Annotated in this window: 49 protein-coding genes (1 of these 49 only partly in view); 21 read left to right on the top strand and 28 right to left on the bottom strand. The window is 61.8% G+C overall.

Annotated elements, in window-relative coordinates; genetic code table 11:
- The 3 genes in view from FHT70_RS08445 to FHT70_RS08435 are tightly spaced (at most 35 nt apart) and all read left to right on the top strand, a layout consistent with a single transcriptional unit that may run on beyond the window.
- Positions 1-823, top strand: the 3' portion of a protein-coding gene (locus FHT70_RS08445) for a multidrug effflux MFS transporter (protein ID WP_097599235.1). It extends 383 nt beyond the left edge of the window; only the last 823 of its 1,206 coding nucleotides appear in the window; its start codon lies beyond the left edge, outside the window; its stop codon occupies positions 821-823.
- A gap of 35 nt (positions 824-858) precedes the next feature.
- Positions 859-2,136, top strand: coding sequence for a multidrug effflux MFS transporter (locus FHT70_RS08440; protein ID WP_097599234.1), 1,278 nt, complete (start codon positions 859-861; stop codon positions 2,134-2,136).
- A 34-nt stretch (positions 2,137-2,170) separates the two neighbouring features.
- Positions 2,171-2,644, top strand: coding sequence for a GNAT family N-acetyltransferase (locus FHT70_RS08435; RefSeq protein ID WP_183700257.1), 474 nt, complete (start codon positions 2,171-2,173; stop codon positions 2,642-2,644).
- A gap of 43 nt (positions 2,645-2,687) precedes the next feature.
- On the opposite strand, the gene FHT70_RS08430 is transcribed toward FHT70_RS08435, so the two are convergent.
- The 10 genes from FHT70_RS08430 to FHT70_RS08385 all read right to left on the bottom strand — a co-directional run bounded on the left by FHT70_RS08430 (position 2,688) and on the right by FHT70_RS08385 (position 13,101).
- Entirely contained in the window at positions 2,688-3,512 is an 825-nt protein-coding gene (locus FHT70_RS08430; RefSeq protein WP_183700255.1) for an inositol monophosphatase family protein, read from the bottom strand.
- Positions 3,513-3,545: 33 nt separating this feature from the next.
- Positions 3,546-4,373, bottom strand: coding sequence for an inositol monophosphatase family protein (locus FHT70_RS08425; protein WP_183700253.1), 828 nt, complete (start codon positions 4,371-4,373; stop codon positions 3,546-3,548).
- A gap of 48 nt (positions 4,374-4,421) precedes the next feature.
- On the bottom strand, positions 4,422-5,294 hold the full coding sequence (gene ttcA / locus FHT70_RS08420) for a tRNA 2-thiocytidine(32) synthetase TtcA (protein WP_183700251.1): 873 nt from the start codon (positions 5,292-5,294) through the stop codon (positions 4,422-4,424).
- A 58-nt stretch (positions 5,295-5,352) separates the two neighbouring features.
- Positions 5,353-6,282 carry a glutaminase gene (locus FHT70_RS08415; RefSeq protein ID WP_183700249.1) on the bottom strand — a complete coding sequence of 310 codons (930 nt, stop codon included), beginning with the start codon at positions 6,280-6,282 and terminating at the stop codon, positions 5,353-5,355.
- Between the two features lie 69 nt (positions 6,283-6,351).
- Positions 6,352-6,969 (bottom strand): 30S ribosomal protein S4, encoded by a 618-nt coding sequence (gene rpsD / locus FHT70_RS08410; RefSeq protein ID WP_064685423.1) that lies wholly within the window; start codon positions 6,967-6,969, stop codon positions 6,352-6,354.
- Between the two features lie 225 nt (positions 6,970-7,194).
- A complete protein-coding gene (locus tag FHT70_RS08405) occupies positions 7,195-8,706 on the bottom strand; it encodes an ATP-binding protein (protein WP_183700247.1) in 1,512 nt (503 codons plus the stop codon).
- Between the two features lie 128 nt (positions 8,707-8,834).
- Complete coding sequence (gene murI / locus FHT70_RS08400) at positions 8,835-9,635, bottom strand: glutamate racemase (RefSeq protein WP_183700245.1); 801 nt, start codon at positions 9,633-9,635, stop codon at positions 8,835-8,837.
- On the bottom strand, positions 9,616-10,446 hold the full coding sequence (locus tag FHT70_RS08395; protein ID WP_183700243.1) for an RNA methyltransferase: 831 nt from the start codon (positions 10,444-10,446) through the stop codon (positions 9,616-9,618). The genes murI and FHT70_RS08395 overlap by 20 nt, the downstream gene beginning before the upstream one ends.
- 4 nt (positions 10,447-10,450) lie before the next feature.
- Positions 10,451-12,484, bottom strand: a complete 2,034-nt coding sequence (locus FHT70_RS08390; protein ID WP_183700241.1) for an FUSC family protein — start codon at positions 12,482-12,484, stop codon at positions 10,451-10,453.
- Between the two features lie 74 nt (positions 12,485-12,558).
- On the bottom strand, positions 12,559-13,101 hold the full coding sequence (locus tag FHT70_RS08385; RefSeq protein WP_183700239.1) for a hypothetical protein: 543 nt from the start codon (positions 13,099-13,101) through the stop codon (positions 12,559-12,561).
- 187 nt (positions 13,102-13,288) lie between these two features.
- Here FHT70_RS08385 and FHT70_RS08380 point away from each other — a divergent pair, with 187 nt between their 5' ends.
- From FHT70_RS08380 to FHT70_RS08370, 3 genes are all read left to right on the top strand, one after another.
- On the top strand, positions 13,289-14,500 hold the full coding sequence (locus FHT70_RS08380; RefSeq protein WP_020921416.1) for an NADP-dependent isocitrate dehydrogenase: 1,212 nt from the start codon (positions 13,289-13,291) through the stop codon (positions 14,498-14,500).
- A 65-nt stretch (positions 14,501-14,565) separates the two neighbouring features.
- Complete coding sequence (locus tag FHT70_RS08375) at positions 14,566-15,012, top strand: GNAT family N-acetyltransferase (RefSeq protein ID WP_085778341.1); 447 nt, start codon at positions 14,566-14,568, stop codon at positions 15,010-15,012.
- Positions 15,013-15,079: 67 nt separating this feature from the next.
- Entirely contained in the window at positions 15,080-15,706 is a 627-nt protein-coding gene (locus FHT70_RS08370; protein WP_183700237.1) for a glutathione S-transferase family protein, read from the top strand.
- A 46-nt stretch (positions 15,707-15,752) separates the two neighbouring features.
- On the opposite strand, the gene FHT70_RS08365 is transcribed toward FHT70_RS08370, so the two are convergent.
- The 3 genes from FHT70_RS08365 to recA all read right to left on the bottom strand — a co-directional run bounded on the left by FHT70_RS08365 (position 15,753) and on the right by recA (position 20,643).
- Positions 15,753-16,604, bottom strand: a complete 852-nt coding sequence (locus FHT70_RS08365) for an AraC family transcriptional regulator (RefSeq protein WP_183700235.1) — start codon at positions 16,602-16,604, stop codon at positions 15,753-15,755.
- A 140-nt stretch (positions 16,605-16,744) separates the two neighbouring features.
- On the bottom strand, positions 16,745-19,399 hold the full coding sequence (gene alaS, locus FHT70_RS08360) for an alanine--tRNA ligase (protein ID WP_183700233.1): 2,655 nt from the start codon (positions 19,397-19,399) through the stop codon (positions 16,745-16,747).
- A 155-nt stretch (positions 19,400-19,554) separates the two neighbouring features.
- A complete protein-coding gene (gene recA, locus FHT70_RS08355) occupies positions 19,555-20,643 on the bottom strand; it encodes a recombinase RecA (RefSeq protein ID WP_085780083.1) in 1,089 nt (362 codons plus the stop codon).
- A gap of 229 nt (positions 20,644-20,872) precedes the next feature.
- On the opposite strand from recA, the gene FHT70_RS08350 reads away from it, so the two are divergent.
- Together FHT70_RS08350 and FHT70_RS08345 are read left to right on the top strand one after the other, a co-directional pair.
- Positions 20,873-21,817 (top strand): carbohydrate kinase family protein, encoded by a 945-nt coding sequence (locus tag FHT70_RS08350; protein ID WP_183700231.1) that lies wholly within the window; start codon positions 20,873-20,875, stop codon positions 21,815-21,817.
- An 89-nt stretch (positions 21,818-21,906) separates the two neighbouring features.
- Positions 21,907-22,833, top strand: coding sequence for a pseudouridine-5'-phosphate glycosidase (locus tag FHT70_RS08345; RefSeq protein ID WP_183700229.1), 927 nt, complete (start codon positions 21,907-21,909; stop codon positions 22,831-22,833).
- A gap of 268 nt (positions 22,834-23,101) precedes the next feature.
- Here the strand turns inward: FHT70_RS08345 and FHT70_RS08340 are convergent, their stop codons facing one another.
- Entirely contained in the window at positions 23,102-25,702 is a 2,601-nt protein-coding gene (locus FHT70_RS08340; protein WP_183700227.1) for a PAS domain-containing sensor histidine kinase, read from the bottom strand.
- A 304-nt stretch (positions 25,703-26,006) separates the two neighbouring features.
- On the opposite strand from FHT70_RS08340, the gene FHT70_RS08335 reads away from it, so the two are divergent.
- Both FHT70_RS08335 and FHT70_RS08330 read left to right on the top strand, forming a co-directional pair.
- Entirely contained in the window at positions 26,007-27,020 is a 1,014-nt protein-coding gene (locus FHT70_RS08335; protein ID WP_183700225.1) for a flagellar biosynthetic protein FliO, read from the top strand.
- 403 nt (positions 27,021-27,423) lie between these two features.
- A complete protein-coding gene (locus FHT70_RS08330) occupies positions 27,424-28,059 on the top strand; it encodes a DUF1062 domain-containing protein (RefSeq protein WP_183700444.1) in 636 nt (211 codons plus the stop codon).
- A 91-nt stretch (positions 28,060-28,150) separates the two neighbouring features.
- Here the strand turns inward: FHT70_RS08330 and dksA are convergent, their stop codons facing one another.
- The gene (gene dksA / locus FHT70_RS08325; RefSeq protein WP_008525884.1) at positions 28,151-28,570 is read right to left on the bottom strand and encodes an RNA polymerase-binding protein DksA; all 420 of its coding nucleotides are present in this window, start codon (positions 28,568-28,570) and stop codon (positions 28,151-28,153) included.
- A 275-nt stretch (positions 28,571-28,845) separates the two neighbouring features.
- Here dksA and FHT70_RS08320 point away from each other — a divergent pair, with 275 nt between their 5' ends.
- From FHT70_RS08320 to FHT70_RS08305, 4 genes are all read left to right on the top strand, one after another.
- Positions 28,846-29,340 carry a histidine phosphatase family protein gene (locus tag FHT70_RS08320; RefSeq protein ID WP_085778348.1) on the top strand — a complete coding sequence of 165 codons (495 nt, stop codon included), beginning with the start codon at positions 28,846-28,848 and terminating at the stop codon, positions 29,338-29,340.
- Positions 29,341-29,415: 75 nt separating this feature from the next.
- The gene (locus tag FHT70_RS08315; protein WP_183700224.1) at positions 29,416-30,891 is read left to right on the top strand and encodes a YcjX family protein; all 1,476 of its coding nucleotides are present in this window, start codon (positions 29,416-29,418) and stop codon (positions 30,889-30,891) included.
- Positions 30,888-31,967, top strand: coding sequence for a TIGR01620 family protein (locus FHT70_RS08310; RefSeq protein WP_183700222.1), 1,080 nt, complete (start codon positions 30,888-30,890; stop codon positions 31,965-31,967). The genes FHT70_RS08315 and FHT70_RS08310 overlap by 4 nt, the downstream gene beginning before the upstream one ends.
- A 209-nt stretch (positions 31,968-32,176) precedes the next feature.
- Entirely contained in the window at positions 32,177-32,728 is a 552-nt protein-coding gene (locus tag FHT70_RS08305; protein WP_183700220.1) for a hypothetical protein, read from the top strand.
- A 67-nt stretch (positions 32,729-32,795) separates the two neighbouring features.
- Here FHT70_RS08305 and folK read toward each other — a convergent pair whose 3' ends face one another.
- The 3 genes from folK to folP are packed head-to-tail and all read right to left on the bottom strand — an operon-like array spanning position 32,796 to position 34,538.
- Positions 32,796-33,314 (bottom strand): 2-amino-4-hydroxy-6-hydroxymethyldihydropteridine diphosphokinase, encoded by a 519-nt coding sequence (folK, locus tag FHT70_RS08300; RefSeq protein WP_183700442.1) that lies wholly within the window; start codon positions 33,312-33,314, stop codon positions 32,796-32,798.
- Positions 33,307-33,672 (bottom strand): dihydroneopterin aldolase, encoded by a 366-nt coding sequence (folB, locus tag FHT70_RS08295; protein ID WP_008525873.1) that lies wholly within the window; start codon positions 33,670-33,672, stop codon positions 33,307-33,309. The genes folK and folB overlap by 8 nt, the downstream gene beginning before the upstream one ends.
- Complete coding sequence (folP, locus tag FHT70_RS08290; protein ID WP_183700218.1) at positions 33,669-34,538, bottom strand: dihydropteroate synthase; 870 nt, start codon at positions 34,536-34,538, stop codon at positions 33,669-33,671. Before folP ends, folB begins: the two co-directional genes overlap by 4 nt.
- A gap of 102 nt (positions 34,539-34,640) precedes the next feature.
- Between folP and FHT70_RS08285 the strand changes: the two genes are divergently transcribed.
- Entirely contained in the window at positions 34,641-35,267 is a 627-nt protein-coding gene (locus tag FHT70_RS08285; RefSeq protein ID WP_183700216.1) for a DUF922 domain-containing protein, read from the top strand.
- A gap of 350 nt (positions 35,268-35,617) precedes the next feature.
- On the opposite strand, the gene FHT70_RS08280 is transcribed toward FHT70_RS08285, so the two are convergent.
- Both FHT70_RS08280 and FHT70_RS08275 read right to left on the bottom strand, forming a co-directional pair.
- On the bottom strand, positions 35,618-35,938 hold the full coding sequence (locus FHT70_RS08280; protein WP_011425597.1) for a 2Fe-2S iron-sulfur cluster-binding protein: 321 nt from the start codon (positions 35,936-35,938) through the stop codon (positions 35,618-35,620).
- 206 nt (positions 35,939-36,144) lie between these two features.
- A complete protein-coding gene (locus FHT70_RS08275; RefSeq protein WP_085778354.1) occupies positions 36,145-36,528 on the bottom strand; it encodes an Hpt domain-containing protein in 384 nt (127 codons plus the stop codon).
- 462 nt (positions 36,529-36,990) lie between these two features.
- On the opposite strand from FHT70_RS08275, the gene FHT70_RS08270 reads away from it, so the two are divergent.
- From FHT70_RS08270 to FHT70_RS08260, 3 genes are all read left to right on the top strand, one after another.
- A complete protein-coding gene (locus FHT70_RS08270; RefSeq protein WP_183700214.1) occupies positions 36,991-44,097 on the top strand; it encodes a hypothetical protein in 7,107 nt (2,368 codons plus the stop codon).
- A 104-nt stretch (positions 44,098-44,201) separates the two neighbouring features.
- Complete coding sequence (locus tag FHT70_RS08265) at positions 44,202-44,783, top strand: cysteine hydrolase family protein (protein WP_183700212.1); 582 nt, start codon at positions 44,202-44,204, stop codon at positions 44,781-44,783.
- A 260-nt stretch (positions 44,784-45,043) separates the two neighbouring features.
- Positions 45,044-45,919, top strand: a complete 876-nt coding sequence (locus FHT70_RS08260; RefSeq protein WP_183700210.1) for a D-alanyl-D-alanine carboxypeptidase family protein — start codon at positions 45,044-45,046, stop codon at positions 45,917-45,919.
- 36 nt (positions 45,920-45,955) lie between these two features.
- Here FHT70_RS08260 and FHT70_RS08255 read toward each other — a convergent pair whose 3' ends face one another.
- From FHT70_RS08255 to FHT70_RS08235, 5 genes are all read right to left on the bottom strand, one after another.
- Positions 45,956-47,209 carry a sensor domain-containing diguanylate cyclase gene (locus tag FHT70_RS08255; RefSeq protein ID WP_183700208.1) on the bottom strand — a complete coding sequence of 418 codons (1,254 nt, stop codon included), beginning with the start codon at positions 47,207-47,209 and terminating at the stop codon, positions 45,956-45,958.
- A 148-nt stretch (positions 47,210-47,357) separates the two neighbouring features.
- On the bottom strand, positions 47,358-47,969 hold the full coding sequence (locus FHT70_RS08250; protein ID WP_085778358.1) for an ABC-type transport auxiliary lipoprotein family protein: 612 nt from the start codon (positions 47,967-47,969) through the stop codon (positions 47,358-47,360).
- A 25-nt stretch (positions 47,970-47,994) separates the two neighbouring features.
- A complete protein-coding gene (locus tag FHT70_RS08245) occupies positions 47,995-49,365 on the bottom strand; it encodes an MlaD family protein (RefSeq protein WP_097599207.1) in 1,371 nt (456 codons plus the stop codon).
- An 8-nt stretch (positions 49,366-49,373) separates the two neighbouring features.
- Positions 49,374-50,219 carry an ABC transporter ATP-binding protein gene (locus FHT70_RS08240; protein WP_183700206.1) on the bottom strand — a complete coding sequence of 282 codons (846 nt, stop codon included), beginning with the start codon at positions 50,217-50,219 and terminating at the stop codon, positions 49,374-49,376.
- 1 nt (position 50,220) lies between these two features.
- Positions 50,221-51,390 (bottom strand): MlaE family lipid ABC transporter permease subunit, encoded by a 1,170-nt coding sequence (locus tag FHT70_RS08235; RefSeq protein ID WP_183700204.1) that lies wholly within the window; start codon positions 51,388-51,390, stop codon positions 50,221-50,223.
- 97 nt (positions 51,391-51,487) lie between these two features.
- Between FHT70_RS08235 and dgcA the strand changes: the two genes are divergently transcribed.
- A complete protein-coding gene (dgcA, locus tag FHT70_RS08230) occupies positions 51,488-52,471 on the top strand; it encodes an N-acetyl-D-Glu racemase DgcA (protein WP_183700202.1) in 984 nt (327 codons plus the stop codon).
- Here dgcA and FHT70_RS08225 read toward each other — a convergent pair.
- Entirely contained in the window at positions 52,423-53,640 is a 1,218-nt protein-coding gene (locus tag FHT70_RS08225) for an MFS transporter (protein WP_183700201.1), read from the bottom strand. The two genes, dgcA and FHT70_RS08225, sit on opposite strands and share 49 nt — an antisense overlap.
- 165 nt (positions 53,641-53,805) lie before the next feature.
- A complete protein-coding gene (locus tag FHT70_RS08220) occupies positions 53,806-54,618 on the bottom strand; it encodes a UDP-2,3-diacylglucosamine diphosphatase (protein WP_183700440.1) in 813 nt (270 codons plus the stop codon).
- Between the two features lie 267 nt (positions 54,619-54,885).
- Here FHT70_RS08220 and FHT70_RS08215 point away from each other — a divergent pair, with 267 nt between their 5' ends.
- Positions 54,886-55,218: a hypothetical protein gene (locus tag FHT70_RS08215; protein ID WP_183700438.1), complete on the top strand. Its 333-nt coding sequence runs from the start codon at positions 54,886-54,888 to the stop codon at positions 55,216-55,218.
- 180 nt (positions 55,219-55,398) lie between these two features.
- Complete coding sequence (locus FHT70_RS08210) at positions 55,399-56,148, top strand: phosphoglycerate mutase family protein (protein ID WP_183700436.1); 750 nt, start codon at positions 55,399-55,401, stop codon at positions 56,146-56,148.
- A 48-nt stretch (positions 56,149-56,196) separates the two neighbouring features.
- On the opposite strand, the gene FHT70_RS08205 is transcribed toward FHT70_RS08210, so the two are convergent.
- Positions 56,197-57,636: an FAD-binding oxidoreductase gene (locus tag FHT70_RS08205; RefSeq protein WP_183700199.1), complete on the bottom strand. Its 1,440-nt coding sequence runs from the start codon at positions 57,634-57,636 to the stop codon at positions 56,197-56,199.
- Positions 57,637-57,671: the final 35 nt, after the last annotated feature.

Genomic DNA, 57,671 nt, shown 5'->3' with positions numbered 1-57,671 from the left:
GGCCGAGGTCATGTCGCTCATCATGATGGTCTTCATGATCGTGCCGGTGATTGCGCCCGGCACCGGCCAGGTCGTCATGTTCTTCGGCAACTGGCACCTGATCTTCCTCTTCATCGCCACAATGGCGACGGCGATCGGCGTCTGGGCCTATGTCCGCCTGCCGGAAACCTTGCATCCACGGAATGTCCGCCCCTTCACCGCCCGCTCGATCTTCGGCGCCTTTAAGCTGGTGCTGACCAACCGCGTGGCGCTCTGCTATACCATCGCCAGCACCTTCATCTTCGGTGCGCTGTTCGGCTTCATCAACTCCGCCCAGCAGATCTATGTCGGCATCTACGGCCTCGGCGTTTATTTCCCGTTCGCCTTTGCCGGCGTGGCGATCTTCATGTCGCTGTCGTCCTTCTTCAATTCCCGTTTTGTCGGCAAGCTCGGCATGCGCCGCCTGTCACACGGCTCGCTCCTCGGCTTCATCGCCATCAACACCATCTGGCTGATCGTCCAGATGGCAAGCTCCGAGCCGATGCCGTTTGCACTGTTCATCTCCTTCTTCGGGCTTGCCATGTTCCAGTTCGGCTGGATCGGCTCGAACTTCAATTCGCTGGCCATGGAGCCGCTGGGACACGTCGCCGGCACCGCTTCCTCCGTTCTCGGCTTCATGAGCACGGTCGGCGGCGCCCTTATCGGCGCCGGCATCGGCCAGGCTTTCGACGGCACGGCGCTGCCGATGGTCGCCGGTTATTTCATCGTCTCGATCATCGGCCTTATCTTCGTGCTGATCGCCGAGAAGGGCCGGCTCTTCCATCAGCATAATCCGGCCGTTTGAACGGCCGGTCCCTTCCGCATCCAGGATTTCACCGCATGACGCCTCACAAACCGCACCAGGAAAACCAGGGGTCCCGCCGCATCGGCATGGGCTTCGGCGAATTCGTCGTCACCATCGCCGTCATGACCGCCAGCATTGCCATGGCGATCGACAGCATGCTGCCGGCATTGCCCAATATCGGCCATTCACTCGGCGTCACCAACACCAACGACGCCCAGCTCATCATCGGCGTGTTCTTCCTCGGCTTCGGCGTCTCGCAGATATTCTTCGGCAGCCTTTCAGACACGTTCGGCCGCCGCAATATCCTGCTCGGCGGCCTCGCCTGCTATGTGGTCGCAATGTTTGCCGCTGCCGCAACCGGTAGCTTCGAAATGCTGCTCCTCATGCGCTTCATTCAGGGTGTGGGCGGCGCGGCCGTGCGCATCACCACCATGGCCATCGTCCGCGACTGCTTCGGCGGCCGCGAAATGGCCCGCGTCATGTCCTATGTCATGATCGTCTTCATGATCGTGCCGATCGTTGCTCCTTCGGTCGGCCAGCTCATCATCCTCTATGCCAACTGGCACTGGATCTTCATGCTGCTCGGCGCCGTCGCCAGCATCCTGTTCGTCTGGGCTCTTCTCAGGCTGAAGGAATCGCTTCCCCCGGCAGAACGCCTGCCTTTGTCGGTCGGCTCCGTCGCGGACGGCTTTAAGACCGTGCTTACCAACCGCATCACCTGCGGCTACATGATCGGTCTGACCATGTTCACCGGCGTCATCAGCGCCTATGTGATTTCCGTGCAGCAGGTTTTCGGCGAAGTCTATGGCCTTGGGGATTGGCTGCCGATTGCCTTTGCGGCGACCGCCGGCGGCATTGCCGTCGCCAATTTCGCAAACGGCTTCTTCGTCCGCAAATTCGGCATGCGTCGGATCTCGCACGCGGCGCTGCTGATCTTCACGGCGCTGTCAGCACTCGGCTTCGTCACCGCGTTGGCGGGCAAGCCGGATTTCGCCACCGCCTACAGCATCTTCACAATTGTTCTGATGATGTTTGCGGTGATCGCCACCAATTTCACCGCCATCAGCCTTGAGCCGATGGGCAATCTCGCCGGCACGGCGACCGCCATCACCGGCTTTGTCTCGACGACCTTCGGCGCCATCCTCGGCGGTCTGGTCGGGCAGATGTTCAACGGCACGGTGCAGCCACTCTTCGGCGGATTCGCGCTGTTCGGTCTGCTGACGATCGCAGCCACGCTGTGGGCTGAGAACGGCAAGCTCTTCACCCATCCGGGCGACAGTCCGCAACTCGATCCGGGCGCCGCCCATTTCTGAGGCGGGTGGACCGGATCAACTCAAGGCATTCTCGATGGACGAGCGAATTCTGATCAAGCCTTATGCGCCAAGTGACGTGGACGCCACGATCGAGATTTTTCTGCGCTCCATTCGGGAGATCTCGTCAAAGAACTATTCCGCCGCCGAGATCGAAGCTTGGGCAGAGGTGGAGGATCGCCGCTCGTGGGCGGAACGAAGGATGAGCAGGCCGGCCTGGATGGCAGAGATTGCCGGAAACCGCGTGGGTTTTTCGGATCTCACCAGCGACGGGTGCCTCGACATGATGTTCGTGCACCCTGGCTATCAAGGGATCGGCGTAGCAACCCGCCTATTGGGCAGAGTCGAAGAAGAGGCTCGCACGCTGGGGTTTCGCCGAATATATACAGAAGCAAGCAGAACTGCTCGCCCGTTTTTTGAACGCAAAGGATTTCGCGTGATAACCCGGCAAATCGTCAAAAAGCGCGGACAGGACCTGGAAAACTTTTTGATGGAAAAATTCTGCACCTGAATTGTCAATTTGCGACCGGCTTGCGACGGCCGGTCGCATAGGTTTAGACGGTAACGACCTCACGCCGCAGCGTGTCCCAGGAAGCCTTGTCGGGCGCAATCAGCAGTCCGCCGTCGAGATGCTGCGGCAGGTAGGGCGAGCCATCGAAGCGGGCCGCATAGGCGCCGGCCTCCTGCGAGATCAGCGTGCCGGCAAGATGATCCCAAGGCATCAGCTTGTTGTACATCAGGTAATGGACGTGCCCGCCGGCAAGGGTGCGGTATTCGTGGGCAGCACAGCGGTAGTTGGTGAGGAAACGCACTTTGGCGAGATTGCCAAGCACCTCGGCGCGCTTCTCCACCGGCAGGTAGCCGGTCGAAGCCATGCCGACCATCTGGTCGAGGGCAACAGGCTCGGCTGCACGCAATCGCTGCGCCTCGCCATCCGGCCTGCGCAGCCACGCGCCGCCGCCCTTCTCCGCCATCACCCAATCATCGCCCATCGGGTCGTAGATCATGCCGGCAATGGTTTCGCCGCCTGATATGACCGAAGCCATGACACCGAAGGCCGGGATGCCGGCGGCGAAGTTGAACGTTCCGTCCACCGGATCGACCACGATCGCGAAATCGGCATCGGCAAGCCTGCCAAGCAGCGCCGGGTCGGCCGCGACCGACTCTTCCCCGAGGAACAGCGCGTCCGGCCAGAGCTGTTGCGCTTCCGCCTTGATCATGCGCTCGGCCCGCTCGTCGGCCTCGGTGACAAGATCGGTCGCCTCGCTCTTGGCACGCACCTCGTCCCGGCCGAGCCGGCGGAAACGCGGCAGGATCTCGGCCTTTGCCGCGCGGCGCAAGAGATCGGCAAGAACAGTCACGTCAATACTGGTTGTCATTTCAAATCCTCTCACTGCGGCCGAAGCCTCAACTCAAATGCCGACGATTTCGCGCCGGATCAGCTGCCAGCTTTCTTCATCAGGCGCCGAGATGATGCCGCCGACTGTCTCGCCCGGACGATAGGGCGTGCCATCGAATTTCGCCGTGTGGCCGCCCGCCTCCTGGTGCGCGAGCACGCCGGCCAGGTGGTCCCAGGGCATCAGCTTCGCATGCCCGATGAAGTGCATCTTGCCGGACGCGACCATCCAATATTCGTAGGCTGAGCAGTTGAAGGCGAAGGTCATCCGCGCCTTTGCCATGTTGGCGCAGATGCGTGAGCGATCGGGCTCTTCCATATAGCCCCACGACATGCCGCCGACCATCTGGTTCAAGGCGGCAGGCTCAGCCACCTTCAGCCTGCTCGATTGTCCATCCTGGCGAACCAGAAAGGTGCCCGCCCCCTTGATCGCCGTCACCGTGTCGCCAAGAGCGGGATCGTGAATGATGCCGGCGACGGTCTCGCCCCTGACGGTAACCGCAAGCATCGTTCCGAAAACGGGAAGCCCGGCGGCGAAATTGAACGTGCCGTCGACAGGATCGATGACAAAGGCAAGCTCGGCATCGGCAAGCGCCGGCACCACCGATTTGTCGGCGTCATAGGCTTCCTCGCCGACGACAAGCGCTGAGGGAAAGCGCTCTTTCAGGGCCGCGGTGATGCGGTGTTCGGCAAGCAGATCCGCCTGCGTCACCAGATCGGTTGCCGAGGTCTTTTCAGAAACATCCGTATCGCCGAGGTTGCGAAAGCGCGGCATGATTTCCGCGCGCGCCGCCTCCCTCAGGCATTCGCCGAGAAAGAGAATATCCTGATCTGAAATAGTCATGCGAATTGCTGTCCTTCATGCAAAGAGCCAGCCTGCTTAGCCGGCCTTTCATGAAGGATCGGTGACACCAAGGCTGGAAAAGTCGAAGAGTTTCGGATCGAGCAGGTGCGACGGGTTCACATGCGAAAGCGCCCGCAGCATCGTGTCCTTGCGTCCAGGCATGCGCCGTTCGATATCGGCGAGCATGTCCTTCATGGCATTGCGCTGCAGCCCGTCCTGGGAGCCGCAGAGATCGCAGGGGATGATCGGGAACTGCATGGCGACGGCAAACCTGGCAAGATCGTCCTCGGCGGCATAGGCGAGCGGCCGAAGCACCATCAGGTCGCCCTCGTCGTTCAGAAGCTTTGCCGGCATCGAGGCAAGCCGCCCGCCGTGAAAGAAATTCATGAAGAAGGTTTCGAGAATGTCCTCACGGTGATGGCCGAGCACCAAGGCGTCGCAGCCCTCCTCCCGCGCGATGCGGTAGAGATTGCCGCGCCGCAGCCGCGAACAGAGCGAGCAATAGGTGGCGCCTTCGGGCACCTTCTCCTTCACGATAGAATAGGTGTCGCGATATTCGATGCGATGCCGGACGCCGATCTTCGTCAGATAATCCGGCAGCACATGCTTTGGAAAGTTTGGCTGTCCCTGGTCGAGATTGCAGGCGACGAGCTCGACGGGCAGCAGCCCGCGCCATTTCAGATCAAGCAGCAGCGCCAAGAGACCGTAGGAATCCTTGCCGCCGGAAAGGCCGACAAGCCAGCGCTTCTGCCCCTTCAGCATGTCGAAATCATCGAAAGCCTGACGTACTTGCCTGAGCAGGCGCTTGCGCAGCTTGTTAAAGGAGACCGAACGTGGCGCATCGGCAAAGAGTGCAGGGCCTGCGCCGTCGTCGATTTCGCCAGTCTCCGGATCATCAGCGATGTTGGCTGCGATATTCATTGCTCCGTCCTATCGAAGATCTGCCTGCCTTAGCAGAAAGTCATCCGGCAACACAGCCTCAATCGCCAAAAACCGACCAGCCGGTGCGGGCCGCAAGCATCTCAAGCGCCACGGCGCCAAGCTGTGAATTGCCGACCTTGTTCAGCCCCGGGGACCATACCGCGATCGAGGCAATGCCGGGCGCCACCGCAAAAATGCCGCCACCGACGCCGCTCTTGCCGGGCAGGCCGACATGATAGGCAAAGTCGCCCGAGCCGTCATAATGGCCGCAGGTCAGCATCAGCGCATTGATGCGCCGCGCCCGCTTCGGCGAGACCACGGAGTGACCGGTCATCGGATTGCTGCCGCGCGCCGCCAGGAACAGCCCCGCCCGCGCCAGTTGCTCGCAGCTCATCGACAGAGCGCATTGGTGGAAATAGACGCCGAGCACGTGGTCGACGGGATGGTCGAGATTGCGATAGGCGCGCATGAAATTGGCAAGCGCAACGTTGCGGTATCCGGTCTGCGTCTCCGACCGCGCCACCTTGTCATCGATGGTGATCGACTCGTCATCGGCAAGATAACGCACGAAACGCAGCAGCTCGCCGATCGCCTCGCGCGGCGCATGGCCGGCCATGACGACGTCGGTGACGGCGATCGCGCCGGCATTGATGAAGGGATTGCGGGGAATTCCGCTCTCATGTTCGAGCTGCACGATCGAATTGAAGGCCGATCCCGATGGTTCGCGCCCGACGCGCTTCCACAGGCCCTCCCCCACCTTGCCGAGCGCCAAGGTCAGCATGAAGACTTTGGATATGCTCTGGATCGAGAAGGAGATGTCTGCATCGCCGACACGAAAGACCTGGCCGTCGACGGTGACGATCGCCATGCCGAAGTGCCGTGGATCGACCTTGGCAAGCTCGGGAATATAGTCGGCGACCTTGCCCTCGCCGATACGCGGCAGGATATCGCTGTAGATGCTATCAAGGGTCGCCTGCAAATCCGCCATCGCTTCTCTCCGGATAACAAAAAAGCCGCCCGAAAGAGCGGCTTTTCCATATGCGAAACGCCTGGTTTTTTAACGCGAATAGAATTCGACGACCAGATGCGGTTCCATGACGACCGGGAACGGAACGTCGCTGAGGGTCGGAACGCGGCCGTAAGTGGCGACCATCTTGTTGTGATCGACTTCGATATAGTCGGGAACGTCGCGCTCGGCGAGGCTGACGGCCTCCAGAACGGTCACCAGCTGCTTCGACTTTTCGCGAACTTCGATGACGTCGCCAGCCTTGCAACGGTAGGAGCCGATGTTGACGCGGACGCCGTTGACGGTCACGTGGCCATGGTTGACGAACTGACGGGCAGCAAAGACCGTCGGAACGAACTTGGCGCGATAGACGATCGCGTCGAGGCGGGATTCCAGCAGACCGATCAGGTTTTCCGACGTGTCGCCCTTGCGGCGGGCGGCTTCGGCGAAGATCGCGCGGAACTGCTTCTCGCGCAGGTCACCGTAGTAACCCTTGAGCTTCTGCTTGGCGCGCAGCTGCACACCGAAGTCCGACAGCTTGCCCTTGCGGCGCTGGCCGTGCTGGCCCGGGCCGTATTCGCGGCGGTTCACCGGGGACTTCGGACGGCCCCAAATGTTTTCGCCCATACGGCGGTCAATTTTATACTTGGACGATTCGCGCTTGCTCATCGTATTTCCTTTCAAAGGTTTATGCCGGCTTGTTGCCAAACCGCGCGAAGGAAACACGCCCTCCTCTGACCTCTTCCGAGGCCTGACAGGATGTTTCGGTTACGCGAACAGAAACGATCCACGGGACATGTCAAATGAAACACCGGACATTGCTGCCCGGTGCTTGGGGCGGTCTTTAGAGGCCCGTCATGAAAATGTCAACAGCGCCGAAGCGCGGTAAGGCTACTATTCCGCAGCCAGAGGCTGATCGCCCGTATCCGGCGCGTTTGCGTCGCCAGGCGCCGTCTGGCAGTTCATGTCGGGGAAAGCGACGATGCGCTTGCCGGAAAAATCCGTATGCACGACCACGATGCCCTGCTCCTCGAAATAGCCGAGCAAACGGCGGGCGCGGCGTGCGGAATGGGTGCCATAGGCGCGGGCGATGCGTGCGTCCGACGGGCACGGCTCATCGCAGACCGCGGCCTTGGCGAGCATCAGGAAGACGCCCTGCAGGTCGTCGGTGACTCGCGCCGATAGCGACAGTGCCGTTGCCCAGGCCTCCGTTCCGGCCGTCGCCGCATCGACTCCGGAGCGCGAGATCGCCACGCGCCGGCGGAAATCCGGCAGCGCGATCGGCGGCCCCGGCACGCGGCGCATGCGCAGCCGGACGAGAAAATCCTGGTAGAGTACGGAGTCGGTGCGAAAGCCGGATGCGGGATCGTCAAGAATTTCGGCAAGCACGCCGGCCAGGCGCTCCTCCCGTTCCTCGGGGGAGATCTCCACCTGGCTCGCCCTTGCCTCCACCGGCACTGGGGATGCGGCCGGCGTCGAGCGCGAGAGTTCCGCCAGGATATCGGTCGTCGGCCGTGGCGCCGGCGGCGCGCGACGCATGATCGGGCGCTGAAATTCCTCTGGGTCGGGCGTGAAGATCAGGTCTTCCACATCCTGCGGCGCATCGGGCAACGGCATCAGCTTGGGGCTCGATGAGCGCGCCGAGGTCTCCACCGCGCCGATCTGGATCGGCAGCGGCCGGCGCGACAGGGCCGGCCCGAGGGCGACGAAATTGCCGCGCTTCAGATCCCGGAACATTTCCGCCTGGCGCCGGTCCATGCCGAGCAGGTCGGCTGCGCGCGCCATGTCGATATCGAGGAAGGTGCGGCCCATCAGGAAGTTCGAGGCTTCGGCTGCGACGTTCTTTGCGAGCTTCGCAAGCCGCTGCGTGGCGATGACGCCGGCAAGTCCGCGCTTGCGGCCGCGGCACATCAGATTGGTCATCGCGCCCAAGGACATCTTGCGCGCATCTTCCGAGACGTCTCCGCCGACGGACGGCGCAAACATCTGCGCCTCGTCCACGACGACAAGGACGGGATACCAATATTCGCGATCGGCATCGAACATGCCGTTGAGGAAGGCGGCGGCAGCGCGCATCTGCTGCTCGATATCGAGACCTTCGAGCGTCAGAACGCAGGACACGCGATGCTGGCGGATGCGGTTGGCGATGCCTGCCAGTTCCGCCTCGGTGCGTTCGCCGTCAACGACGATATGACCGAACCTGTCTGAAAGCGTGACGAAATCACCTTCGGGATCGATGATGACCTGCTGCACCCATTGGGCGGATTGCTCGAGCAGGCGGCGCAGGAGATGCGATTTGCCGGAGCCCGAATTGCCTTGCACGAGCAGACGGGTCGCCAGCAGCTCCTCGATATCGAGCGTCGCCGGAGCGCCGGACGCCAATCCCATATCGATGCCAACCTGCAATGCTGATCCTCGCGGCGAAGAGACTCACATGAATGAAGTGCCATTCTTCCGAAACGGCAGCGCCCCGTCTATCAAAGAATCTGCTGATTTTCAGGGCCGGATTTTGCCAACCCACAGGACAATTCCGCTCATGCCCTCAAGCCGAATCCCTGCATCAGCCGCCGCGTGGCAAAATCGGGATTGCCTGATGTGAAGAGTGCAAAGTCGAAATTGTCCGGATGCACGGCATCGGCAACCAGCGGCACCAGCGTGCGGGCGCGCCGCGCGATTGCCTCGGCCGGATCGAGCCAGTCGACCGGCCAGGGTGCAAGCCGGCGGAAGAGGTTTGCCATGAAGGGATAGTGCGTGCAGGCAAGCACCACGATATCGGTCTTGTGACCCTCTTTCTCGACGAAGCACTGGTCGATCTCGGCGAGCACGGCCTCGTCGGATACGGCGTCGCCGCGAATATAGGCTTCGGCCATGCGGGCAAGGTTTTCCGAGCCGACAAGACGCACATGACATTGCTGCGCGAAGGACTGAATGAGGTCGCGCGTATAGGCTCGCTTCACGGTACCCGGGGTTGCCAGCACCGAGACCAGGCCCGAACGCGTCCGCTCCGCCGCCGGTTTGATCGCCGGTACGGTGCCGACGAAGGTCATCTGAGGAAAGGCCGCGCGCAGTTCGGCGCCGACGAGCGTGAAGGCGGTGTTGCAGGCTATAATGCAGACTTCGGGATCGTGCTCCTGAAGCAGCTTGCCGAAGAGCCCGATGATGCGCTCCTTCAGCGCCTGTTCTTCCCAACCACCATAGGGAAAGCCGGCATCGTCGGCGACATAGATGAAGCCGCGCTCCGGCATCAACACACGCGCCTCGCGCAGGACGGTCAGCCCGCCTATGCCTGAATCGAAGACCAGGACGGGTTTCAGCTCATTGATCGGCGCTGTCATCGGTTGGCGCTTCCTTGCCGGATCTGGTGGAACCGCCTTTGCGCGGACTGTTTCGCGAAAAGCGATCGAGGGAGGAGATGACGCCGCGCAGCACGCTGATTTCCTGTTCGGTGAAGGCGCGGCGGGAGAGAACAGCGCGGAGGTTGTCGACCATTTTCGGCTTTTTCGAGGGCGGATGGAAATAGTTGCGTGAATCGAGCGCTTCTTCCAGCTGGTCGAACAGGCCGAAGAGCTGCTCCTTGGTGGAAGGCCGCTGCTCGAGCGCCTGGAACGGCACCGCTTCCAGATCTTCCATGCCGGATTTCATCCATTCATAAGACATCAGAAGCACGGCCTGAGCGATATTCAGCGAGGCGAAGGCGGGGTTGACCGGGAAGGTCACGATCTCGTCGGCCAACGCCACTTCCTCATTGGTCAGCCCCCAACGCTCGCGGCCGAAGAGAATACCCGTTGCCTCGCCTGCCCGGAACCTTGTGCGCAGGGTCTGCGCGGCAAAGACCGGGGAGCGCACCGGCTTATAGTTGTCGCGGCTGCGCGCCGTCGTCGCATACACGAAATTGAGGTCGGCGATCGCTTGCTCCAGCGTGTCATAGACCTTCGTCGCTCCTATCACGTGATCGGCCTTGGAGGCAGTCGCCTGCGCCTTCTCGTTTGGCCAGCCGTCGCGCGGATTGACGAGGCGCAGTTCCGCAAGGCCGAAGTTCGCCATGGCGCGCGCAACCATGCCGATATTTTCGCCCATCTGCGGCTCGACCAGAATGATGGCCGGTCCCTCGGCCAAAAGTTGACGCTCGCTGTTCGTGCCTGCCATGCTCTTATCCCTGTTTCGAGCGCGCAATAGCCTCGCCCGGCGCAAACGGCAAGACGTCAGGCTGCGGATAGAGTCTCTCCAGCGCCGAACCGATCATTTCGAGCCCCACCCTGGCGCCTTCGCGCGACACTGGCAAATGCCTTCCCGTCGTTCGCGACGCCTTGCGCTTGATGAAGAAACAAGCAGAGCCGCGTGGCGCCGCATCAGCGATCAGCGCCAGATCCGCAGCGATCAGCTTCTCCTGATCAGTGACAGCCGTCGCTTCGTAATTCTTCGCCAGGATGCGTGCCCAATAGGTGCAGGAGAGGAAGATCGCCAGCGTTTGGCGGATTTGGCCCGGCCGCGTCACCACCGACCAGGAGGAGCCGAGCGGGCGGGCTGCCACCGTCACATCGCGGTAGCAGGCATCGATCCTCTGCGACAGGGCGATCAGCTCGAAGCCGCTCTTGCCCTCGCCGATCGCATCGAGCAGGGCGCGCAGCGACAGGAACCAGCGGTCGAGCGCCGTATCGAGCGCGCCGCGCGTGCGGGTGGGGAAAACGAGGAAAGCGACCGCCGTTCCGGCCGCCGCCCCAATCATGGTCTCGCCGATACGCAACTTCAGGAGATCGAGCGTCAGCACACCGGTCATGCCGTAGACCAGACATAGCACGATCGAGATGAAGAAGGTCATCGTCGCGTAGGAAACCTGCAGGAAATAAAAGGCGAGGAAGATGCAGATGACCGCGACTGGAATGGCGATCGCCGACTGGCCTGAAATGAGCGTTGCAAGCACGAGGCCCATGGCAATTCCGAGCACGGTGCCGAGTGAACGCGACAGCGCCTTCATCGCCGTATCACCACGCGAATTGGTGTTGGTGAAGACCAGAAAGGAGGCAAGCACTGCCCAGAACCAACGCTCGCGCGATAAAAGCAGGCCGAAACTCATGGCGATCGCCGCGGCGATCGTGATCTGCAACGCTGCTCTCAGCAGCGGGTTGGCCAACGAAAAATCGACCAGCGGGGATTGTCCGGTGTCCTCGGCCGCATCGATACTGGAAAAAAAGTGGGCCTGACCCTGGTTGATCACTTCGCTCAGTTGCTGCCGCGCCTCACCGAGCCAGAGAAGCGCCCGCATGGTTTCACCCTGCGGCTGATCCTTGATGGCTTCGGCCATACCCTCATATCTTGCCAGCTCCGCCGTATCCGCTTCGATCACTGCGTGGACGAGTGCAAAGGGCGGCGGGCTCTGAACGCTCAGCACGATTGCGCTTTCAGCGGCAAGATGGGCATCGAAGAGCCGGATCGCCAGCTCCGCGGCCGGATCTGCGGCGCCGTCGAACACGCCCCCGGGCGGACGCGGGATGAAGGTCTCGGCCATCAGCACCGCCTCCTTCAGCCGATCTTCCAGTTGGCGCAGCTCCTGCCGGTCGTCGTCGCCGACATCGCCGCCGGCAAGGGCAGCAAGCTTGAAGAGGATCTGGTTGATCCGGCCGCGGACGCTTTCGAGCGAGCGCAGCAGATCGCGCCGCCCATCGTCCGGCAGCAGCACCGCCCTCACTACATGGCCGACAAGCACCGCGACAATAGGACCGAACGCCACTTCAGGCAGCTCGGCAAACGACGGCTGGAAATAGGCGCCCATGAAATAGGAGGTGAAAGCGAACATGCCGATCGCAAAGCCGCGGGGCCCGAACACCCGTGCGGCTGACGCCAGCGCGATCACTGCCAGAAAGACGAGATCGGAGAAAAATCGGTGATCCTCCAGCCCGGCCGCGATGCCCACAACTGCAATGCTTGCGCCACAACCGAGAAGCCGCGTCACCAGTTGGCGCGAATTGCCCTTGTCGCGCACAGCCACCCCGCCCTCGATCGACAGAACGATACCGAGGCCGAAGGCGGCCCTCGGCAGTGGTGCGATCAGCGCCTGGATGGCAAGCAGGATCAAGACCGAAAGGACGATCGTCAATGTCACCCGCGTCGCCATGCGAAGGCGTGACAGCGCCGGATCGTTGGCAAGCAGCCAGTCGCGGAACTGAAACTTGGAAGACAAATGCATGAGCCCCTCATGCCATGACGATCGATAGATACCGCCGCGGGAGCGGAAATCAAACCGCCGCTTGAATGTCTCGCTTACTGGCCGTTGGCAATCTGCGCCATGGTAGCCTTGAGCGAGATCGGCCCCTGCCCCTCCTCACCCTGAACCATGATGTCGTCGACGACGGATTTGCCATTCTCCTCGATTACCTCGAAACGCACCGTCGTAAAGTCATCGCTGTTGGGGGCGCCTTCCAGGCAAGTCGCTGCCTTGAATTTCACAGTCACCTCTGTCGTGCCGTTTGCCGGCTGGCCGTTTTCGATAGAGAGATCCTGCAGCGGGCAGGCATCCTGCCCGTTGACGATCACGTCATAGTCGAAGGGAGAAATGCCATCCTCGTCGGCAGCGGGGTTCTGAGCGGCTGCTCTGTACTTGTCGCTGAAATCCTTGCTGTAGAGCCGGCCGAGCATGCTTTCCTCGAAGACATCGATCCAGTCGCTGGCGTCGCTCGCCCAGTTCGTCTGCGTGTCCTTCATGATTTCCTTCACCGGCGCAGCCGCGTCAGCTGCAAGCGAGAGGCCAGGTGCGGCAGACCCGGCGGCAAGCAGGCCGGCGAACAGAACGGCGATCTTCTTCATGGTAAATGTCCGGGAATCGGGCTCAGGCGGCGGAGGGTAGCCATTTTCCAGCACTTGGCAATGGAGGCAAAAACGTCATGTCCCTGCCCGTTGCAGCTTTGCGTTCCCGGCTCACAATGCTATAGCGCTCCGGATTACATCACCCAGCCGGGACAATATCCCCTTCCAAGCTTAACGAGGCAGATACATGAAGAAGATCAAGGTCGCTAATCCCGTCGCCGATCTCGACGGCGATGAAATGACGCGCATCATCTGGCAGCTCATCAAGGATAAGCTGATCCATCCGTATCTCGACCTCGACATCGACTATTACGACCTCTCGGTCGAAAATCGCGACGCCACCAACGACCAGGTCACGGTCGACGCCGCCAACGCCATCAAGAAGTACGGTGTCGGCATCAAGTGCGCGACCATTACGCCTGATGAAGCCCGCGTGAAGGAATTCAACCTCAAGGAAATGTGGAAGAGCCCGAACGGCACGATCCGCAACATCCTCGGCGGCGTCATCTTCCGCGAGCCGATCATTTGCCGTAACGTGCCGCGCCTCGTTCCCGGCTGGACGCAGCCGATCGTCGTCGGCCGCCATGCATTCGGCGACCAGTATCGCGCCACCGACTTCAAATTCCCCGGCAAGGGCAAGCTGACGATTAAGTTCGTCGGCGAAGACGGCACCGTCATCGAAAAGGAAGTCTTCAACGCGCCGGGCGCCGGGGTTGCCATGGCCATGTACAACCTTGATGAATCGATCCGCGAATTCGCCCGCGCCTCGATGATGTACGGCCTGATGCGCAAGTGGCCGGTCTATCTTTCGACCAAGAACACCATCCTCAAGGCCTATGACGGCCGCTTCAAGGACATCTTCGAGGAAGTCTACGAGACCGAATTCAAGGATCAGTTCAAGGAAGCCGGCATCACCTACGAACACCGCCTGATCGACGACATGGTCGCTTCGGCCCTGAAGTGGTCCGGCGGTTATGTCTGGGCCTGCAAGAACTATGACGGCGATGTTCAGTCCGATACCGTCGCCCAGGGCTTCGGCTCGCTCGGCCTGATGACCTCGGTTCTGCTGACGCCGGACGGCAAGACGGTTGAAGCCGAAGCGGCTCACGGCACGGTCACTCGCCACTACCGCCAGCACCAGAAGGGTCAGGAAACCTCGACGAATTCGATCGCGTCGATCTTCGCATGGACCCGAGGCCTCGCCCACCGCGCCAAGCTCGATGACAATGCCGAACTTGCCAAGTTCGCCTCAACGCTGGAAAAGGTCTGCGTCGACACCGTCGAATCCGGCTTCATGACCAAGGACCTGGCGCTGCTGATCGGCCCCGATCAGCCGTGGCTCTCGACCACCGCTTTCCTCGACAAGATCGACCAGAACCTGCAGAAGGCAATGGCGTAAGCCCGTCTTTTCGCAATAGCATTGAACGGCGGGGATTTCCCCGCCGTTTTCATTTGGGAGAGAAAATGACGGTGACCGTGCACCCGCTCAAACCTTCAGATCGTGCCGCCTGGGAGCCGTTATGGGCAGCTTACCAGCGGTTCTACGAAGTGGTTATCCCGGCCGAGACGACCGATCTTACCTGGGCTCGCTTCCACGATCCCGACGAACCCATGCATGCGCTTGGCGCCTTCGACGAAGACGGCCGCCTCGTCGGCATCGTGCATGCCATCTTCCATCGGTCCTGCTGGCTGCCGCAATGGACCTGCTATCTGCAGGATCTCTATGTCGAAAACAGTCAACGCGGGCTCGGCACCGGAGCCGCGCTGATCGAAGGCGTCGCCGAGCTTGCCCGCTCAACGGGTGCCGGCAGGCTTTACTGGATGACTCATGAAAGCAATGCGACCGCGCGGCGCCTCTACGACAGGATCGCCGAGCGCTCGGGTTTCATCCAGTACCGCAAAGCGCTCTAGCTCCGGGCTTGCACAAAGACTTCGCCGCGCTATTGATTCCGCACAACAGCGTCACGAGGAGGACGTCATGAGCGAAGAGCTGGTATTCTATACGAACCCGATGTCGCGCGGCCGCATCGCGCGTTGGATGCTGGAGGAGATCGGCCAACCCTATCGTACCGAGCTGCTGACTTTCGGCGAAACCATGAAGGCGCCGGAATATCTTCGGGTCAATCCGATGGGCAAAGTGCCGGCAATCCGCCACGGCGACACCGTCGTCACCGAATGTGCAGCGATCTGCGCCTATCTGGCAGAAACTTTCCCGGAAAAGAGCCTGGCGCCGAGGCCGGAGGAACGCGCCCGCTATTACCGCTGGATGTTCTTTGCTGCCGGCCCCCTGGAATCGGCGGTGACGATGAAGGCGCTCGGCTTCGAAATCCCTGCGGAACGCCTACGCATGGCCGGTTGCGGCGGTTTCGGCGACGTCATGAATACACTTGAGATGGCGGTCTCCCGATCGACCTACGTCACCGGCGAGCGCTTTACCGCCGCCGACGTCTATGTCGGTGCGCATATCGGCTGGGGCCTCGGTTTCGGCAGCATCGAGAAGCGCCAGGCCTTCATAGACTATTTCGGCCGCATCAGCGAGCGCGAGGCCTACAAACGCGCGAACGCATTGGACGACGAGGCCGGCAAGACGATGCAGGCTGCCTGACTGTGAATCCGGCGCGACGTCCGGAACGCCGCGCTGGGATCAGCCGTCAGGCAAGCGGCATGTGAATATCCGTCATCAGTTCTGTCGGCGGCACATCGCGCGGATTGTTGAGATATTCCTCGAACATGACACTGTCCTTCAACTGTCGTCCCGAGTTCGGCAGCCATTCGGAATAAAGCCACTGATAGGCCCTATACATGTCCGCATAAGGACCCTTATGGCGCAGGACGGCATAGTTGCCACCCTCGATCGTATGTCGCTCGAACGGCGCTTCGGTGGGAACTCCTGGGGTGCTGGTGACGCAGGCGATGGAGCGCAGTTTTTCGGCCGGCACGATGTCGGGATCGTCGAGATAGACGCCGATCATCCGCATATCGGGCTTGGCAAGGCCGCGGGCGTAAAGCGTGCCGAACAATGTTTCGAAGGCTTTGCCGATCTGCATGTAGGAACCGGTATGGGCGACGCCGATCAGCTCGATCGGCTCGATCTGCCGCAAGGTAACATCAAACATGGCTTTGGACTTTCCGTTAGGTGAGAGTTGGAACGCTGCATGGCTTCCCTCTTTCCGGTAGCGCGCCGGCGGCATGCCATAGACCGATTTGAAGATGCGGTTGAAAGATTGGAGATTGGGATAGCCTGATCGCTTCGCAATATCACTGACGGCAAGCTCCGTGCGGACGATCTCGCCCGCGGCGCGATGCAGCCTGAGCCGCTTGACGGTGGCCGCCAGCGTCTCGCCATAGATCGCCCGGTAAATCCTGTGCCAGTGATAGCTCGACAAACAGGCGATCTCGGCCAGACGTTCCATATCCAGTTCTTCATCGAGATGGTCGTGAATGTAGGCCGAAACCCGTCTTAGACGGGTCTCGTAAAGCGCCCATGCCGTGCCGCCGTTCATGTCAAAGCCTTATGCAAAACCGAATGACCAGAGACAACCATATATCGAATTGACAAATCCTGCGGACCTGCTGCGGAAGCTGAAACGAAAAAAGGCGGAAGCCGAGCCTCCGCCGTTTGAAAATCCCGCAGATCTGATGATCAGCCGGCGAGCGCCAAAGCCACGGCCTCTATGGCGTCATCAGCCTTCGATCCGTCGGGGCCGCCGGCCTGGGCCATGTCGGGGCGGCCGCCGCCCCCCTTGCCGCCGAGAGCAGCCGAGGCGATGCGGACGAGGTCGACAGCGCTGTAGCGCTGAACGAGATCCGACGTCACCGCAACCACTGCGCTCGCCTTGCCGTCGTCGGACACGCCGACGAGGGCGACGACGCCGGAGCCGATGCTGGTCTTGCCGTCGTCGGCCAGGCCCTTCAGATCCTTGGGGTCGACGCCCGATATAGCCTTGCCGAGGAACTTGACGCCGGCAACTTCGCGCACGGCATCGGCCGAGTTGCCCTGCCCGCCGCCCATGGCGAGTTTACGCTTGGCGTCGGCCAATTCCCTCTCGAGCTTGCGGCGCTCGTCGATAAGCGCTTCGACGCGCGACAGGACTTCCGACGGCTGCACCTTGAGCGACGCCGCGAGCGTCTTTACGCGCTCGTCCTGCTCGGCAAGATATTCACGCGCCGTTTCACCGGTCACGGCTTCGATACGACGGACGCCGGCGCCGACTGCACTTTCGCCGAGAATACGGACGAGTCCGATCTGGCCGGTGGCCGACACATGCGTACCACCGCAAAGTTCGACCGAGTAAGGCTTGTCGGTCTTCGCGCCGTGCAGACCCGTGCCCATCGAAACGACGCGGACCTCATCGCCGTATTTCTCGCCGAAGAGCGCCATTGCGCCTTCGGCGATCGCGTCATCAACGCTCATCAGGCGGGTCGTGACGGGGGCATTCTGCAGAACGATCTCGTTTGCCATGTCCTCGACGACCTTCAACTCCTCGGCCGACATCGGCTTGGGGTGCGAAACGTCGAAACGCAGACGCTCGGGCGCAACCAGCGAGCCCTTCTGCGCGACATGGGTGCCGAGCACTTCGCGCAGCGCCTCGTGCAGCAGGTGGGTTGCCGAATGGTTGGCGCGCAGGCGCGAACGGCGGGCATGGTCGACAGTCAGAACGACAGCATCGCCGGTCTTGAATGCACCTTCGACGACCGTGCCGGAATGCACGAAGAGGCCCTCGCCCTTCTTCTGTGTGTCCGATATCTCGATCTTGCCGTGGTCAGAGGAGATGAAGCCGGTATCGCCCATCTGACCACCGGATTCTCCATAGAAAGGCGTCTGGCTGACGACGATCTGCACCTTGTCGCCGGCCTTGGCTTCGTCGGCCACAGCGTTGTCTTTGACGATCGCCTGCACCACGCCTTCAGCGCTCTCTGTGTCGTAACCGAGGAACTCGGTTGCGCCATGCTTTTCCCTAAGCTCGAACCAGACGGTTTCAGTTGCCTTCTCGCCGGAGCCGGCCCAGTGCGACCGGGCTTCGGCCTTCTGGCGCTCCATGGCATCGGTGAAACCAGCTATGTCGACGCCGATCTCGCGAGCGCGCAGGGCGTCTTGCGTCAGGTCGAGCGGGAAGCCGTAGGTGTCGTAAAGCTTGAAGGCGGTCTCGCCATCCAGCATGTCGCCCTTGCCGAGATCAGCGGTCGCATCCGACAGCAGCGACAGGCCGCGCTCCAGCGTCTTGCGGAAGCGACCTTCTTCGAGCTTCAGCGTCTCCGAGATCAGCGCCTCGGCCCGCACGAGCTCCGGATAGGCGCGGCCCATCTCCTGCACCAGCGTCGGCAGCAGCTTATACATCAGCGGCTCCTTGGCGCCGAGAAGCTGGGCGTGCCGCATGGCGCGACGCATGATACGGCGCAGCACATAGCCGCGGCCCTCATTCGACGGCAGCACGCCATCGGCAATCAGGAAGGCCGAGGAACGCAGATGGTCGGCGATGACGCGGTGGCTGGCGCTGCCTTCCGCCTTGACTCCTATCGTATCCTCGATTGTGCCGGTCAGCGTGCGGAAAAGATCGGTATCGAAGACGCTCTGAACACCCTGAAGGATGCAGGCCATGCGTTCCAGACCCATGCCGGTGTCGATCGACGGACGCGGCAGCGGATTGCGAACCCCCGGCTCGGTCTGCTCGAACTGCATGAAAACCAGGTTCCAGAATTCCAGGAACCGGTCGCCGTCTTCCTCGGGCGAACCGGGAGGGCCGCCCCAGACATTTTCGCCCTGGTCGATGAAGATTTCCGAGCAGGGTCCGCAGGGGCCGGTATCCCCCATCTGCCAGAAATTGTCTGAGGTCGGGATGCGGATGATCTTGTCGTCGGAGAAACCGGCGATCTTCTTCCACAAAGCCGCTGCTTCCTCGTCTTCGGAATAGACGGTCACCAGCAGGCGATGTTTCGGCAGGTCGAAGCCTTCGGTCACGAGCTTCCAGGCCAGCTCGATCGCATTCTCCTTGAAATAGTCGCCGAAGGAGAAATTGCCGAGCATCTCGAAGAAGGTCAGGTGACGCGCGGTATAGCCGACATTGTCGAGATCGTTATGCTTGCCACCGGCGCGCACGCATTTCTGCGAGGTTGTCGCGGTTGCATAAGGACGTTTTTCCAAGCCGGTGAAGACGTTCTTGAACTGCACCATGCCGGCATTGGTGAACATCAGCGTCGGGTCGTTGCGCGGCACGAGCGGACTGGACGGAACGATCTCGTGGCCGTTCTTCTTGAAATAGTCGAGGAAGGTCGACCGGATGTCGTTTACGCCGCTCATTCTATGCCCTTCAATGCTGCCGTAGGCAGATAAATTCAAATCCATCGGCTTTTAACGTTCGCCTCCGCCACTGTCCAGCCGACAAACAAAACCGGCCGCATTCTGATGAAGGAATGCGGCCGGCTGAGATTTCAAATCAAGTTCAGGCGCGAAAATTACATTTCCGCGGCAGCATCGCCGTCATCGGCATCCGGACCACCATTCTGCAGGAAACGATCGGCGATAAGGCCGGCATTCTGGCGCAGCGCCAGCTCGATCTCGCGGGCGAGATCCGGATTGTCACGCAGGAAGGTCTTGGCGTTTTCGCGACCCTGGCCGAGACGCTGGCTGTTATAGGAGAACCAGGCACCCGACTTCTCGACGATACCGGCCTTGACGCCGAGATCGACGAGTTCGCCCGTCTTGGACACGCCTTCGCCGTACATGATGTCGAACTCGACCTGCTTGAAAGGAGGCGCCATCTTGTTCTTGACGACCTTGACGCGGGTCTGGTTGCCGACCACCTCTTCGCGCTCCTTGACCGAGCCGATGCGGCGAATGTCGAGGCGCACGGAGGCATAGAATTTCAGCGCATTGCCGCCGGTCGTCGTTTCCGGAGAACCGAACATGACGCCGATCTTCATGCGAATCTGGTTGATGAAGATCACCATGCAGTTCGACTTGGAGATCGACGCGGTCAGCTTGCGCAGCGCCTGGCTCATCAGGCGGGCCTGCATGCCCGGCAGGCTGTCGCCCATCTCGCCTTCGATTTCGGCGCGCGGCGTCAGCGCGGCGACCGAGTCGACGACGAGAACGTCGACGGCGCCGGAGCGCACCAGCGTGTCGGTGATTTCGAGCGCCTGCTCTCCGGTATCTGGCTGCGAGATCAGCAGATTCTGAAGATCGACGCCAAGCTTACGGGCATAGACTGGATCGAGCGCGTGTTCGGCATCGACGAAGGCGCAGATGCCGCCCTTCTTCTGCGATTCCGCAATGGTCTGCAGCGCAAGCGTTGTTTTGCCCGAGCTTTCCGGCCCATAGATTTCAATGATGCGGCCCTTCGGCAAGCCGCCAATTCCGAGCGCGATATCGAGACCAAGCGAGCCCGTCGAAACCGTCTCGATCTCGACGACGTTCTCGTTGGAGCCGAGTTTCATGATCGAGCCCTTGCCGAACGACCGCTCTATCTGTGAGAGTGCCGCTTCAAGCGCCTTGCTTTTGTCCACCGATTTGTCCTCTACCAGCCGCAATGTATTCTGAGACATCCGATCCACCTTTAGGTTATTGAAGCCGCTCAAGCAATGTCGAGTTTGTACCCTATTTGTTCCATTCCCGCAATAGGCGCACAAACATTTGAAAGAAAAAGGTAAAAGGGCCCGTGTTCTACATTTGTTTTATCGATGCAAAGCAACGGCTTAGACCCCCTGCGCAAGCTTTGCCGCAGCCGGGCAAAGAGCATCGATTCGCCCTTCGCACTTTATGATCCCGGGTAAGTTGATGAAAAAGATTCTCGTTCTCGGCGGTGCCCATATCGACAGGCGTGGCCGCATCTCCGGCGAAACGGCGCAAGGCGCCAGCAATCCCGGCACCTGGTTCGAGGAGCCGGGCGGCGGCGGTTTCAATGCGGCGCGTAACCTTGCAAGATTGGGCTTTCACGTGACGATGATCTCGCCGCGCGGCGGCGATCCCTTCGGCGAAATGGTCGGCGAAGCTGCTGATTTCGCCGGAATCGACGACCGGCCTTTCGTCTTCCTCGACCGCAAGACACCGAGCTATACGGCGATCATCGAGAAGAACGGCGACCTCGTGATCGCCCTTGCCGACATGGATCTCTACCGTTTCTTCGTGCCGCGGCGCCTGTCCATCCGCTGGGTGCGCGAGGCCTTCGCCGCCCATGATTTCATTCTCGTCGACGCCAATCTGCCGGAAGAGACAATCGCGGCGATCGTCGCCAAGGCGAACTCCCTGGCCAAACCCGTTGCGGCCATCGCCATCTCGCCGGCCAAGGTGGTCCGGCTGAAACCCTGCATTAGGGATATCGATTATCTGTTCCTGAACGAGGCCGAAGCCGCCGCCGTTACCGGCTTGCAGCCGGAGGATTCGGGCGGTTGGCCGCCGCTCCTGAATGAGATCGGCATCAGAAACGCCGTCGTCACCCGCGGACGGCGCGAGCTCGTTGCGATTTGCAAAGACCGCGCCGTGGCGCTGCAGCCGCCAATCGCCGAAACCGTCGCCGATGTTACCGGCGCCGGCGATTCCCTTGCCGCCGTCACGCTCGCCGCCTTGATATCAGGCCTGCCGCTCGAGGAGGCCGTTCGCTACGGCGCGGCGGCGGCAGCGCTCACGGTGCAGTCACGGCACGCCGTCAACGAAAATCTGACTCCGGATCTCTTGAATGAGGCGCTTGCCCTTGTTCCCAAGGTCAGAATTCTGCATTGAAGCGGCTGAATTAAAGAGTTGAGCAAGATGCCGTTTCGAAAGCCGCCCACGCTTTTGGTATCATGCTCTGCCGATCACAGGACAAGACCATGACCAAGCCCATCTCCCCTCTTCTGCCGATCGCCTATTCGAAGGAGGTCGCCAGCGCCAAGCAGCGCGGCGCGCCACTGGTGGCGCTGGAATCGACCATCATCACCCATGGCATGCCCTATCCCGGCAATATCGAAATGGCGCGCAGCGTCGAGACGATCATTCGCGAACAGGGCGCGGTGCCGGCGACGATCGCGGTCATCCACGGCACCCTTCATATCGGCCTTGAAGCTGCGCAACTTGAGCAGCTTGCCAAGGCAAAGGAGGTCATGAAGGTGTCACGCGCCGATCTCGCCTTCGCGATCGCCGAACGGCGCACCGGCGCAACGACGGTTGCTGCGACGATGATCGCGGCGGCCCGCGCCGGCATTCGTGTCTTTGCCACAGGCGGCATCGGCGGCGTGCATCGCGGCGCCGAGGAAAGCTTCGATATATCAGCCGATCTTGAGGAATTGGCGCGCACCGACGTTATCGTCGTCTGCGCCGGCGCCAAGGCGATCCTTGACATTCCAAAGACGCTTGAAGTGCTGGAGACCCGCGGCGTACCTGTGGTCACCTATGAGAGCGAAGAATTCCCCGCCTTCTGGTCGCGTTCATCAGGTATCCGCAGCCCGCTCTCGCTGAACAGCCCGGCGGCCATCGCCAATTTCCAGACGGTGCGCGAACAGCTCGGCATCGACGGCGGCATGCTCGTCGCCAATCCGGTGCCGGAAGCCGACGAAATCGCGCGTGAGGAGATGGAGATCTATATCGAGCGGGCGCTTGATAGTGCCGAACGCGACGAAATCACCGGCAAGGCGGTGACGCCTTATCTACTCTCGACCATTTTCGACCTGACGGACGGCCAGAGCCTGAAGACGAATATCGCGCTGGTGGAAAACAATGCGCGGCTTGCGGCAGAGATTGCCGTGGCGTTGGGTGAGTAATTGGTGGATTCGTTTTGTCGGCTTGAGGATTTTCAGAGAGGGTTGGCCGTGTGCACCCCCCTCTGTCCTGCCGGACATCTCCCCCACTAGGGTGGAGATCGGCAAGAGGCCGGACCATCGTTCCCTCGCTACAGTAGCGGAACAATCATACGGCAGTTGTTTGAGGAATCCATCGGGCCCAGCCGATCTCCCCACCTGTGGGGGAGATGCCCGACAGGCAGAGGGGAGTGCCACATAGTGTGCCTCTCCGCAAACCATCAAGCCGTAATCAGCTATCCAACGTTTCCTTCACCACCACGGCAAGCTGCTTCAGCGAGAACGGTTTCGGCAAAAATCCGAATTTCGCATCCGGCGGCAGATTGCGGGCGAAGGCGTCCTCGGCATAGCCGGAAACGAAGATGAATTTCAGGTCGGGATAGTTCTTACGCAACTCGCGCAGCAGCGTCGGGCCATCCATTTCGGGCATAACCACGTCGGAAACGACGATGTCGACCTTGCCCTCGAGCTCCTCCATGATGCTCAGCGCCTCGACGCCCGAGCCAGCCTCATGCACGGTGTAGCCGCGCGTTTCCAGCATGCGCTTGCCGCCGCGGCGCACCGCTTCCTCGTCTTCGACGAGAAGGACGACGGCCGAGCCGGTCAGGTCCTCCGGCTGCTGCGCGGCCACCGCCGGCGCGGCTGGGACTTCATTGATGGCGTTGTCGATCGAACCCGCCTCCGCGGCAATCGCCGGCTCCGGGATATAGCGCGGCAGGAAGACTCGGAAGGTCGTGCCTTTGCCGACTTCGGATTCCGGCTGGATGTAGCCGCCCGACTGCTTGACGATGCCGTAGACCATGGCGAGACCAAGCCCGGTGCCCTTGCCGACATCCTTGGTGGTGAAGAAGGGCTCGAAAATCTTGTCCATGATCTCGGGCGCGATGCCTGTACCAGTATCGGCGACCTCGACCAGCACCATGTCCTCGGCCGGCATGTAGGAATAATTGAAGGCCGCGACCTCGGCTGCGGTCAAATTGCGGGTGCGCAGCGTCAGCGTGCCGCCGTCAGGCATGGCGTCGCGCGCATTGACACAGAGATTGATGAGCACCTGCTCGAATTGCGAAAGGTCGGTTTTGACGGGCCAGAGATCGCGGCCATATTGCACATCGAGCTTGACATTGGTGCCGGAGAGCAGCCGGTCGACCAGCATGCGCAGGTCGCCGACGACATCGGTGAGGTTCAGAACCGAGGGCCGCATGGTCTGCTTGCGTGAGAAGGCGAGCAACTGGCGCACCAGCACCGCGGCGCGGTTGGCGTTGCGCTTGATCTCCATCAGGTCCGCGAAGCTTGCATCGGAAGGACGCGCCTGCAGCAGCAGGTGATCGGAAGAAAGCAGGATCGCCGTCAGGACGTTGTTGAAATCATGCGCGATACCGCCGGCGAGCGTTCCGACAGCGTTCATCTTCTGCGTCTGCGCCATCTGCGCTTCCAGCGCCTTCTGCTCGGTCACCTCGACGGCATAGACGATCGCCGCCTCTTCCGGCGCCTCGTCGCTCTGGTCGATAACGGCGTTGACATAAAAGCGGAAATAGCGGGCCTCGTCTGTCGGCGTGCGGGTGTCGAGCGGCGGGATGTCGCTCTGCCGGTCCTTGGCGGCCGTCAGCGCCGCGGCCAGTTGCGGTCGATCGCTCTCCTGCACGATCGTTTCTAGATACGGCGCCTTTTCCAGGTCATCGCGCGAGACGATGCCGGAGAACAGCTTGAGGAACGGCGCGTTGGTGCGCAGGATGCGTCCGTCGCCGTCGACCGAGGCGATCGCCATCGGGGTATTGTTGAAGAAGCGGGTGAAGCGCATGGCGGCAGCCGAAGCGGACTGGCCGCTCTCGCTGCTCTTTCCGCGCGCCAGCACGATCGTCCGGCTTTCGCCAGGCGCGCCATCGCGCATCGAGGTGACGCTGTGAATTATCTGCACCGGCAGGCTCTGGCCGTTGGTCTTGCGCAGATCGAGATCCAGCGTCACGGTTTTTTTCAGGCCGGGCTCGGCCTGCACCGACTGGATCAGCGCCAGCCCCTCGCCCGCCACCAGGTCGCCGATCGACATCGAGCCCGGCAGGAACTTGGTTAGGTCGAGGCCCAGCCACTCTGCAAGCGTCGCGTTCAGGTAGAAGATCTCGCCCTTCCTGCCGGCGGAGAAGAAGCCGGCCGGCGCGTGGTCGAGATAATCGATCGCATTCTGCAGCTCCTTGAAGAAGCGCTCCTGATCGTCGCGTTCGGCGGTGATGTCAGTGATCTGCCAGATCTGCAGCGGCTTGCCGCCACCATCCTCCGGCTGCAGCAGCCGCACCTTCAGCCGGTACCAATGCGCGCCCGAGCTGTTGCTGCCGGGCCCGACGGCGCGCAGCAGGCGGAATTCCTCCCGGCCCTCCTTGCCCTCGCGCAGACCATTGATCAGCCGGTAGAGCGCCTCGTTGGATTCGCGGTGCCGCGACAGCAGCGTTTCCAGTGTCTGCACTTCTGTTGCCTTGCGCGCGCCGGTGAGCGCGCCATAGGCGGCGTTGGCATAGATGATCCGGCCCTTTTCGTCGGTGATCAGCGTGCCGTCCGGGTGGCTGTTGAGGAAGGCGCGCGCCAAGCTGTCGGACTGGCGCTGCGGCATCACCTCGATGAAGCCGATAACGGAAGATACCAGGAAGAAGATGCCGACCATGGCGAGAACGCCGAGACCGCCGAGCACCATCTCGTTGTCGAGCGATCGCTTGAAGACGACAAAAGCCCCTGCGGCCGCGATCAGCACGAGCGCCAGGAGAAGAATGCGCAAAACCGTGCCAGAACGCCCCCCACGATCCACAAGCGGTGCGTTATAGTCGTCGACCTGACGCGGTTTCGTCATATATTCCTCGCATAAGCCTTTCCCACCTCGTAGCACGAACAAGAAGCGGGAATCAGGCGCTCTTTCCTTCTTAGCAATTTGCCACGCCGGCAAAAACACCGGTCGCCGGCAAGACCGCTTGAATTCACAGGCAAGAGCGCCATCTGCGCCGGATACCTGCGGCAGCGTCCCGCGCGAAGCCGGCAGCTGCAATTCGGCATAACACGAAATCGCGTTCGTGCATGGCTGGACAGGACCGGCTACCCTTGCCTAAGGAACGGAAAAGTCGTCAATATGTGCCGAATATGAAATGGAGTGAGTGACCATGTTCGATGATCTTGTCGCAGCCTATGGCAGCCGTTTCCTGCTTGCGGCCGGTGGCGTCGGCCTGGCGCTCCTCCTGCTCATTCTCGCACTCTGGCTGATGCGAGGTCGCGCCCCTTCGCCCTTCGTACGCGGCGGCCGTAACCGTCAGCCCCGCCTGCAGGTACTGGATGCGGCAGCCGTCGACGCCCGCCGCCGGCTGGTGCTGGTGCGCCGAGATGATGTCGAGCATCTTATCATGATCGGTGGCCCGACCGATATCGTCATTGAAAGCCGCATCCTGCCGGAGAAGTCCGAACAGCCGGAAAGCCTCTCACGCCCGGAGCCTGCCGCCGGGCGGCCGATCGCAGTCCCCCGGCCGGAAACACCGCCTGTTTCCGCCGCCCGTGCGCCGGTCACGCCCAGCGCCGAGCCCTCCTTCGCTGCGCCCGCGTCGGAGCCGCGGCCGCGCCCCGAACCATCGGCCCCGCCCACCATGCCGCCGCCGGTGGCCACCAGCCCTCTTCCGCCAGAACCGGCGACGGCACCTCTATCGGCCGAACGCGACCAACCCCTGCGCGCTGCCTCGCCCCAGCCGCGCACCCCGGAGCGCCCCTCTGCTCCCGCCAGCGCGCAACCGGCATCGTTCCAGGATACCGCAAGCGCCGCCGAAATCCTGGATGCCGCCCGCCAGCGCGTGCTGCCGCAGCAGCGCATCGAGCCCGAGGTCTCCGCCCCGGATATGCCGGCGCCGCGCACCGCTGCCGCTACGGCCGAGGATGATGCGGCTGCGCAATCGGCAGCGGCGATCCGCCGTGATTTCCAACGGGTGTTGGAAGAGGAAATGTCGAACAATCTGACGGCCGAGCGGATCGTGCCGGCCCCGGCAAACCGGGCCCCTCGCCAGGCCGCACCGCAGCCGGCCAACCAGCCGCGCCGTGATCCCGAGCTTGCCCCCATCACCGGTGCCGACACCGACCTGCAGAAAGAAGTCGCCCGCATTTTCGGCGAAATGAGCGTCAACCGCGACAAGTAAGACAAACGCTTACATCTCGGTTGTCATCCGTTAGCTTCGTCATTAAGTTGCATAAAAGCCGCAATGCTGCGGCTTTCACCTCGCCAACACCTTGGGGACTCCCTATCACGCCGATCATTTGCTATCGATCAGGTTGAAGAGCATTGGCGCATCCGAGGTAGACTTTGCCTAAGTAAATACCGGTCTCACCCCAGTTTCACCCGTGTAGCCGTAAGCGACGCGCTGGCGGCATGCGAACATGTTCATCGGGTGGTGGCGAGAGACCGGTTTGGCATTGTTACAGTGTGCCATGTGCAGCTCCGCTGTCTCAGCTCTTCAGCCGCCCACACATCGCCATACCGCGCCCGGAAGGGTTTTCTCATGCACCATCTTGGTGGACTTCCGAACGGAAGACCAAGAGGATATGTGCAAGACACTTCGGGTCCGATGGACCATCACTCCCAAAACGGCGCCCCAGCCATGGATTGCCTGCGGTGGATGCGGGGGCCTCAGAGCTTTCCGATCGAGCGGCAAGGTCCGGCTCAATGCCAACGGTCGCAAGCTCGACGCCTGGCTGATTTACAAATGCCTGATCTGCGAAAGGACATGGAACCGCCCGATCTTCGAACGCCGGAATATTCGAGATGTCGATCCGATCATTCTCGACGCGCTGCAGTCCAACGACCCGGACTGGATTCGGGCGGAAACCTTCAATCTTGATGCGCTGCGGCACAAGTCACAGCGTGTGGACGAGTTCGCCGAATTCGACATCGCCAAGGAGATCCGGCACGAGCCCGCAGGCTGGACGAGGTTGGAAATCGAACTGGCGGCTCCGTTTCCAACGAGCATACGCCTGGATCGGCTGCTGGCCGGCGAGTTGCAGATGTCACGCTCCCGCCTCCAGGCTCTTCACGATCGGGGCCTCTGTCGAACAGAGCCCGACCGGGCCGACATCATGCGACGGCGGATCATGAATGGCACCCTCGTCACAACCGATCTCCCCACGCAGGCGGAGCGGGAACCAATCTGGAAAGCTCTGGCGACTGACTCTTTCCCGTAACCTCCTCTTCGACACGCCGGGAGATGGCTCAACAAAAAGCGCCGCGATTAGATCGCGGCGCTGAATTTGTCTCATCTCTGCATGGGGATGGTCATTCGTCGCGGTAGACCTTTTCGCGACGTTCGTGGCGCTCCTGCGCCTCGATCGACAGCGTCGCGATCGGGCGGGCGTCGAGACGCTTGAGACCGATCGGTTCGCCGGTTTCCTCGCAATAGCCGTAGGTGCCGTCCTCGATGCGCTGCAGCGCCGCGTCAATCTTGGAGATCAATTTTCTCTGCCGGTCGCGGGCGCGAAGTTCGATCGCCCGGTCGGTTTCCGAAGACGCCCTGTCGGCGAGATCGGGATGGTTTGCGCTTTCCTCGGCCAGATGGTCGAGTGTTTCGCGCGCTTCTCTAAGGATATCGTTTTTCCAGGCGACCAGCTTTGCCCTGAAGTAGGCACGCTGGTTTACGTTCATGAATTCTTCCTCTTCCGAGGGAACGTAATTGCTAAGATCGATCTTCTCACTCAACGCGATTCTCCTGAAGAACATCTCATCTGGCGGGGTGTATATCCCAAGCGCTAGCCGCGATTCAAGCCAAATACGACAGCTAAACAGATTTTTAAATCTGTTACAATTTTCAGCTAACGGACTATTTTCTCATGATTATTCGCCGCCGCAATTTTCGTCTCCTCTTCAAAACGCCGTGTTTTCGGCCACGTTTTGGGCCGTTGCGGCATGGCTGGCGGTTGACGGCGGAGGATCGCAACCGCTACTGAAAAGACCCGCCGATCCTGGATTTGCCCATGACCGTACCGCTGCCTCCGCCCAATCGCATCTATCTCCTGCGTCATGCCGAGGCCGCCTGGGCAGAACCCGGACAGCGCGATTTCGACCGGCCGCTCAACGAAAAAGGTTACGGCGATGCCGAGGTTATCGCCGACAAAGCCGCCGACAAGGGCTACCGTCCCGATCTTCTGATCAGTTCGACGGCGCTGCGCTGCCGCGACACCGCCGATGCCGTCCATCGGGCGATGGGTGTGGCACTGGACGTGAATTACATCGACGCGCTCTACAACGCCACGGTCGATACCTATGTCGAGATCGTCGATGCGCAGGATAAGGCCGCCGTCATGCTGATCGGCCACAACCCGACGATCGAGCAGGCGCTTGAGGCGCTGATCGGCCACGAGGCTATGGTGAACGCACTTCCCGCCGGCTTTCCGACGGCGGGCCTCGCCGTTGTCGATTTTGACGCTTCCGCAAGCGGCTGGCGCCTTATCGATTTCCTCGTCGTCTGAAGTCTTTCGCTGCGCTTCTTTTTCAGGCGAAGCAGTCTTCCTATATTGCCGGCAGTCATCAACCGGAATTGCGCCTTGCCGCCACGCCTGACATCCCTCGCCGACGACGCGCGCATCGCGTTTGATAATCTCGCCGACAGGGCAAGCGGCCTCGTCAATCCGACCGTGCGGCTCGGCGTCACCGGCCTCTCCCGTTCCGGCAAGACGGTCTTCATCTCCTCGCTTGTTCACAATCTCCTGCATGGCGGCCGGCTGCCGCTGTTCGAGCCGGTGCAGTCGGGGCGCGTTTCAGCCGTGCGGCTGGAGCCGCAGCCAGATGACGCTGTGCCCCGTTTCCAATATGAGGATCATATCCGGGCGCTGGTGAAGGATCGCGTCTGGCCGGATTCCACTCGCGCCATTTCCGAACTGCGCATCACGCTCGATTATCAGAGCGCCAGCGGCTGGAACCGCCTGTTCTCTCCCGGCCGGCTGTCAATCGATATCGTCGATTATCCAGGGGAATGGCTGCTCGACCTGCCGCTGCTCGGCAAGGATTACCGCACCTTCAGCGAGGAAACGATCGCGCTTGCGCAAATCGGCGTGCGCTCCGAACTGTCGCGGCAATGGTTGGCTCTGACCCGTGCCGCCGATCTAAATGCCGGCGCCGACGAGATGGCTGCCCGCGCGCTTGCCACCGCCTTTGCGGATTACCTCAAGGCCTGCAAGGCCGACGAGCGCTCGCTATCCACCTTGCCGCCCGGACGCCTGCTTCTACCCGGCGATCTCGACGGCTCGCCGGCGCTGACTTTCGCCCCGCTCGTCCTGCCGCCGGGCACACGTCCCGATCGCGGCTCGCTCTGGACGATGATGGAGCGGCGTTACGAGGCCTATAAATCCGTCGTCGTCAAACCATTTTTCCGCGAGCATTTCGCCCGGCTCGACCGCCAGATCGTGCTCGTCGACGCGCTGCAGGCCATGAACCGCGGCCCCGAAGCCGTCCAGGATCTCGAGCGCGCGCTGACCGACGTGCTCGCCTGTTTCCGCCCGGGCACCAATTCGCTGCTCTCGTCGCTGCTGGGGCGCCGCATCGACCGTGTGCTGGTCGCCGCAACCAAGGCCGACCATCTCCATCATGAGAGCCATGATCGGCTCGATGCGCTGACCCGCCGCCTCGTCGATCGCGCCATCGCCCGCATCGGCATGGCCGGAGCCGGCATCGACGTGATGGCGCTCGCCTCCGTACGCGCCACGCGCGAGGCATCGGTCAAACGCGACGGCCATGAACTGCCTGTCATCGTCGGCACGCCGATGGAGGGCGAAACCATTGCCGGCGAACGATTCGACGGCCAGAGAAAGACCGCGATCTTCCCCGGAGACCTGCCGCGGGATCCGGAAAGCCTGTTCGACCGCATCGCTTCCGGCGAGACCGCCGATATCCTGCCCGACGTTAACGTCGTCAGATTCCGCCCACCCCATCTCGAGGAGACCGGCGGGGGCATCAAGCTCTCGGTGCCGCATATCCGCCTTGACCGCGCCATGCAGTTCCTGTTCGGAGACCGTCTCGCATGAGTAAGCCCCCCTCCGATTTGCCGCACCGCCCACCCGCCGCCTTCGCCTATGAGGATGAGGCTGCCGTGCCGCGCGACAATGGTCGGCAACAGCAAGGCCGGCGCAGACCGGAAAGCTTCTCGGACGACATCGTCTTGACGCCCGACGAGGAGGATCCCTTCATCAATCCGGACAAGGATGCGAGCGCAGTGCCGGTGGCAACACCGCGCAAGCGGCGCCCCTCCTTCGGCCAGATCGCACTAAGCGCCTTCGGGATCCTGCTGTCGCTCGGCATCGGCCTCTGGACCGACCGCCTGATCCGCGATCTCTTCACCCGCGCCGACTGGCTGGGCTATGCAGCTCTTGGCGTGCTGGCGATCGGCATTCTCGCCGTTCTCGCCCTCGTCATCCGCGAAACCGCGGGCATGATGCGCCTTGCCGCTGTTCAGGCGATCAAGGCGGAAGCAGAGGCAGCGATCCTCGAAACGCGGCCGGCGAAAGCGCGCGCCGTCGTTGCGCGCCTCACTACGCTTCTTGCGGCCAATCCCGAGACATCGAAGGGACGCGCGACGCTGAAGGCGACCGAGGGTGAGGTCATCGACCCCCCGCATCTGATCGCCCTAGCCGAACGCGAGCTGCTGGCCCCACTCGACCGCAAAGCGCGGGCGCTCATCGTCAACGCCTCCAAGCGTGTCTCGATCGTCACCGCCGTCAGCCCGCGCGCGATCGTCGATCTGCTTTATGTGCTCTACGAGTCCGTGCGCCTCATCCGCGCCATGGCCGAGCTCTACGGAGGCCGCCCCGGCACGCTCGGCATGTTCCGCCTCCTGCGTGACGTGCTGGCCCACCTCGCCGTCACCGGCTCGATCGCTGTTGGCGACAGTCTCGTCCAGCAGGTGCTCGGCCACGGGCTGGCCTCAAAGCTATCGGCCCGACTCGGCGAGGGCGTGATCAACGGTCTGATGACTGCTCGCATCGGAATCGCCGCGATGGATCTTTGTCGTCCACTTGCCTTTCGCGCGGTAAAGCGACCGGGAATCGGCGATTTTATCGGCGATCTCACACCTTCAATGTCGCCGCGCGGCAACAATCCTTAACTGACGAGGCGATTCCGCAGCTCTCACCTTCCCTCAGGTGAAGTTGGCGAAGTTAAGTAGATTCAACACTGTAGCCGCCAGATCCTAAAATCCGCGCGGCATGACAGAAATCCAATCCCTCGCATTTCGACACAATCGAAAGGAAGGATTAACCATTCTTCGGCAAAACTTGGCACCAGTTCGTGAGTGGTGTTTGCCAAGGAAAATCCATGTATTCGCGCCAGTTTCTCTTCTTATGCGGCCTCGCCGCCGCGGCATTGTCTCCTGTCGCAGACGTCGCTCCGGCAGCCACGGCCGCAACCCGCGACAAGGCCTTCTTCGAATCCGTCACCGGCTCGTGGAAGGGCCCCGGCGAGATCGTCGCCGGCAAGTACAAGGGCATGAAATTCACCTGCAATCTGACCGGTGAACCCACTGGCGACGGCACTGCCGGCATCAAGCTCGACGGCACCTGCCGCGTCGGCGTCTTCAAGCAGCCGATGAGCGCCGTCATCTCGCAGTCGGGCTCCACCTACAAGGGAAAATTCCTCGACGGCGCCGCCGGAAAGGGTCTTGACGTTGTCTCCGGCGCCGTCACCGAGGATACCGTCGTGGTGGGCATCAACCGCGCCAAACTGAACGGCGCAATGATCGCCCGCGTGCGTGATGACAAGACGATGAACGTCACCGTGTCGGTCAAGGTCGAGAGCCAGATGATCCCGGTTATCGGCCTGACATTGACTCGTCAGGTCGACGAAATGGCCGTCGGCTCCATCCAGTAGACGGTGCATGACGGATTTTCCTGAAGCGGCGGGTTTCCCCGCCGTATCGCGTTTTAGGATCCGTGCTTCAGGCGCTCCGCCACCAGTCGCCGCTGTCATCGGCGACCTCGATGCCGGTCACGTCGGCCTCGAGCAGCCAATCGCTGACCGGCCGGCCCCTGACGAGAAGTCCTGGGGCGATATCAGCAAGCGGCATCAGGACGAAACCGCGGTCGGTCATACGGGGATGCGGCAACTCCAGCCGCGGCGCCTGCTGGACGACATTGCCATAGGTCAGCACGTCGATATCGAGCGTACGCGGTCCCCATCGCTCGATACGCTCGCGTTTCATCTCGCGCTCAATCGACAGGCAAACATCGAGCAACGCCTCTGGAGGGAGCCGGGTTTCGACCGCAGCGCAGGCATTGAAGAAGAACGATTGGTCCGTTTTACCCCACGGCGGCGTGCGATAGAGCCGCGACACGGCGGTGACACGACAGTCGTCGCGCCCGCCCAGTCTCTGCAGCGCCGTGGCCATCGCCTTTACCGGATCGCCGATATTGCCACCGAGGCCGAGTGTGGCCGATTGCGATGCAGCCTCAGGCAAAATGCTCAACACTCACCTGCACGAAATCGAGCACCCCGGGCACCGGCGCATTGGGCTTGCGCACTGTGATCTTCGCCCGCCGCACCTGCGGGAACGTCTGACAGAGGCCCTTGGCGATATCGAGCGCCAGGGCTTCGATGAGATAGCGTCGCTTGCCGGTGACGATCTCCTCGATCACCGTAAAGGCAATGCCGTAATTGACGGTGTCGTTGATCGAATCGCTTTCCAGCGCCTCGCCCGCGACGACATCGAGCTCGGCATCGACGAAGAAGCGCTGACCGAGGAATTCCTCCTCGTCATGCACGCCGTGGCGCGCGAAGAAGGCGCAGTTCTGCAGCGTGATCGTGTAGGTGGTCATGTCGGCCGCTTCCTCTCGAATTCCTGGCGCGCATTGAGCATAGCATCGGCGATAGCAAGCGCATCCCTGTTGATTGCGACATTGTGCACCCGGAAAACCGCAGCCCCTTGAAGCCTGAGCAGCGCGCTTGATGCGGCCGTCGCTGCATCCCTCTCCGGCGCCTCGCGCCCCGTCACCGCGCCGAGGAAGCGCTTGCGTGACGTGCCGGCAAGCAGCGGCAGACCGAAGCGCGACAGTTCGGAAAACCGCGCCATCAGCTCCAGGTTTTCCTCCGCCGTCTCCTTGGCGAAGCCGAATCCCGGATCGAGCACGATCCGGTCGCTGGTAACTCCGGCCGCGGCGGCGATCGCCAGCGACCGTTCGAGGAAATACGCTTGGTCGGCAATCACATCGGCAAGTTTGACCCTGTCGCGGCCGGTATGCATGATGCAGAGCCCCGCCCCGGTGGCCGCGGCCACATCCGCGATACCTGCATCTTTCTGCAGTCCGAAGACGTCGTTGACAATATGGGCGCCGGCGCCGACCGCCAGCCGCGCCGTCTCGGCACGGTACGTATCGATCGAGATCAGCGCCTCGGTACGACCGCGCAGCGTCTCGATCACGGGCAACACCCGCGCCTGCTCTTCCGAAGGGCTGACCGACGCCGCACCCGGCCGAGTCGATTCGCCACCGATATCGACGATCGCAGCACCGTCGCTGACCGCCTGCAATGCGTGTTCGACGGCGGCATCGAGGGTTTCAAAACGTCCGCCGTCGGAGAAGGAGTCCGGCGTCACATTGATGATCGCCATGATCGCCGAACGACGGCCGAGTTCGATTTCCCGGCCATGGCCGACACGCCAGAAACTGCCTTCGAGCCCTGTCACCAGACTTGTCCTATTGATGACGAAAAAAGCCGCCATCCGATATTGCGCTTACGGTGGCTATGCCCCAAGCTCCTGCCGATTTCAACATGGGTTGCGTTCAGAATGCCGCTTGCAATGCGTTATATGTGCCTTCCTGTCGCCTTTTCCATTGCTCTTTCCCTTAGCAGTCCAGCGGCAGCTGAAGTGATCGCATCGAAAAGTTATTCCTATTTCGACATCCGCGGCAAAACCGCCGATGAGCTAGACCGGGAACTCAGCCGCCGCGGCCCGACGGCGAGCGGTTCGTCGGCACGCCATCCCGGCGCCACCAAGATTCGCTTCGGCGGCGAGGCCACCTATATCCAGGATGACGGCCGATGCCGCGTCGGCAATGTCAAGGTCACGGTTCATACCCAGATCATCCTGCCGCGCTGGAAAAGCCGCAGAGGCGCCAGCAAGGAGCTGTCGATGATATGGGACGCATTGTCGAGTGACATCAAGCGCCACGAGGAGCGTCATGCCGAGATCGCCAGAGATCAGGCCCGCGCCATGGAGCGCGCCATCCGCGCATTGCCGCAGCAGCGCAGTTGCGAGGCCATGCAGGAGCTCGTCTCCAACGAATCAACTCGCGGCATAGAGGAGCACGATCGGCTGCAGGCGCGATTCGATCGGGTTGAGGCGGTCAACTTCCAGAAGCGCATGCTGAGATTGCTGAAAAATCGAATCAACGGTCGAGCCGGCGGAAAATAAGGCTTTTTCGAGCTGGTGACGAGCAGAAAAACTTAGCTGCGCAGCGAAACTTGTGCGAAACTTACGCCTTCCCCAGCGTTTTAATGGTCATTTTTCATCCTGGCAGACTCAACCGGAACGCGTTAATATGAACACATTCGAAAGTTCAGGTACGGCATCTGGACTTTCCTCGCTGGGTTCTCCTGGCGCGTTCCGAAGCCGCGGATGTTCCTCCCTCATCCGTTGGTAATGCGCCCGCCTCGCCTCGCTCGCACCAGCGCGCGAGGCGTCTTTTTTGTGGTTATGATTGGCGGATATTCGCCTCGAAGATCGGACTCCGATTTTCGGGACAATGTGCTGGCAGCGATATCTCAGGCCTGGCGTTCGGGCACGTGCACGACAAGCCCGTCATAGGCCGCCTTCATCCGGATCTGGCAGGAGAGCCGCGAGGTCGGGCGTACGTCGAAGGCGAAGTCGAGCATATCCTCTTCCATCGCTTCCGGCTGGCCGACCTTCTCCGTCCATTCCTCGTCAACATAGACGTGACAGGTGGCGCAGGCGCAAGCACCGCCGCACTCTGCCTCGATGCCGGGCACCGAGTTGCGCACGGCATTCTCCATCACGGTGGAGCCTTGGTCGACGTCGAGGTCGAAGCGCGTACCGTCGAAGGCGACGATGGTAAGTTTGGGCATCAGGACTATTTCCGGTCTTCAAATGGGTGGGCGGAGTTTCTTCCGACAAATCGACGCGTCAGTCAACATTCGGAAATCCGCCCTAACCTCGCAGATCGGGCCTTCGACCGCCGTCTTCAAAGCGTCATCTGGGACGTCGCAAAAAGACCCGTGGTTCCGCAATGAAACAACGGGCCCCGTTCGATCAATGAAAGAAGAGTTGGAGGTCAGCCGCGGCAGAGCTTGAGAATGAAATTCTCGGCGTCGAGGACGGCAGCGCCGAGCGCCGCCATTGCGCCGGCATCGCCGCCGGTTTCCTCGACGACCTCAGCCGTCTGCGAAACGCGGAATGCGCCGACCGAACTCGCCGCACCTTTCAGCCGGTGCGCAGCCGCGCCGACACGCACGGTTTCGCCGCTCGCCATATCCTGGAGGCACGCCCGCGCTTGGCGCGCAAACATCTGAAGGACTTCGATTTCCAGAGACTTGTCGCCCATTGTCTGTTTCGCGAGATGGACGAGATCGATCGGCCGTACCTTCGAGGGACACGGCCCTTGTCCATTATCAGGCGCCTCGAATACGATTTTCAATGCTGCCAGCTGGCCTGCCATTTGCCACGTCTCCCGTCTCACTCGTCCGCACTTGCTACAGTTCTGCGTCAGGAGGGTGGCCATCGCGTTAAATTCCGGCACATCGGGCACCGAAATCTCACCGTATGGTTAACATCCGTTAAACATCCCTAAATTATTGGTTTTTAAGCAGGGCTTCGGATTCAAAGGTGTTAACAACAAGTTAACAAGTCATGAATCGCAAGCCTTCATTAATTGTGTGCTGAGCCCAGATGTGTCACTACGATACTGGTGGAGCGGGTTTATGGTACGCGCCTTTGCCGAGTGAGTGGATAATGGTAGTGTTTTGATACCTTCCGTTTGAAAAAGCGGCTATCTACTCTGAAATGACATGCTTATCCGTCCGCGATTGGGATGGAGAGCCGTAACGGCAAAGTTGTTCCCGGGCAGGCGGAAACCGGGGATGCGCTACCGGGCCGGCCGACAGTAACGAGGCGTAATCGAATGGCGAATAACAAATACAATGAGTCGATCGAGGACAAGGCGTTCAAGGCGTTGGACGAGGCGCTCCAGATCGACTTCGGCAAGGATAACGTGCCGTCTGGCCGCGGCGACGCGCCTCAGGCGCCGGAGGGAAATGTGTCTGATCCATCGAATGCGCGCAATCAGCAGGCCCAGGAAGAAGCGCAGCGCCGCAACCGCCGCGGCGCCGGGGCCGAGCAGGCTTCCCGAGCGCCGGCCTTCGCGCCCGCCAATGATGCCAGCCGCAATACGCCCGCCTCGATCCTAAAATCCTTCGACGGCGCCTCCAGCCGCTCGGCAGTGCGCACCGCTACCTTGTTTTCCGTGCTTTGGGTCATGGCGGGCCTCGGCCTGATGTCGCTGATTTATACGCCGCAGATCTGGCAGATCCGCTCGATCGCCGATCTTGTTGCCCTGCCCGGCGTTATTGCCGGCCTCGTCGGCATCATCATTCCGGTGATGATGTTCTATGCTTTCGCCATCATGATCTCCCGCGCTCAGGACATGCGCAACGCCGCCCGCTCCATGGCAGAGGTGGCATTGCGCCTGGCGGAGCCGGAAACCATTGCCTCCGAACGCATCATGACCGTTGGCCAGGCAGTGCGTCGCGAGGTCTCGGCCATGAACGAAGGCATCGAGCGCACCATCGCGCGCGCTTCCGAGCTGGAAACGCTGGTCCATTCCGAGGTCAACGCGCTGGAACGCTCCTATGCGGACAACGAGTTGCGCGTGCGCGGCCTCGTCCATGAACTCGGTTCGGAGCGGGAGGCGATCGTCAACCATGCCGACCGCATCCGCACCTCGATCGGCAGCGTCCACGACCAGCTGAAGGAAGAACTGTCGCTGGCGACCGAAGAAATCGCCGTGCGGCTCGCCACGTCGGGCGAAGCCTTCGCCTCGCTGATCGACACGCGCGCAGCGACGATCCTGGAAAAATCGGACAGCGCCCTGCAGTCGATGGGCAGCCTGCTCGCCGCCAAGACCGACAGCCTGCTCCAGACCCTCAACGCCTCCGGTTTTGCGCTCGCCACCGAATTTGACAACCGCCTCGAGGCGCTCTCCGTCAACCTCAATGAACACGGCGAAAAACTGCTCAGCCAGTTCGAGACGCGCGCGTCGACCATGGACAGCAGCACCGAGAAGCTGAACGCGGCGCTAAACGAGCGCACGCATCAGCTCAATGAAATCCTGATCGCCCGCACCCGCGAGATCAACGAGAGCCTCACATCGGGCGAACGCACCATCAGCGGCACGCTCGACGACGTGCTCTCGAAGCTGAACAGCGCGCTCGATGAGAAGGGCGCAAGCTTCCGCCAGAGCCTGCAGAGCACCGCCGACGACGCCGTCATGGATCTTGATCTGCGCTCCGGCTTCTTCGAAGAGCGCCTGCAGACGACCGTCGCCCAGCTGTCGACCGCCTTCGACGAGCGTGTTGCCGAATTCACCAGCGCTTTCGACAAGCGCACCGGGTCGCTCGACACCAAGCTGATGGAGAGCCTTGCCCGCATCAACGAAACGCTGACCGGTGGTTCGGATTCGATCGAGGGCATTTTGAACTCCAATATCGACCGGCTCGGCTCGTCGATGACCGACCAGTCGCTGGCGCTTGCGACGGCGCTCGCAACCGGCCATGAAGTGCTGGAGAGCACGCTCAATAGCCGCACCGAAGAAATCACCACCGCACTCACCAGCCGCACCGGCGAGTTGACCTCGGCGCTGCAGAGCGCCACCTCGGACATCGCGCTGGCGCTGGCATCCGGTACCTCCGACCTGCACAACAATCTTCAGGCCCGCTCAGCCGAATTCCGCGATTCGCTGCGCACAACCACTGCCGACTTGACCGCCGCCGTTGCCGCCGGCACCGAGCAGGTCACGACGGCCTTCGGCGGCCGCGCCGAGGAACTCACCAGCGTATTGACAGCGCGCGCAGCAGAAATCCGGGACGCGGTTGGCACAGCCCATGAGCGTATCGACAGCGTCATGGCGGAGCGCGGCGGAGCGCTGATCGATGCGCTGACCACCCATCACGGCCGCTTCGAGGAAGCGCTGACGACCCGCTCCGACGCCATTATCAACGCGGTTTCCGGCACCCATGACCGTCTTGCGGAAACGCTCGACGAAAAGGCGATGGCGCTCGCCATCTCTTTGAACGAGAGCCAGGCCCGCATTGAGGATACGCTCGAAACCCGCTCCGAGGCGCTGCTTAACGCCGTTTCCGGCACGCATGCCCGCCTCTCCGAAACGCTCGACGAAAAGGCAATGGCGCTCGCCATCTCTTTGAACGAGAGCCAGAGCCGCATCGAAGACACGTTGGAGACCCGTTCCGCAGCCTTCCTCAACGCCGTCTCAGGCACGCATGATCGGCTGTCGGAAACACTGGATACCAAGGCTGCGGCTCTGACGACCTCGCTCGACGAGCGCCATGCCCGCATCGAGGACGCGCTCGGAACCCGCGCCGAAGCCTTGTTGAACAGCGTGTCCGGCACGAGCGACCGGCTTGCCGAGACCCTTGATGAAAAGGCGATGGCGCTTGCTATTTCCTTGAACGAGAGCCAGGCCCGCATCGAGGAAACGCTCGAAAATGGTTCCGCAGGCCTGCTGAACGCCGTCTCCGGCACGCATGACCGGTTTGCCGAGACGCTGCAAGGTAAGGCGGCAGCTTTTGCCAACTCGCTGAACGAAACTCAGGCACGCATCGAAGATACGCTCGAAACCCGCTCCGCTGCCCTGCTGAATGCCGTATCCGGCACTCATGAGCGTCTCTCGGAGACCCTCGATGAAAAGGCGATGGCGCTTACCATCTCACTGACCGAAGGCCAGGCTCGCATCGAGGACACGCTGCAGACCCGGTCGGCGGCGCTGCTGAATGCCGTTTCAGGCACGCATGACCGCCTGTCGGAAACGCTGGACGAGAAGGCGATGGCGCTCGCAATCTCTCTCAACGAGAACCAGACGCGGATCGAAGACACGCTGGAATCCCGTTCCGAGGCTTTCCTCAAGGCCGTCTCCGGTACGCATGAGCGTATCGCCGCGACCCTCGAGGAGAAGGCATCGGCACTTACCGCCTCCTTGAACGAAGGCCAGAGCCGTCTGCAGGACACGCTGGAGAGCCGCTCGGAATCCTTCCTCAATGCAGTTTCCGCCACCCATGACCGCCTGTCCGAGACGCTCGACGATCGGGCGATGGCCCTTGCCATTTCGCTGAACGAGAGCCAGAGCCGTCTCGAGGAGACGCTGACATCCGGCGCCGATGCGATCACCAATGCGGTCTCCGGCACACATGAACGCCTGAATGGCGTGCTCGACCAGAAGGCCAGCGCGCTGGCCGCCTCGCTAAGCGAAGGGCAGATCCGCATCGAGGAAGCCCTGGGACACCGCGCAGCCGCGCTCGTCGGTGCCGTAACGGCAAGCCATGATCGGCTCACCGATGCGCTCGACGAAAAGACCATGGCGCTCGCTATTTCACTCGATGACAACCAGAGCCGATTCGACAGCGCCCTCGAAGCCCGCAGCAATGCAATCATGGAGGCTGTCACCAGCGCCGAGGCCCGCGTCGCCGGCGCCTTTGCCGACAAGACGGACGCCATCCATAACGCCTATGCCGATAATCAGCGGCGGCTTGAATCCGCGCTCTCCGAGCACAGTGCGGTGATTTCGGGGGTTCTCGATGCGGGCGGTGCTCGCTTTGAAGGTCTCGTCGGCGGCTTGACCGGCCGCATCGAAGGCCGCCTCAGCGATGCCCATGCGCGGCTCGGGAGCCTGGCCGAGGAGGCCGCGGCGCGCATCGAAGGCGGGCTCGCTTCCGCCCATGAGCGCATCCGCACGACGCTTGAGGATCGCGGCAATGCCATCGAGCTGTCGCTGAGCCAGGCGCATGCGCAGATCAGTGATACGCTCACTGAACAGGCGACCAGCATCGGCACTTCGGTGGCGACGAGCGTCAGCATGCTCGAAATGTCGCTGGAAGACCGTGAAGCCTCGATCCGCCAGGCGATCGATGCCGGCGCCCAGGCATTGGAAGATCGCATGCGCGCCGGCGCCGGACAAATCGCCGGCCGCTTCCAGGAGGCGGCGAACACGATTTCGAGCTCCGCCCAAGACCTTTCCGCCCATCTCGACCAGTCGGTTGAGAACCTTGCGGGACGTCTTGAAGAAACCGGTTCTCGTATGGAGGCCGGCCTTACGGCGATCGAGACCCGCATCCGCGACGGCGTCGGCGGCGTTGCCGAAAAGGTCGAAGCCGCCAGCAGCCAGCTCTCCGGCGTGCTTGCCGACGGCATTTCCCGCCTCGGCGCGCTCGGTGACGACGCCACCCGACGCATCTCGGCGACGCTCGAAGGCAGCGCTTCCAATCTTACACAGGCAATCGACAGCCGCACCGCCAATCTCGCCGAGACGTTGGACAGCCGCACGACCACGCTTGCAGGCGCCATCGAGGGTCGCACGGCAAGTCTCGGCGAAACCCTGGACCGCGGCAACGCACGCATCGAGGAACGCCTCTCCACTATGGATCGCGCGTTGACCGTCGGCCTCGACGCCGTCAACCGCACCATCGAGGGCAAGGCCGCCGGCCTCGCCTCGACGCTGCGCAGCGCGGTGGCCGAAGCAGCCCAGGGAATGGAAGGCGAAGCGACCAGAACGACGGAACTGCTCGGCAAGACGGGCCAGCAGTTCGCCGAGGATCTCAATGCGAAAAGCGACGAATTCACCCGCACCATGGATGAGCGCTCTTCGCAGATCGTCACGCGGGTTGCCGAAGCTCAGAACCGCCTGGCAACCCAGGCCGCTGCCGTCGCCCAGACCTTCTCGGAAGCCGGCAATGCCATCGTCAACAAGGTCGCCGAGGCGGAGACCGTTGTCGGCACGCAGGTCAATGCCATTTCCAGGGCCCTGTCGGACGCCGGCCAGTCTCTCGAGGCGCGCGGCAATGCCATCCGCACGACGCTGTCGGGGGCCGGCAGCGAGATTTCCGCCACCATGGCGGATGTCGAGCGGGCGCTCGAAGCGCGCAGCAGCGCCATCCGCTCCAATCTCGAGGAGCGCGCCCGCGAGATCGATACCTCTCTCTCCGACGTCGACCGGGCGCTTGAAGCGCGCGGCAACTCGATCCGCTCGACGCTTGAGGAACGCACCCGCGACCTCAATTCGATGCTGTCAGGCCGCTCTGTCGAATTGACCCGCATCCTTGACGAAACCGCCCGCCCGATCATCGATCGCTACACCGATGCCGGCGAACAGGCGGCTGCCCGCATTACCGCCGCAGCCAATCTCAGCGCCGACCGTCTGCGCGCCGAGAACGAAGCGCTCGCCAGCGCCGTTGCCGCCCGCACCGAGAATGTCGCCAACGCCGTCAGCGCCATCGAGAATAGCCTGGTCGGCAACGTCAACGGCCTGGTTCAGCGCATGTCGGAAAGCAGCGCGGCGATGGCGATGATGATGAACCGCGCCGCCGAACAGTTGACGAGCGTCGACGGGCGTCTCGGCGAAACCACGACCCGCTTTGCCGACTCCGCCACCAAGGCGGCCGAAATGGTCAACGCCTCGACCAGGCTTCTCGAAGGCAAGGTCGACCGCCTCTCCGACATCTCTGGCCAGACGCTGGCCCAGGTCGGCAGCATCATCGGCCGCTTTGACGAACATTCCAAGGTTCTGACCCAGGCCTCGCAGCTTCTGGGTGCCGCCCAGTCCAACCTCGCCTCGACGCTCGAGGAGCGTGAAGGCGCGCTGCAGGCCCTCTCCGTCAGCCTGGTCCAGCGCTCCGATGAGATCGAAAAGACCATGCGCGGCCTCGGCGACATGATCGAAACCGTGTTCGAGCGGGCCGAGCAACGCTCCAACCAGGTCACCGGCAACCTGCGCCAGGGCGTACAATCTTCCTTTGCCGATATTGGCCGCGTTCTGACGGAAACCGAGAAGCGCGCTCAGGAGGCCGCCGAGACGATGCGCGAGGCGATCACCCGCGCCGGCGACGAGGCCAATACGACGATCGACAGCACCTTCGCCAATGTCGAACGCCGTTCCGGCGATCTCTCCAATCGCATTCGCGGCGGCCTCACCGCCTCCTTGTCGGAAGTCGAGCGCATGCTCGGCGAAGCCGGCCGCGCCTCCGATGGTGCTGCCCAGCACATGCGGGAATCGCTGCGCGAGGCGATTGAAGATGCCGTCGGCCGCTTCTCCGGCGCTACCGAGGACATCCGCCGCTCCGCTGCCGACATCCGCAACGAGCTCGACGCCACCCGCGCCGAACTGAAGCGCGGCGCCTTCGACCTGCCCGAGGAAGCCAAGGAAAGCGCCTCGGCCATGCGCCGCGCCGTCGCCGAACAGATCAAGGCCCTGCAGGATATCTCGCAGCTTGTCGGCCGCTCCAGCCAGCAGCTCGAAATCTCCGAACCCGCCGCCCGCTCGCTTGCCCAGGCGCAGCCGGCTCCGCGCCCGGCTCAGCCGATCGCAGCCCAGCCGCCGCAGCCGGCAGCGCCTGCGCCGATCGAAGCGGCAGGTCTGCGCGGAACGATTACGCCGTCCGCTTCGGCAGCCGCTCCTCAGCGGGCCGCTCAGCAGCCAGCCCCCACTCGCCAGGAATTGGGCCGCCAGGAACCGGCCCGGGAAAGCGGAGGCTGGATTAGCGATCTTCTGCGAGGCGCATCCCGTGAAGAGGCCGCGGACCAAGCGCCGGCCCGTGCTCCCGCCCGCTCGGCGGAAACCGCCGCACCGGCCGCACGCAGCAACGACAGCCGCAATCCGCGCCATGTCGTGGAATCGCTGAATTCGCTCTCCGTCGATATCGCCCGCGCCATCGATCACGATGCCTCGGTCGATCTCTGGCGCCGCTACCAGCGCGGCGAACGCGACGTCTTCACTCGCCGCCTCTACACGCTGAAGGGCCAGCAGACCTTCGACGAGATCAAGCGCAAATACGACCGCGAACCGGAATTCCGCACCGCCGTCGACCGCTATATCGGCGATTTCGAAAAGCTGCTCGCCGACGTCGCCCGAACCGACCCGAACCAGACAGTCACACAGTCCTATCTGACGTCGGATACGGGCAAGGTTTACACCATGCTCGCCCACGCAGCGGGCAGGCTGAGATAGAGTCTCGCCGATATCGTGGAAATGAAGCCACCTGAACATGTGTCAGGCGGCTTTCACTGATGCCGGGGGTATGATCTTCTCCCCAGCCTGGAACCGCGAACAAGATGACCAAGGCCCTCCTGACTATCGACGTACAGAATGCAATTCTCTCCGGAAAGGCAACGCCGGAGCGCCAGCCCGAGGTCGATTCCGCACTTGATGAGACCGTTGCTCGGCTGGCGTTGCTCAAGGAAAAAGCGCGACAGGCCGGCGTGCCGGTCGTGCTGGTGCAGCATGATGGCGACAGCGGTCATCGATTGGCCGTGGGCACGCCGGGATGGGCGCTGCGCCGGGAGATTGCGCCGCAAAAAGGTGAGATCGTCGTGCGCAAGAAAAGCGCCGACTCCTTCTTCGGGACCGCTCTTGCCGACCGCTTGCAAGAACGTTCAATTACACACCTCATAGTCGGCGGCTGCATGTCGCAATTCTGCGTCGACACGACCGTCAGGCGGGCCGTTTCGCTCGGCTATGACGTGACCCTGGTTGCCGACGGCCACACAACCGGTGACACGGCGACCCTCGCCTTCTCCGAGATCATCGCCCACCACAATGAAACGCTTGATGGTTTCGATGCCGGCGACGCGACGGTGAAGGTCCGCCCCGCCGTCGGCATTTGCTTTTCACAAAGCTCTGGCCACAACACCTGACATCAAATCGGAAGCAAGCGCTCGGTCCTAAACGTGACGACCAAAACCTAATCAATCTCAGGTACATCCCTCGCAGCCGTATCGACCATGATCGGCCTCTGCCCCAGTCGTCATATATCCGGGGGCCGAGACAAAGGGCATCATCTGTGGATAGGCCTTTTTTATTGCCCCCTTCCTTCATTCCGTCACAAACTTTTTCGATCCGCTTGCGTTAAAGCCAACGGCTCCTCGGCCGCGTAACAAAAGAGACAGCAACACCGATGACCACGACGACATCCCGGCTTCTTGCCATCGCGCTTTCGTCCACCCTGCTGATGGGCGCTTTCATTCCGGCTGAGGCCGGTCAGGCAAGCTTTGTGATTGATGCGCAATCCGGTCAGGTCCTTGAAGCCTCCAACCAGGACGATCTCAACTATCCCGCGTCGCTGACCAAGATGATGACGCTTTATCTCGCCTTTGAGGCGCTGCACGAGGGACGTCTCAGCTGGGACCAGAAGCTCACCATGTCGGAAAATGCCGAGAGCAAGGAACCCTTCAAACTCGCTATTGGCGCCGGCCGCCAGGTGACGCTGCGTGAAGCTGTCGAAAGCATCGTGGTATTGTCCGCCAACGATTCTGCCGTGGCGATCGCCGAACATCTCAGCGGCTCCGAACAGACCTTCGCCAGAACGATGACCGACAAGGCGCACCAACTCGGCATGAACGACACGGTTTTCAAGAACCCTTCGGGCCTGCCTGATCCGGAGCAGGTCACCACGGCGCGTGATATGGCGATCCTGGGCGTCTCGCTGATGCGGGACTTCCCCGAGGAGTTCAAGCTCTTCTCCATGCGCGGCTTTAAGTTCCGGGGCATGAAACTGCGCGGCCACAACAATCTGATGTACCGCTATGACGGCGTCGATGGCATCAAGACGGGCTATACCGATGCCTCAGGCTACAATGTCGTGACCTCGGCGCTGAAAGATGGCCGCCGCGTCGTCGGCGTCGTCATGGGTGAAAAGACTGCAAGCCTGCGCGACGACAAGATGGCGAGCCTCCTCGACAGCACGCTGCCGTCGTCGCCCACCGCCACCGCCTCCACCACGCCAGGCAGCCAGCCTGCAGCGACGATGACGGATGCGCAGCCGACAAAGTAACCGGCATGCGACGCTGAAGGATGGCGACACGTTTTGCTACCGAAAAGCCACTTCCAGGTTTTGCCGGTCTTGCGCGATCACACGGCAATTGGTTTCGAAACCTTCGCCCTTGATGGCAAGAGTGAATTCCGAGGGGATGCCCGCCGTATTCGAAACCGAAATGCCTGCGCTCTCCGCGCCGATCGATTTGACGGTGCAGTCGATAGTCGAGCGCCGGTCGTTAAATAGGATCGAACCTGCCTTCAGCACGCGCCGCCGCGCGCCAATGGCGTGATCGGCGTGAATGGAACTCCATGAGACGCAGCGATTGCGCCCGCCCTGTTTTGCCTGATACATCGCCGCATCCGCTTGAGCGAGCAGTGTTTCGATGTCTCTGCTGACGATAGATAGCGCCGAAATTCCGAGGCTTGCCGTGACGGTCAGCGAGCCGTGATCGCCGGAAATGACTTGCGAGGCGATGGCGGTTCTGAGTTTTTCGGCGACGGCGGCCGCTCTCTCCCGATCGACATGCGGCAGAACGACGGCAAATTCCTCACCCCCGATACGGCCCAACAAATCACCGGCGCGAAGGGTCGCCCTGCAGATCGATGCGACCGACTTGAGAACCGCGTCACCTGCGGCATGCCCGTACCCATCGTTCACCTTCTTGAAATGATCGATGTCGAAAACGATGCAGGACAGGTCATGCTGATGCCGCAGCGCGAGGGAAATCAGCTGATCGGCTTCCTGCTTGAAGGCTCGCCGCGTCGTAGCCTCGGTCAGGCTGTCGGTAGCGGCAGACTGCATGAGTTCGAGGCGGTCCATCGCTGCTCCCGCCAATTCTTCGAGAATACAAAGATCTTTGCTGCCGAACGATCTGGGCCGGCGATCGATGGCGCACACGGTTCCAATCATGTGACCGGCCTTCGTTCTGAGCGGAACGCCGGCATAAAAGCGGATATGGTCCGCGCCGGTGACCGCAGGATGCGTTGCAAAGCGCAGATCCTTGCTGGCATCAGGAACGATGACAGGCTCGTCACAGTCCACCACGTAGCGGCAGAATGTGTCTTTGAGCGAGACCTCGTCGCCCGACATGCCGGAACAGGCCTTGTACCATTGCCGGTGCGCATCGATCAGCGACACGATGCCGATGTCGACGGAAAATACCTGCTTTATAAGGCGGACGATTCGCTCGAAGCCTTCGTCCTTGGGCGTGTCGAGCAGATCGAGTTGCTGCAACGCTGCCAGCCGTTCCTTTTCTCGCTGAACCGCTTCAGATGACGACTTTCCGAATACTCGTGCGACCACCATGCAGCATGCCTCCTGACAGCGCTAACACGACGCTTTCCACAAATTCATGAATAAATTTAATAGGATGAACGCCTCAACCTCGTGGCGCCAATATTTTTTCCGTATCGGCAACCTTTGATTTCCAAGCTGCACCTGCGAAAACGCAATCTCAGATTGCGCGCAGCGTCCAGCCGACGATCTCCGACACCACCGTCGAAAAGGCGCGGTCGAGACCCTTGACGAAGCCCACGTTGTCGCCGCCGGCCGGCGTCATGGCGCGGAACACCTTCTGGGCGCGTACCGAGCCGTTTCGGTCGTTGAGAATCTTGGCGGAGATTTCGACCACCGCCTGGTTGCCGCTCGAGGCGTCGATTTCGAATGCGCGGATATCGGTGACGATCTGGTAATCGATCGCCAGCCCCTGCCCCGGCATGCCGACGCCGCCGAGCTTTCCCGAATTCTCGAAGGCCTCGACCAGTTTCGATTGCACGATGCGCGGCAGCTTGTCGCCCCACTGCGCCCGCGACAGATACTGGATTTCCGACGGCGAGACGCGGATAACGATCTGATCGCTGTCGAGCGATCTGAGTGCCGTCGGCCCGGCAATCAGGATCTGGCGGGATTTGGCAGCAGGTCCATCGCCATCGACGGCCGCAGAGAGATCATAGGTATCGTTCTTGGCTGAAGTGCCACAGCCCGACAGGATCAACGCAGTCAGCGGCAGCGCGATCGCCGTTCCCCTGATCCACGAACGGCGCGACAACAGATGCGATGCGACCATACTGGGCTACCCCTGACTTTCCCTGTTAACGCCGCGTCCGGCCGTCGTACTGTTTGACCGTGTCCCCGCCGAAGATCAGGCGTTGCGGATTGCGGTCGAAGTTGCTGATCGTATCGTTGAGATTGCTCACGGTTCCGCGCATGTCGTTGATGAGGGTCTGCACGTCGCGCAAGCCGCCGCTCGAGAATTTCTGAAGATTATCGGCGATCGGACCGATTCGCGAGTTCAGATTATCGGCCACCTTCTTGAAGGATTCCAGCGTATCGCGCGCCTCGGCGAACAGCGATTGCGTGTTGTCGGTTCCAAGCAGCGCATCGACCTTGATGAGAATGCCATCGATGCGTGTCGAAGCCGAATTCAGCTTGTTGGCAAGCTGCGACACGTCCTGGATCGTCTGGTCGATATCTTTCTGGCGCAGCGAAACCGTATTGGCGACGTCGCGGATCGAGGCGACTGCCGCACGCGCATCCTTTGTGGCTTGCGAAATATCGTCGACCGAACCCTTGATCTTCGCCGGGTCGATCTGCGCGACGAGCGTATCGACGCGGTCGAGCGTTGCCTGCGCCTGCTTGCCGAAATCGTTGAAGGTGGTGGCCGTCTCGTCGAACTTCTTGATCGCGCCCTTGAGATCGCCTGAGGCATCGGCGACATTGGCGGTGATCTTCTCGGCATTGGAGACGATATTGTCGACCTTCTGCGCGTCGACGGCCCTGACCAGCGATTCCACCGCCTGAAGCGTCGAATCGACACGCCCGGAAACCGCCTTCACCGTGTTGGAGAGCTCACCGACGCTCTGCAGGAAGGCGTCGATATTGCCGGAATTCTTGGCCAGCGCATCCGAGAAAGTTTCGGCATTCTTGAACGTCTGGGTCAGCGGAGCACGCGAATCTTCGATGAAACCCTGAAGTTCGCCAACCGCGTCATTGGCGCGATCAAGGATCTTATCGGCGGTCGCCAGGAGATTGGTGACGCTCGACTGGTCGGCGACGATAACGGCGCGTTTGCCGTTTTCGATCGCATGTTTAAGGATACTCTCCTCACCCTTGCGGCCGCCCGACAACTCGATATAGGCGGCCCCCGTCAGGCCCTGAATTTCAAGCGCGGCCTTGGTGGAAGGGTAGATCGGTGCGTCCGTGCGCACCTGGGTGAAGGCCAGCGAATATTGCGGATCGTCGGCATCGATCGACAGCGTCTGCACCGAGCCCACCTGGATGCCGTTGAAGCGTACCGGCGAGCCGACGCTGAGTCCGTTCGCCGAGCCGGGAATACGCACGATCAGCTCCGTCATCGGGCCGCCACGGCCATATTCGGCCATCCAGTAGACGAAGCCGAAGGCGGCCGCGATCACCAACACCGTGAAAAAACCGACAATCGTGTAATTGGCTTTGGTTTCCATCTATCCGGTCACTTCCCGCCGCTGCCGTTCCCGTGCCGCGCGCCATTGTCCTGCGGCACGATCGACCGTGCTCGCTTACCTCTAAAATAGGCCTGCACCCACGGATCGTCATAGGCCAGCATGTCGTCGATCGTGCCTTCCACCATTACTCGCTTCTTTCCGAGCACGGCAATACGGTCACAAACCGAAAACAGGCTGTCGAGATCGTGCGTCACCATATAGACGGTCAGTCCGAGACTATCGCGCAGGTTGGCGATCAGTTCGTCGAATTCGGCTGCGCCGATAGGGTCGAGACCGGAGGTCGGCTCGTCCAGGAAGACGAGCTCCGGATCGAGCGCCAGCGCGCGGGCAAGAGCTGCGCGCTTGATCATGCCCCCTGAGAGTTCGGACGGGTATTTGTCGGCGGCATCGGCCGCGAGCCCCACCATGCGAATCTTCAGATGCGCCAGCTCATCCATTAGCGAGTGCGGCAGATCGAGATATTCGCGCATCGGCACCTGGATGTTTTCCTTGACAGTTAGCGACGAAAACAATGCGCCCTGCTGGAAGAGCACGCCGAGCCGCATGTCGAGCGCGTTGCGCTGCGGCTCGTTGAGCTCGTCGAAGTCCTGGCCCAGGATCTTGATCGTGCCGGAGCGGCGCGGCAGCAGCCGCAGCACCGTTCGCATCAGCACCGATTTGCCGGTGCCCGAAGCACCGACGAAGCCGAGGATCTCACCGCGATAAATATCGAGATTCAGTTCGTCGAGCACCACCTTGGAGCCAAAGGCGACGGTGACGTCGCGCGCCGAAAGCACGACATCCCTGCCCCGTCCTTCGCTTTCGATCGGCTGCTCGTCCACCCTGCCCGCCATACTAGAAGTTGATTGCTGCATAGAACATCGCAAAAAGCCCGTCCATCAGGATGACGACGAAAATCGCCTTCACCACCGAGGCCGTCACGTGCTGGCCGAGCGACTCCGCACTGCCACCGACCTTCAGCCCTTCGACGGCGGCGACGATGCCGATGACGAGCGCCATGAATGGCGCCTTGATCATGCCCGACAGCACGGTCGACAGCGTAATCGCCTCGTGGAGTCGCGCCAGGAAATTGGCGAAGGTGATACCGGAATAGCCCCAGGCGACGACCGCAGCCCCCGCCAGCGAAGCGAAATTCGCCAATACCGTCAAAAGCGGCAGCGCGATGGTCAGCGCCACCAGCCGCGGGAAGATCAATACGCCGATCGGGTTAAGCCCCATCACCTTCAGCGCGTCGATTTCCTCGCGCATCTTCATCGAGCCGATTTCAGCCGTGATCGCGCTGCCGGAGCGCCCGGCGATCATGATCGAAGTCAGCAGCACGCCGATTTCGCGCAGCTGCAGAATGCCGACCAGATCGACGACGAAAACCTCCGCCCCGAAATAACGCAGCTGGAAAGCGCCCTGCTGGGCGATGATCGCGCCGATGAGAAACGACATCAGCAGGATGATCGGAACGGCGCGAACCCCCATATGATCGATCTGGTTGACGATGGAGGCCGGCGAGACGCCGCTGCCGCGGCCGAGCTTCATCTGAGCGCCGCGCACCGCCGAACCCAGGATATACATTGAGGCAGCGAGATTATCCCAGATATCGTAAGTCATCTTGCCGATCGGCGCCAAGATGCGCGCGGCAAGCGAGACCTTCTCCTTCTGTTCCGGCTCCGGTTTGGCCGGTTCCTCGGAAAACATCTCCAGCATTTCATCCATATGCGGATTGGTGCCGACGAAGCGCACCGTGCGCCCGGCTGCTTCCTCCTCCTTCTTTAGACGGCAAAGCAGCCAGATGCCGGCGGTATCGATCTCCGATATATCAGAGAGGTCGAGCGTCAGATTGCCGGTCTTCTCTCGCCGAAGCTTTTCGAAGTCGCGCAGCACAAGATGCACATAGGCGCTGCGCCAATTGCCGCTGAGACGAACATGCTGCCCCGAACCATCTGGCCGGTCGTCCACTTGCAGTGAGGCGGCGTTGCGATTCTCGGCGTTCAAGATACTTGTGTCTTTCAAGGCTTACAGCGACATTGCCGACTCGCGAAGCGGATCGCCGCCGGCGCGTCAATATACAGAAGCAACGTCCAATTTCCATGCTCGCAGGATAGCAATAATGCCGCGCACCCTTGATATCCAGATGAATTCCTTTCCGATTGTCGGGACCTTCACCATCTCGCGCGGCGCAAAGACTAAGGCCGAGGTCATTAGCTGCGAAGTCACGGAAGAAGGCGCGCAAGGGCACGGCGAATGCGTGCCCTACCGCCGCTACGGCGAGACCATGGAGAGCGTCTTGGCCCAGATCGAGGCAGCGCGCCCGCTGATCGAATCCGGCATTTCGCGCGACGACCTCTTGTCGGCGATGCCGCCGGGTGCCGCACGCAACGCCGTGGATTGCGCTCTCTGGGATCTCGAAGCAAAACGGACGGGCCAAACGGTCGCCGCCCGCCTCGGCCTCACGGCGCTCAAACCGCTCACGACAGCCTACACCATCTCGCTCGGCGAGCCGGAAATGATGGCCGCGCAGGCGCGCGAACATGCCGGTCGCGCTCTGCTCAAGGTCAAGGTGGGAACCGGTGACGATGAAAGCCGCATCCGCGCAGTCCGCGCGGCCGCACCCGATGCTGCGATCATTCTCGACGCCAATGAGGGCTGGCCGGAGGCGGTGCTGGAACGTCATCTGCAGATCGCCGCGGAGGCGGGCGTCGCCCTCGTCGAGCAACCGTTGCCGGCAGGCAGCGATGCGCTGCTTGCCGAAATCCGCCGCCCGCTGCTCGTCTGCGCCGACGAGAGTGTGCATCACACCGGAGACCTCGCAAGCCTTGCCGACCGTTATGATGCGATCAATATCAAGCTCGACAAGACAGGCGGCCTCACCGAGGCCTTGGCGATGAAGGCCGAAGCGGAGAGGCTCGGCTTTTCGATCATGATCGGCTGCATGGTCGGCACTTCGCTTGCCATGGCGCCAGCCGTGCTGCTCGCGCAGGATGCCGATTTCGTCGATCTCGACGGCCCGCTGCTGCTTGCCCGCGACCGCCAACCCGGCCTGCGCTACGCCGCTTCCCTGGTCTTTCCGCCGGAAAGCACCCTCTGGGGCTGAAGATAGTAGGCTGAGATGACCAGCCCGAGGCCGGAAAGCGCGACGAGCGCCATGACGTAATAGCTGACAAGGCCGAGCCAGGCGTAGAGGTAGCCCGAAGCGATGGTCATCAACCCCATCGCCATGCCGACATAGAAGAAATAGGCGCCCTGCGCCGAGGCCTCCTGCGTTTCCTGCACCGTCGCCACGATTCTCCGCTGCACGCCGGTATGCACGAAGGCATAGGTGAAGCCGTGGAAACATTGCAGCAGGAAGAAGCCGGCAAAGCCGGCATTCATGGGAAACAGGATCCAGCGGCAGACGCTGATGGCGCAGCCGAAGCGGATCAATGTCCAGGCATTGAAGCGCCGATTGAGACGCTTCGATAGAAAGAACACCGTCACCTCCGAAGCAACGCCGGCGCTCCAGAGCAAGCCGACCTCGGTGCCGGAAAAGCCGAGCTGATGCCAATAAATCGAGGAAAAAGCATTGAGCACCGCGTGGCTCGACTGCTGGATGGCAACTCCGATCAGGAGCAGCAGCAAATGTGGTTCGCGCAACCCGCTGCCGGTGGCGGCCGGCAGGTCGATCGGCTGGCCGCGCCGCCGTGTGGGCCCGATCCGCGGACAGAAGATCGCCATCGCCACCGTCATCGTGAAGCCGAACACCATGACGACGAGCACCATGCCGCCGCCCCCCCGGCCGATCAGCTGACCGCCGAGGAGCGTCGAGACGATGAAAGCGATCGAGCCCCATACGCGCATCGACCCATAATCGAGCCCCCAGCGGCGCACGCCTGAAATGACGATCGATTCGACCACGGGCACATAGGGCGCAAAGGTGGCGCCCTGCAGCGCGAAGACGATTGTCACCGGCCAAAAGCTGGTCGTCCAGTAAAGCGCGATCGCCGTCAGCAGCGACAGGCCACCCGACCAGAGCAGCACGGTGGCGCGCTCCTTCATGCGGTCGGCGATCATGGCGACGACAGGTGCTACCAGGACTCGAACCACCATCGGTATGGCGAGAATAATACCGATTTCACGGTTACTGAAACTATGGGTTTGCAGCCAGACCGGGAAAAATGGCAGCACGACGCCATTGACGAGCAGCGGCGCGCAATAGGACAGCGCGCTGAGCAGCCGGAAGCGCGGCGGCGCTCCCTCACCCGGAGAATGTTGAGCGGGAATCATCGGTGGACCTGAAGGAAACTAGATGTTTTCCTAACACACCACCCCGGGGGGCGACCATTGCGAGAAATAGCCGTCCGGAAACGTTTTAGAAAATAAATTGGGCCTGTTACCTCGCGGTAACGGCTAAATTGCTGGCGAGCCGCCGCGACTGCGACGGCTGTAAAATCACGCTGCCTGCGCGGCGAGTTCCGCCTCTTCGAGACGCTCGACTGCGGTAAGCGCCGGCACTGCGCTAGCAAGCGCTCGCCAGGTGATCAGTTCGAACGTGCCGTCCTCATGCTCTGCAACCGCTGTGCAGCTTTCCACCCAGTCGCCGGTGTTGATGTAGCGGATGCCGTCCATCTCCTGGATGACGGCGTGGTGGATGTGGCCGCAGATCACCCCGTCGGCTCCGCTCTTGCGCGCCTCTTCAGCCACGACGCGTTCGAACTCGCCGATGAAATTGACCGCATGCTTGACTTGCAGCTTCGCCCAGGCGGAAAACGACCAATAGGGCATGCCAAGGCGACGGCGGACGGCGGCGAGCAGGATGTTGATGCGGATTGCCGTATCATAGGCCCAGTCACCGAGATAGGCGAGCAGGCGGGCGTTGCGGACAACGACGTCGAACTCGTCGCCGTGCAGGATCAGGTATTTCTTGCCGTCCGCGCCGTCATGCATCATGCGCTCGACGACCTCGATGCCGCCGAAATGCATGCCCGGGAAGTCGCGCAGGAATTCGTCGTGATTGCCGGGAATGTAGACAACGCGCGTGCCCTTGCGCGCCTTGCGCAGCAGTTTCTGGACGACGTCGTTGCAGACCTGCGGCCAGTACCAGCTGCGCTTCAGGCGCCAGCCGTCGACGATGTCGCCGACGAGCACGATCGTATCGGCTTCGTGGTAGCGCAGGAAATCTAGCAGGAAATCAGCCTTCGCGGCCTTCGAGCCGAGATGCACATCGGAAATGAAGAGCGTGCGGAAATGTCTGGGTTCCATCATGTCTGTCACGAACAGTGCTCGTGCCCCATCTTTCATCTAGCCTTCCAAAACCAGACTCGTGTTTCAGGAAGATGACAAGCTGGGGAAAAGCCCTGCAAACCCGCCGTTCCGTCTGATGGTAAACGCAGATCCCATCGAAGCCCGCAATAGCGATATCGGAAATCCGATTAGCATAATTTCTTGCCGCGAGGTCCTGGATCTTTCCCGCATGCCGAGAATCAAATTAACAGCAGCTGCCGATCAAGGCGTAACCTGGGGATATTGATGATGCGCGCCCGAACCGCGACAATAATGATTTCTATTGCACTGCTTGCCGGCTGTGCACCGACGCAGCAGGACTATGATGCGACAGTCACGCTGCTGCAAGGCAGCGCGAGAGCGAGAAACGAGTTCGTCAAAGTGTGCACAAAGGATTTCGATGCAAATGCGCGGCGCGCCGCGGGGATCGTGACAAACGTCTCCGACAATGACGCTCCGAGGATCGCCTGCCAGCGATATCTGACGGCCGCGATCTCCGGTCGCGCTACGTATCAGGATCTGCTCGACATCAAGGCTCACCGGTTTACGCCAAAACTCATCAAGATCTTCCAGGGCCGCTGATAGCCCGGAAGACGCCCTCTCGCTTCTCGATCTGGAACCGAGTGAACAATATCGACGGCCAAGCGGATTGGGGGCAAGCGGCGACCAGACGCTACGCCCTTTTCGGCCGGCAATATTGCCCTGCCGATCGAGCGCGTTCATGATGACAACGATTCCATGTCCGACAAAGCGGGATGGCCGATGCGTCTCTTTCTCGTTCGCCACGGCGAATCCCTCGGCAACATCAACGAACAGGCCTACCGCCAATTCGGCGATCATAATGTGCCGCTGACTGAATGGGGCTATCGCCAGGCGGCTGAGGCAGGCGCTGTCATCGCTTCGTACCTCAAAGGGCTGCCGAGCCAGGGATTCCAGAAGCTGCATATCTGGTATTCGCCGTTTCTGCGCACGCGCCAGAGCAAGGATGCGCTACTCGAAGCGCTTCCGGAAAACTTCGTCGGCGATGTCAGGGAAGATTATCTTCTGCGCGAGCAGGATTTCGGCCTCTTCACCGAAATCTACGACCTTGCCGAGCAGAAGCAGAAATTCCCCGAGGAGTTCGAAAAATGGGCGAGGCTGCGCAACAATAGCGGCAAGTTCTATGCGCGGCCGCCGGACGGCGAAAGCCGGGCGGACGTGGCGCAGCGGGTGCGTCTCTTCCTTCAGACCGTCATGCGCGAGGCCGAAAACGGCGACCACAACGTCGCGATCGTCGGCCACGGGGTCACCAACCGGGCGGTCGAAATGAATTTCCTGCACCACTCCGTCGACTGGTTCGAGCGCTCCGACAATCCTGGGAATTCCGACGTTACGCTGATCGAGGGAACGCGTTTGCAGGGCTACGACACGATACCGCTGCACCAGGCCGCCGACCGGCAGCCGGGACAGGAGAACAAGCTGCGCGATGCCTATGGCGCTGACGTGACGATGACGCCGAAGCGTGGTGGGTAAACCGCTCCCCACAAGGGACCCTTGTGGGGAGCGGTTTGGGGGGGGTCTTCAAGCAGCTCGCACCGCCGCCATCGGCTTCACATTCTGATTCATCCGGAACAAATTGTTCGGATCGTAGCGCAGTTTGATTTCCGAAAGGCGCGCATAATTAGCCCCGTAGGCCATTTCGACCCGGTCGGTCTCGTCCTCAGGCATGAAGTTGATGTAGGCAGTGCCCACAGCATGCGGCTTGGTTGCCTCGAAAAGTTCGCGCGCCCAGCCGATGCAGTTTCCGTCCATCTCGGTTTCCCGCCAGCGTGCATGGACATTCATGACGAAATGCGAACTGCGCTGCGGAAATGCCGTGGCCTCCGTCGGCACGCGGCCGGCGGCGCCGCCGACATGGCCGATGAATATTTCGCATTCCGGCCCTGGCAGCTTCCGCACGGCATTGATGAGAACCTCGATCGCCGCATCGGAAAGGGAGGCGAAATCCTGGCTCTTCCAATAGTTACGGGCGCCGGGCGTTAGAAGCGGGTCGAATGCCTGCTGCCAGCCGATGAACGGCATCGGGCCGACAATGTCGGCGATCGGCTTTCCGATCCCGCGCAACCTCGCCGCCGCCTTTTCGCCCGCCGCCATGTCCCCGCAATAGCACATAGCAAGCACCAATATCTCCTTGCCATGCCATTCGGCCGGCAGGAACGGCAGCGGCGGCGCCTGGCGCATCACCACCCAGCAGGTCAGCTCGTCGGGTGCTGTTTCCAGCGCCTCGCGATACTCCCTGAGAACGTTTTCCGCATCGGCGAAGGGATGCACGACCAGTCCGGCGAAAACTTCGGGCTGGAGCGGGTTGAGCTGGAATTCGAAGGAGGTCACGACGCCGAAATTGCCGCCGCCGCCGCGCAGCGCCCAGAACAGGTCCGGCCGCTCCGTCTCGCTCGCCTTCACCAGTTCGCCGTTGGCCGTCACCACATCGACCGAAATCAGATTGTCGAGGGTCAGCCCGAATTTCCGCGTGAGCCAGCCGAAACCACCGCCGAGCGTCAGGCCGGCTATGCCGGTCGTGGAATTAATGCCGGTTGGCAGTACCAGTCCGAATGCCAGCGTTTCCTTGTCGACGTCGCCGAGCGTCGCGCCCGGCTCGATCCTGGCGCGGCGCGTCTCGGGATCGACCCGCACCGATTTCATCGGCGACAGATCAATGACGACGCCGCCCTCGCAGACCGCGTTGCCGGCAATGCCGTGCCCGCCGCCGCGCACCGAAACGAGCAGATTGTTGTCGCGTGCAAGGCGCACCGCGCGCACGACATCAGCCGCCCCTGCACAGCGCGCAATCAGACCCGGCCGGCGATCGATCATCGCATTCCAGATCGCCCGCGCCTCACCGTAATTCATGTCTTTGCTGGTCAGGAGACTGCCGCGAAAACCGGCGGCAAACGCATCCATGGCCACGTCATTAACCATCGTCTGACCCCGTTGCAGGGTCGTGAGGTTCAAATTGTCCATGATTTCCTCCATGCGACCGGCGCCCCGCACCGTCG

The organism is Rhizobium sp. BK049 (assembly GCF_014193135.1).
Taxonomy (GTDB): Bacteria; Pseudomonadota; Alphaproteobacteria; order Rhizobiales; family Rhizobiaceae; genus Rhizobium.
The sequence above is the reverse complement of the archived record's forward strand: the minus strand, read 5'-3'. Positions and strand labels throughout refer to the sequence as shown.

Excerpts from the sequence above, each read along its gene's own strand:
- FHT70_RS08440 (WP_097599234.1), top strand. The coding sequence starts at position 859 with ATGACGCCTCACAAACCGCACCAGGAAAACCAGGGGTCCCGCCGCATC.
- FHT70_RS08435 (WP_183700257.1), top strand. The coding sequence starts at position 2,171 with ATGGACGAGCGAATTCTGATCAAGCCTTATGCGCCAAGTGACGTGGAC.
- FHT70_RS08430 (WP_183700255.1), bottom strand. The coding sequence starts at position 3,512 with ATGACAACCAGTATTGACGTGACTGTTCTTGCCGATCTCTTGCGCCGC.
- FHT70_RS08425 (WP_183700253.1), bottom strand. The coding sequence starts at position 4,373 with ATGACTATTTCAGATCAGGATATTCTCTTTCTCGGCGAATGCCTGAGG.
- ttcA (WP_183700251.1), bottom strand. The coding sequence starts at position 5,294 with ATGAATATCGCAGCCAACATCGCTGATGATCCGGAGACTGGCGAAATC.
- FHT70_RS08415 (WP_183700249.1), bottom strand. The coding sequence starts at position 6,282 with ATGGCGGATTTGCAGGCGACCCTTGATAGCATCTACAGCGATATCCTG.
- rpsD (WP_064685423.1), bottom strand. The coding sequence starts at position 6,969 with ATGAGCAAGCGCGAATCGTCCAAGTATAAAATTGACCGCCGTATGGGC.
- murI (WP_183700245.1), bottom strand. The coding sequence starts at position 9,635 with ATGACAGCGCCGATCAATGAGCTGAAACCCGTCCTGGTCTTCGATTCA.
- FHT70_RS08395 (WP_183700243.1), bottom strand. The coding sequence starts at position 10,446 with ATGGCAGGCACGAACAGCGAGCGTCAACTTTTGGCCGAGGGACCGGCC.
- FHT70_RS08390 (WP_183700241.1), bottom strand. The coding sequence starts at position 12,484 with ATGCATTTGTCTTCCAAGTTTCAGTTCCGCGACTGGCTGCTTGCCAAC.
- FHT70_RS08385 (WP_183700239.1), bottom strand. The coding sequence starts at position 13,101 with ATGAAGAAGATCGCCGTTCTGTTCGCCGGCCTGCTTGCCGCCGGGTCT.
- FHT70_RS08380 (WP_020921416.1), top strand. The coding sequence starts at position 13,289 with ATGAAGAAGATCAAGGTCGCTAATCCCGTCGCCGATCTCGACGGCGAT.
- FHT70_RS08375 (WP_085778341.1), top strand. The coding sequence starts at position 14,566 with ATGACGGTGACCGTGCACCCGCTCAAACCTTCAGATCGTGCCGCCTGG.
- FHT70_RS08370 (WP_183700237.1), top strand. The coding sequence starts at position 15,080 with ATGAGCGAAGAGCTGGTATTCTATACGAACCCGATGTCGCGCGGCCGC.
- FHT70_RS08365 (WP_183700235.1), bottom strand. The coding sequence starts at position 16,604 with ATGAACGGCGGCACGGCATGGGCGCTTTACGAGACCCGTCTAAGACGG.
- alaS (WP_183700233.1), bottom strand. The coding sequence starts at position 19,399 with ATGAGCGGCGTAAACGACATCCGGTCGACCTTCCTCGACTATTTCAAG.
- recA (WP_085780083.1), bottom strand. The coding sequence starts at position 20,643 with ATGTCTCAGAATACATTGCGGCTGGTAGAGGACAAATCGGTGGACAAA.
- FHT70_RS08345 (WP_183700229.1), top strand. The coding sequence starts at position 21,907 with ATGACCAAGCCCATCTCCCCTCTTCTGCCGATCGCCTATTCGAAGGAG.
- FHT70_RS08340 (WP_183700227.1), bottom strand. The coding sequence starts at position 25,702 with ATGACGAAACCGCGTCAGGTCGACGACTATAACGCACCGCTTGTGGAT.
- FHT70_RS08335 (WP_183700225.1), top strand. The coding sequence starts at position 26,007 with ATGTTCGATGATCTTGTCGCAGCCTATGGCAGCCGTTTCCTGCTTGCG.
- FHT70_RS08330 (WP_183700444.1), top strand. The coding sequence starts at position 27,424 with ATGTGCAAGACACTTCGGGTCCGATGGACCATCACTCCCAAAACGGCG.
- FHT70_RS08320 (WP_085778348.1), top strand. The coding sequence starts at position 28,846 with ATGACCGTACCGCTGCCTCCGCCCAATCGCATCTATCTCCTGCGTCAT.
- FHT70_RS08310 (WP_183700222.1), top strand. The coding sequence starts at position 30,888 with ATGAGTAAGCCCCCCTCCGATTTGCCGCACCGCCCACCCGCCGCCTTC.
- FHT70_RS08305 (WP_183700220.1), top strand. The coding sequence starts at position 32,177 with ATGTATTCGCGCCAGTTTCTCTTCTTATGCGGCCTCGCCGCCGCGGCA.
- folB (WP_008525873.1), bottom strand. The coding sequence starts at position 33,672 with ATGACCACCTACACGATCACGCTGCAGAACTGCGCCTTCTTCGCGCGC.
- FHT70_RS08285 (WP_183700216.1), top strand. The coding sequence starts at position 34,641 with ATGCCGCTTGCAATGCGTTATATGTGCCTTCCTGTCGCCTTTTCCATT.
- FHT70_RS08280 (WP_011425597.1), bottom strand. The coding sequence starts at position 35,938 with ATGCCCAAACTTACCATCGTCGCCTTCGACGGTACGCGCTTCGACCTC.
- FHT70_RS08275 (WP_085778354.1), bottom strand. The coding sequence starts at position 36,528 with ATGGCAGGCCAGCTGGCAGCATTGAAAATCGTATTCGAGGCGCCTGAT.
- FHT70_RS08270 (WP_183700214.1), top strand. The coding sequence starts at position 36,991 with ATGGCGAATAACAAATACAATGAGTCGATCGAGGACAAGGCGTTCAAG.
- FHT70_RS08265 (WP_183700212.1), top strand. The coding sequence starts at position 44,202 with ATGACCAAGGCCCTCCTGACTATCGACGTACAGAATGCAATTCTCTCC.
- FHT70_RS08260 (WP_183700210.1), top strand. The coding sequence starts at position 45,044 with ATGACCACGACGACATCCCGGCTTCTTGCCATCGCGCTTTCGTCCACC.
- FHT70_RS08255 (WP_183700208.1), bottom strand. The coding sequence starts at position 47,209 with ATGGTGGTCGCACGAGTATTCGGAAAGTCGTCATCTGAAGCGGTTCAG.
- FHT70_RS08250 (WP_085778358.1), bottom strand. The coding sequence starts at position 47,969 with ATGGTCGCATCGCATCTGTTGTCGCGCCGTTCGTGGATCAGGGGAACG.
- FHT70_RS08245 (WP_097599207.1), bottom strand. The coding sequence starts at position 49,365 with ATGGAAACCAAAGCCAATTACACGATTGTCGGTTTTTTCACGGTGTTG.
- FHT70_RS08240 (WP_183700206.1), bottom strand. The coding sequence starts at position 50,219 with ATGGCGGGCAGGGTGGACGAGCAGCCGATCGAAAGCGAAGGACGGGGC.
- dgcA (WP_183700202.1), top strand. The coding sequence starts at position 51,488 with ATGCCGCGCACCCTTGATATCCAGATGAATTCCTTTCCGATTGTCGGG.
- FHT70_RS08225 (WP_183700201.1), bottom strand. The coding sequence starts at position 53,640 with ATGATTCCCGCTCAACATTCTCCGGGTGAGGGAGCGCCGCCGCGCTTC.
- FHT70_RS08220 (WP_183700440.1), bottom strand. The coding sequence starts at position 54,618 with ATGATGGAACCCAGACATTTCCGCACGCTCTTCATTTCCGATGTGCAT.
- FHT70_RS08215 (WP_183700438.1), top strand. The coding sequence starts at position 54,886 with ATGCGCGCCCGAACCGCGACAATAATGATTTCTATTGCACTGCTTGCC.
- FHT70_RS08210 (WP_183700436.1), top strand. The coding sequence starts at position 55,399 with ATGCGTCTCTTTCTCGTTCGCCACGGCGAATCCCTCGGCAACATCAAC.
- FHT70_RS08205 (WP_183700199.1), bottom strand. The coding sequence starts at position 57,636 with ATGGACAATTTGAACCTCACGACCCTGCAACGGGGTCAGACGATGGTT.